42 protein-coding genes and 1 pseudogene (1 of these 43 only partly in view) are annotated in these 57,671 nt (G+C 57.4%); 10 read left to right on the plus strand and 33 right to left on the minus strand.

Annotated elements, in window-relative coordinates; genetic code table 11:
- Positions 1 to 41: 41 nt before the first annotated feature.
- The 5 genes from NN484_RS24110 to NN484_RS24130 form a co-directional block, all read right to left on the minus strand.
- Positions 42 to 572, minus strand: coding sequence for a hypothetical protein (locus NN484_RS24110; RefSeq protein ID WP_127647502.1), 531 nt, complete (start codon positions 570 to 572; stop codon positions 42 to 44).
- Positions 573 to 649: 77 nt separating this feature from the next.
- Positions 650 to 2,572 (minus strand): hybrid sensor histidine kinase/response regulator, encoded by a 1,923-nt coding sequence (locus tag NN484_RS24115; protein WP_127647504.1) that lies wholly within the window; start codon positions 2,570 to 2,572, stop codon positions 650 to 652.
- Between the two features lie 98 nt (positions 2,573 to 2,670).
- Positions 2,671 to 2,793: a hypothetical protein gene (locus NN484_RS24120; protein WP_274658092.1), complete on the minus strand. Its 123-nt coding sequence runs from the start codon at positions 2,791 to 2,793 to the stop codon at positions 2,671 to 2,673.
- Positions 2,790 to 5,075, minus strand: a complete 2,286-nt coding sequence (locus tag NN484_RS24125; RefSeq protein ID WP_274658093.1) for an ATP-dependent DNA helicase — start codon at positions 5,073 to 5,075, stop codon at positions 2,790 to 2,792. Before NN484_RS24125 ends, NN484_RS24120 begins: the two co-directional genes overlap by 4 nt.
- Positions 5,072 to 6,724, minus strand: coding sequence for a VRR-NUC domain-containing protein (locus tag NN484_RS24130; protein WP_274658094.1), 1,653 nt, complete (start codon positions 6,722 to 6,724; stop codon positions 5,072 to 5,074). The genes NN484_RS24125 and NN484_RS24130 overlap by 4 nt, the downstream gene beginning before the upstream one ends.
- Positions 6,725 to 6,929: 205 nt before the next feature.
- On the opposite strand from NN484_RS24130, the gene NN484_RS24135 reads away from it, so the two are divergent.
- Positions 6,930 to 7,154, plus strand: a complete 225-nt coding sequence (locus NN484_RS24135) for a YgdI/YgdR family lipoprotein (RefSeq protein ID WP_127647508.1) — start codon at positions 6,930 to 6,932, stop codon at positions 7,152 to 7,154.
- A 122-nt stretch (positions 7,155 to 7,276) separates the two neighbouring features.
- Here the strand turns inward: NN484_RS24135 and NN484_RS24140 are convergent, their stop codons facing one another.
- From NN484_RS24140 to NN484_RS24210, 15 genes are all read right to left on the minus strand, one after another.
- On the minus strand, positions 7,277 to 7,651 hold the full coding sequence (locus tag NN484_RS24140; RefSeq protein WP_274658095.1) for a hypothetical protein: 375 nt from the start codon (positions 7,649 to 7,651) through the stop codon (positions 7,277 to 7,279).
- 240 nt (positions 7,652 to 7,891) lie between these two features.
- The gene (locus NN484_RS24145; RefSeq protein WP_274658096.1) at positions 7,892 to 9,745 is read right to left on the minus strand and encodes a polyurethane esterase; all 1,854 of its coding nucleotides are present in this window, start codon (positions 9,743 to 9,745) and stop codon (positions 7,892 to 7,894) included.
- A gap of 206 nt (positions 9,746 to 9,951) precedes the next feature.
- On the minus strand, positions 9,952 to 11,640 hold the full coding sequence (locus NN484_RS24150) for a polyurethane esterase (RefSeq protein WP_127647514.1): 1,689 nt from the start codon (positions 11,638 to 11,640) through the stop codon (positions 9,952 to 9,954).
- Positions 11,641 to 11,696: 56 nt separating this feature from the next.
- Positions 11,697 to 14,783: an autotransporter domain-containing protein gene (locus NN484_RS24155; RefSeq protein ID WP_425518795.1), complete on the minus strand. Its 3,087-nt coding sequence runs from the start codon at positions 14,781 to 14,783 to the stop codon at positions 11,697 to 11,699.
- A gap of 298 nt (positions 14,784 to 15,081) precedes the next feature.
- Complete coding sequence (eprS, locus tag NN484_RS24160) at positions 15,082 to 18,033, minus strand: autotransporter serine peptidase EprS (protein WP_274658097.1); 2,952 nt, start codon at positions 18,031 to 18,033, stop codon at positions 15,082 to 15,084.
- A gap of 182 nt (positions 18,034 to 18,215) precedes the next feature.
- A complete protein-coding gene (locus NN484_RS24165) occupies positions 18,216 to 19,583 on the minus strand; it encodes a TolC family outer membrane protein (protein ID WP_127647521.1) in 1,368 nt (455 codons plus the stop codon).
- Between the two features lie 2 nt (positions 19,584 to 19,585).
- The gene (locus tag NN484_RS24170; protein WP_127647523.1) at positions 19,586 to 20,935 is read right to left on the minus strand and encodes an HlyD family type I secretion periplasmic adaptor subunit; all 1,350 of its coding nucleotides are present in this window, start codon (positions 20,933 to 20,935) and stop codon (positions 19,586 to 19,588) included.
- The gene (locus NN484_RS24175; protein ID WP_127647525.1) at positions 20,932 to 22,707 is read right to left on the minus strand and encodes a type I secretion system permease/ATPase; all 1,776 of its coding nucleotides are present in this window, start codon (positions 22,705 to 22,707) and stop codon (positions 20,932 to 20,934) included. The genes NN484_RS24170 and NN484_RS24175 overlap by 4 nt, the downstream gene beginning before the upstream one ends.
- 202 nt (positions 22,708 to 22,909) lie before the next feature.
- Entirely contained in the window at positions 22,910 to 23,338 is a 429-nt protein-coding gene (locus NN484_RS24180; RefSeq protein ID WP_274659336.1) for an AprI/Inh family metalloprotease inhibitor, read from the minus strand.
- 92 nt (positions 23,339 to 23,430) lie between these two features.
- The gene (locus NN484_RS24185) at positions 23,431 to 24,894 is read right to left on the minus strand and encodes a serralysin family metalloprotease (protein ID WP_127647527.1); all 1,464 of its coding nucleotides are present in this window, start codon (positions 24,892 to 24,894) and stop codon (positions 23,431 to 23,433) included.
- 413 nt (positions 24,895 to 25,307) lie between these two features.
- Complete coding sequence (locus NN484_RS24190; protein ID WP_274658098.1) at positions 25,308 to 25,766, minus strand: hypothetical protein; 459 nt, start codon at positions 25,764 to 25,766, stop codon at positions 25,308 to 25,310.
- A 181-nt stretch (positions 25,767 to 25,947) separates the two neighbouring features.
- Positions 25,948 to 27,033 (minus strand): polyamine ABC transporter substrate-binding protein, encoded by a 1,086-nt coding sequence (locus NN484_RS24195; RefSeq protein WP_274658099.1) that lies wholly within the window; start codon positions 27,031 to 27,033, stop codon positions 25,948 to 25,950.
- 55 nt (positions 27,034 to 27,088) lie between these two features.
- Positions 27,089 to 27,433, minus strand: coding sequence for a cupin domain-containing protein (locus NN484_RS24200; protein ID WP_127647533.1), 345 nt, complete (start codon positions 27,431 to 27,433; stop codon positions 27,089 to 27,091).
- Between the two features lie 31 nt (positions 27,434 to 27,464).
- Complete coding sequence (locus NN484_RS24205) at positions 27,465 to 28,871, minus strand: NAD(P)/FAD-dependent oxidoreductase (RefSeq protein WP_274658100.1); 1,407 nt, start codon at positions 28,869 to 28,871, stop codon at positions 27,465 to 27,467.
- A 52-nt stretch (positions 28,872 to 28,923) separates the two neighbouring features.
- Positions 28,924 to 29,739 (minus strand): helix-turn-helix domain-containing protein, encoded by an 816-nt coding sequence (locus tag NN484_RS24210; RefSeq protein WP_127647537.1) that lies wholly within the window; start codon positions 29,737 to 29,739, stop codon positions 28,924 to 28,926.
- A gap of 263 nt (positions 29,740 to 30,002) precedes the next feature.
- On the opposite strand from NN484_RS24210, the gene NN484_RS24215 reads away from it, so the two are divergent.
- Positions 30,003 to 30,275 carry a DUF1652 domain-containing protein gene (locus NN484_RS24215; RefSeq protein ID WP_215500058.1) on the plus strand — a complete coding sequence of 91 codons (273 nt, stop codon included), beginning with the start codon at positions 30,003 to 30,005 and terminating at the stop codon, positions 30,273 to 30,275.
- 58 nt (positions 30,276 to 30,333) lie between these two features.
- Here NN484_RS24215 and NN484_RS24220 read toward each other — a convergent pair whose 3' ends face one another.
- Positions 30,334 to 32,808, minus strand: coding sequence for a UvrD-helicase domain-containing protein (locus NN484_RS24220; RefSeq protein ID WP_274658101.1), 2,475 nt, complete (start codon positions 32,806 to 32,808; stop codon positions 30,334 to 30,336).
- Positions 32,809 to 33,086: 278 nt separating this feature from the next.
- Between NN484_RS24220 and NN484_RS24225 the strand changes: the two genes are divergently transcribed.
- On the plus strand, positions 33,087 to 33,782 hold the full coding sequence (locus tag NN484_RS24225; protein ID WP_127647543.1) for a pirin family protein: 696 nt from the start codon (positions 33,087 to 33,089) through the stop codon (positions 33,780 to 33,782).
- 72 nt (positions 33,783 to 33,854) lie between these two features.
- On the opposite strand, the gene pgm is transcribed toward NN484_RS24225, so the two are convergent.
- From pgm to NN484_RS24240, 3 genes are all read right to left on the minus strand, one after another.
- Entirely contained in the window at positions 33,855 to 35,501 is a 1,647-nt protein-coding gene (gene pgm / locus NN484_RS24230) for a phosphoglucomutase (alpha-D-glucose-1,6-bisphosphate-dependent) (RefSeq protein ID WP_127647545.1), read from the minus strand.
- Positions 35,502 to 35,597: 96 nt separating this feature from the next.
- Positions 35,598 to 37,082 carry a hypothetical protein gene (locus NN484_RS24235; RefSeq protein ID WP_274658102.1) on the minus strand — a complete coding sequence of 495 codons (1,485 nt, stop codon included), beginning with the start codon at positions 37,080 to 37,082 and terminating at the stop codon, positions 35,598 to 35,600.
- Positions 37,083 to 37,626: 544 nt separating this feature from the next.
- Positions 37,627 to 38,649 carry a zinc-dependent alcohol dehydrogenase family protein gene (locus tag NN484_RS24240; protein WP_215500056.1) on the minus strand — a complete coding sequence of 341 codons (1,023 nt, stop codon included), beginning with the start codon at positions 38,647 to 38,649 and terminating at the stop codon, positions 37,627 to 37,629.
- Positions 38,650 to 38,920: 271 nt separating this feature from the next.
- Here NN484_RS24240 and NN484_RS24245 point away from each other — a divergent pair, with 271 nt between their 5' ends.
- Complete coding sequence (locus NN484_RS24245; protein ID WP_027612769.1) at positions 38,921 to 39,835, plus strand: LysR family transcriptional regulator; 915 nt, start codon at positions 38,921 to 38,923, stop codon at positions 39,833 to 39,835.
- Positions 39,836 to 41,128: 1,293 nt separating this feature from the next.
- Here NN484_RS24245 and NN484_RS24250 read toward each other — a convergent pair.
- Positions 41,129 to 41,290, minus strand: a pseudogene (locus NN484_RS24250) (IS5/IS1182 family transposase); the annotation flags it as partial.
- A 522-nt stretch (positions 41,291 to 41,812) separates the two neighbouring features.
- Here NN484_RS24250 and NN484_RS24255 point away from each other — a divergent pair.
- Genes NN484_RS24255 through NN484_RS24270 form a run of 4 tightly spaced genes read left to right on the plus strand, consistent with a single transcriptional unit; the run spans position 41,813 to position 47,580 of the window.
- Complete coding sequence (locus tag NN484_RS24255) at positions 41,813 to 42,931, plus strand: SagB family peptide dehydrogenase (protein ID WP_215500055.1); 1,119 nt, start codon at positions 41,813 to 41,815, stop codon at positions 42,929 to 42,931.
- An 11-nt stretch (positions 42,932 to 42,942) separates the two neighbouring features.
- A complete protein-coding gene (locus NN484_RS24260; protein WP_274658103.1) occupies positions 42,943 to 44,799 on the plus strand; it encodes a class I SAM-dependent methyltransferase in 1,857 nt (618 codons plus the stop codon).
- Positions 44,799 to 46,376: a carbamoyltransferase C-terminal domain-containing protein gene (locus NN484_RS24265; protein WP_274658104.1), complete on the plus strand. Its 1,578-nt coding sequence runs from the start codon at positions 44,799 to 44,801 to the stop codon at positions 46,374 to 46,376. Before NN484_RS24260 ends, NN484_RS24265 begins: the two co-directional genes overlap by 1 nt.
- Positions 46,363 to 47,580 carry an MFS transporter gene (locus NN484_RS24270; protein ID WP_166674989.1) on the plus strand — a complete coding sequence of 406 codons (1,218 nt, stop codon included), beginning with the start codon at positions 46,363 to 46,365 and terminating at the stop codon, positions 47,578 to 47,580. Before NN484_RS24265 ends, NN484_RS24270 begins: the two co-directional genes overlap by 14 nt.
- A 685-nt stretch (positions 47,581 to 48,265) precedes the next feature.
- Here NN484_RS24270 and NN484_RS24275 read toward each other — a convergent pair.
- The 6 genes from NN484_RS24275 to NN484_RS24300 all read right to left on the minus strand — a co-directional run bounded on the left by NN484_RS24275 (position 48,266) and on the right by NN484_RS24300 (position 53,430).
- Complete coding sequence (locus NN484_RS24275; protein WP_215500052.1) at positions 48,266 to 48,991, minus strand: hypothetical protein; 726 nt, start codon at positions 48,989 to 48,991, stop codon at positions 48,266 to 48,268.
- A 99-nt stretch (positions 48,992 to 49,090) separates the two neighbouring features.
- Positions 49,091 to 50,698 carry a hypothetical protein gene (locus NN484_RS24280; protein ID WP_274658105.1) on the minus strand — a complete coding sequence of 536 codons (1,608 nt, stop codon included), beginning with the start codon at positions 50,696 to 50,698 and terminating at the stop codon, positions 49,091 to 49,093.
- The gene (locus NN484_RS24285) at positions 50,683 to 51,066 is read right to left on the minus strand and encodes a hypothetical protein (RefSeq protein WP_274658106.1); all 384 of its coding nucleotides are present in this window, start codon (positions 51,064 to 51,066) and stop codon (positions 50,683 to 50,685) included. The genes NN484_RS24280 and NN484_RS24285 overlap by 16 nt, the downstream gene beginning before the upstream one ends.
- Positions 51,063 to 51,455 (minus strand): hypothetical protein, encoded by a 393-nt coding sequence (locus NN484_RS24290; RefSeq protein WP_274658107.1) that lies wholly within the window; start codon positions 51,453 to 51,455, stop codon positions 51,063 to 51,065. Before NN484_RS24290 ends, NN484_RS24285 begins: the two co-directional genes overlap by 4 nt.
- Before the next feature lie 378 nt (positions 51,456 to 51,833).
- Positions 51,834 to 53,120: a type II toxin-antitoxin system HipA family toxin gene (locus tag NN484_RS24295; RefSeq protein WP_215500049.1), complete on the minus strand. Its 1,287-nt coding sequence runs from the start codon at positions 53,118 to 53,120 to the stop codon at positions 51,834 to 51,836.
- Positions 53,113 to 53,430 carry a helix-turn-helix domain-containing protein gene (locus tag NN484_RS24300; RefSeq protein WP_046043284.1) on the minus strand — a complete coding sequence of 106 codons (318 nt, stop codon included), beginning with the start codon at positions 53,428 to 53,430 and terminating at the stop codon, positions 53,113 to 53,115. The genes NN484_RS24295 and NN484_RS24300 overlap by 8 nt, the downstream gene beginning before the upstream one ends.
- Before the next feature lie 574 nt (positions 53,431 to 54,004).
- Here NN484_RS24300 and arcD point away from each other — a divergent pair.
- Positions 54,005 to 55,498: an arginine-ornithine antiporter gene (gene arcD, locus NN484_RS24305; protein WP_215500048.1), complete on the plus strand. Its 1,494-nt coding sequence runs from the start codon at positions 54,005 to 54,007 to the stop codon at positions 55,496 to 55,498.
- Positions 55,499 to 55,574: 76 nt separating this feature from the next.
- Entirely contained in the window at positions 55,575 to 56,123 is a 549-nt protein-coding gene (locus NN484_RS24310; protein WP_127647551.1) for an Hsp20/alpha crystallin family protein, read from the plus strand.
- A gap of 143 nt (positions 56,124 to 56,266) precedes the next feature.
- Here the strand turns inward: NN484_RS24310 and NN484_RS24315 are convergent, their stop codons facing one another.
- The gene (locus tag NN484_RS24315) at positions 56,267 to 57,154 is read right to left on the minus strand and encodes a universal stress protein (RefSeq protein WP_274658108.1); all 888 of its coding nucleotides are present in this window, start codon (positions 57,152 to 57,154) and stop codon (positions 56,267 to 56,269) included.
- Between the two features lie 102 nt (positions 57,155 to 57,256).
- Positions 57,257 to 57,671 carry the final stretch of an MBL fold metallo-hydrolase RNA specificity domain-containing protein gene (locus NN484_RS24320; RefSeq protein ID WP_274658109.1) on the minus strand. Its footprint extends 959 nt past the window's final position, so only the last 415 of its 1,374 coding nucleotides appear in the window; its start codon lies beyond the right edge, outside the window — the gene reads right to left on this strand; the stop codon is at positions 57,257 to 57,259.

Below are 57,671 nucleotides of genomic sequence, written 5' to 3' on the forward strand. Positions count from 1 at the left end.
GGCGGCGAAGTCCGGGCTTTTTCTTTGCGCGTTGATCAGTCTCAGGGGTTGGTCACTTGAATGAACACCGCATAAGCCCCCAGCAGAATCCAGAACGTGGCAAAAATCCAAGGCGTGCGCACCGAAAACAGCAACGACTTGCGGTAGCCCTTGTGGCTCGACTCCATTTCACTGAACAGCGGCGATTCGTCGTAGGCCAGGCCCATGATCGGTTCGCTGTGCAGCAACTCGCTTTGCTTGTAGTGCCAGTGATCGATGATGTCGTAGGCCGCGCGAATGCCCGGCCAGGCGTTGAGCGAGCTGAGCAGCCCGAGCAGCGCCAGAAACGGCGGCACCACCAGGGTGAACAGCTTTCCCCACTCGGGGTTGAGGTTGGCCATGCACGAGGCAAAGGCAATCACCAGAAACGACTGCGCCGCCAGATAGGCGTCGGTGCGGTTGGCGAGGATGCTGGTTTCGTACTGGATTTCCTTGCGATAGAAATCCAGCCGTTCCTTGGGCGAACCGAACATTTTCGCGTTGTGTTCGGTCAGCACTTCTTCGGCAGTAGGCTGGGTCAGTATGCGAGGCAAGGGACACACGCTCCGGGACAGGGAAAGTGTTTAGAAGCACCCCGTCGCGCACTAGTTCAGCCGGATGTATCGCCCGGTCACTTCATCGACTGAGCGATGATTTCCACCAGATTAAGCTGAGTGAACGGTTTGGGCAGGCGCGGCAACTGAGCGGCAAAGCCTTCCAGGCGTTCGGCGTACCCGGTCGCCAGAATGATCGGCAGGTCCGGTTTGAGCAGTCGCACCGCGTGGGCCAGTTGCGCGCCGCTCATCTGCGGCATGGCCATGTCGGTGATCATCAGGTCGATGACTTCGCCCTGATCGAACAGCGCCAGCGCGCTGGTACCGGAGGTGGCACTGACCACGCGATGCCCGAGGTCTTCGAGCAGCAACGTGGTGCTGGTCAATACCAGCGAATCGTCGTCCACCACCAACACGCTGAGCCGTGGCACCGTAACCGGTTCCGCGGTCGGGTACACCGATGGCGTCTTCACACCGTCCGCCGCGACCGGTAACCACAGCTCCGCCTCCGTGCCATGGCCCTTCTGGCTCTTGAGAATAAAGCGGCCCCCCAGTTGCTCGATGAATCCATGCACCATCGACAACCCCAGCCCGGTGCCCTTGCCCAGGCCCTTGGTGGTGAAAAATGGATCCCGGGCCGACGCCAGCGTGTGCTCGTCCATGCCTTCGCCGGTGTCGCGCAGACTCAGGCAGACATAACGCCCCGCCGCCAGGTTTGAATGACTTTGTTCGAGGATCACTTCCGGCCGCGCCGTGATCACCACGCTGCCGCCATCGGGCATGGCGTCCCGGGCATTGGTCGCCAGATTGAGCACCGCCAGTTCGAGCTGGTTGGTATCCGCCAGCACCCGCTCCAGCCCTTCGGGCAGGCAGGTTTCGATTCTGATCCCCGGCCCCAGTGAACTGCGCAACAGGCCGGTAATGCCTTGCACCAGTTTTGCGATATCGACCGGCTCGGTCTTGAGTTCCTGACGGCGGGCAAAGGCCAGCATGCGCTGGGTCAGTGACACGCCGCGCAACGCACCCTGGGTGGCGTTTTCCAGCAGACGGTTGATTTTCGGGTCGTCACCGACGCGCTTGCGCACGATCTCAAGGTTGCCGAGGATCACGGTCAGCAGGTTGTTGAAGTCATGGGCGATGCCGCCGCTGAGTTGGCCGATGGCCTGCATCTTCTGCGCCTGAAACAATGCTTCCCGGGTTTTTTCCAGTGCCTGCTGCGACTGATGGACCTCTGTCACATCGCGAGTAATTTTAGCGAAACCGAGCAACGTCCCGGTTTCGCCGCGAATGGCATCGACCACCACATGGGCGAAAAACCGGCTGCCATCCTTGCGCACCCGCCAGCTTTTGTTTTCGAAACGTCCTTCCCGCGCCGCGGTCTCCAGTGCCCGTTGCGGCTCGCCGCGCTCACGGTCTTCAGCGGTGTAAAAAATCGAAAAATGCTCGCCGATGATTTCTTCCGGCCGATAGCCCTTGATCCGCTGTGCACCCTGGTTCCAGTTGGACACCCGGCCATCGGGGCTAAGCATGTACAGGGCGTAGTCGGTCACCCCCTGCACCAGCAGGCGGAACTGCTGCTCGCTTTGCTTGAGGGTCTCTTCAGCCATCTTGCGGTCGGTCAGGTCGCGGGTGATCTTGGCAAAGCCCAGCAGCGTGCCGTCCGGATCGATGATCGGATCGATCACCACGTGCGACCAGAAATGCGTACCGTCCTTGCGCACCCGCCAGCCTTCGCCTTCGAACCGCCCTTCGCGGATCGCCGTGTCCAGCGCACGTTGCGGCAAACCCGCAGCGCGGTCCTGCGCGGTGTAGAAGCGCGAGAAATGCTCACCGAGAATCTCTTCTTTCTCGTAGCCCTTGAAGCGTTTGGCGCCGGAGTTCCAACTGGTGATGATGCCGTCCGGGTCGATCATGTAAATCGCATAATCGACCACCGCATCGATCAGCAGACGAAAACGCATCTCCTCGATCGCGGCGGTTTTGCTCGGGTTATCACTCATCAGGTTCACCGCTGGTTTTTGTTAGCCCAAGTATGCGGAAAACCGGCGCCTTGGGAAGATGCAAACGCGCTTCAATCGAAAGGCCACGAGTCCGGCACTCAGCGATTTAGTCCTTTGACAATGCGTGAGAGCAAGGCGTTGTAAACAAATGCAGGAATCTGCTCGGCCTGTTGAACGTTTTTCGCCTCGCGCGATGGCAGCGGCAGAAGCTGGCGCTTCATCCTGCCGGGATCGTTGGTTTTTCGCCTGCGCCGAGGGACCACCAGCGTGGCAACAGTTGCTGGACGCGCGGCTCGGCAAACCGGTCATCGATCAGCATCACCACGCCGCGATCCTGTCGCGTGCGGATCACCCGTCCGGCGGCCTGCACCACTTTCTGTACGCCCGGATACAGATAGGTGTAGTCGTAGCCGGCACCGAAAATCGCCGCCATGCGGCGTTTCAACTGTTCGTTGACCGGGTTGAGCTGGGCCAGCCCCAACGTGGCAATGAACGCTCCGATCAGACGCGCTCCCGGCAGGTCGATCCCCTCGCCGAACGCACCGCCCAGCACAGCGAAGCCGACGCCCTGGCTCTCGGCGGTGAACTGGTCGAGAAATGCCTGCCGCTGCCCTTCCGCCATGCCCCGGGACTGCTGCCACAGGTTGATGTGCGGATGCCGTTGGGCGAGCAGTGTCAGCACCTGTTGCAGGTAATCGAAGCTGCTGAAAAACGCCAGGTAATTGCCCGGGCGGTCACTGAACTGGCGGGCGATCAGCTCGACGATCGGCTCCAGCGACGCCTGACGGTGATTGAAGCGCGTGGAAATCCGGCTGACGATCTGCACCTGCAATTGCTCGGCACTGAACGGCGATTCCACGTCGATCCATACCGTGTCGGCAGGCGTGCCCAGCAAATCGGCGTAATAGTGTCGCGGGCTCAGCGTCGCCGAGAACAGCACGCTGCTGCGTGCCGCTTTCAGGCGTGGGCCGATGAACGCGGCCGGCACCACATTGCGCAGGCACAATTGCGACAGCGGCCGTTTGCGGTCGAGGTCGCGCTTGCTGATGTCGAACAGGAAATGCTCGTCGAACAGCTCCGCCACCCGGCCGAACTGCAGCATGTCGAAATAGAAGGTCTGCAGGGCGCTGTCGAGCCCCTGCGGATGATCATTGAGGTAATCGCCGATGGCCGCGCTGCACAGGGACACCGCTTGCAGCAGTTTTTCCGGCGCCTTGTCGTAGGCCTGATACGGCGCCAGTTGTGGCTGATGCAACGCGTTCCATTCACGGTTGAGCCGTTGCAGGGATTTCTTCAGCGCTTCGGGGGCCGACTTGCGCACGCCGGCCAGGGCTGCCTGATCGAGACTGGCGCTGTACATCGACCGCCCGCGTTCGACCAGGTTGTGCGCTTCATCGGCCAGGACCGCGACTTTCCACTGATTGAGCTGGGCGAGGCCGAACAGCAGCGCGCTGAAATCGAAGTAATAGTTGTAGTCCGCCACCACCACGTCAGCCCAACGGGCCATTTCCTGGCTCAGGTAGTACGGGCAAACCGTATGCTGAAGGGCGACTTCGCGCATCGCCGCCTGATCGAGCAGATTGATCCGGCTGGCCGCTTCCCGGGCGTCGGGCAGGCGATCATAGAACCCTTGGGCCAACGGGCAGGACTCGCCGTGACAGGCCTTGTCCGGGTGTTCGCAAGCCTTGTCCCGGGCGACCATCTCCAGCACCCGCAACGGCAAGCCTTCACACTGATCGAACAACACCTGACTGGCATCCAGCGCCAGTTTGCGCCCCGGGGTCTTGGCGGTCAGGAAGAACACCTTGTCCAGTTGCTGCGGCGCCAGGGCCTTGAGCATCGGGAACAGCGTGCCGAGGGTCTTGCCGATGCCGGTGGGTGCCTGGGCCATCAGGCAGCGGCCAGTGCTGACTGCCTTGAACACCGATTCAGCCAGATGCCGCTGGCCGGGGCGAAAGTCCGCGTGGGGAAAGACCAACGTCTGCGCTGCCCGATTACGCGCCTCGCGATGAGCCATTTCCTGCTCGGCCCAAGCCAGGAACAATCGGCACTGCTCCTCGAAAAAGCCCTGCAAGACTGACGCGCTGAAGGCTTCGACCAGGCAGGTTTCCTTCTCGCTGACGATGTCGAAATACACCAGCGCCAGATTGATCTGCTCAAGGGCCAGCTTGCGGCACATCAGCCAGCCGTAGATTTTCGCCTGCGCCCAGTGCAACTGGCGATGGTTGGTCGGCTGCTTGCTCAGATCGCCGCGATAGGTTTTGACTTCTTCCAGGCAGTTTTGCGCCGGGTCGTAGCCATCCGCCCTGCCCTTGACCTTCAGTTGCAGAAACTCGCCTTCCAGCGCCACTTCGCTCTGGTACTTGTCGCTGCGCCGCGAGGCCACGGTACGGTGCCCGAGCATGCCTTCGAGCGCTGTCGGCGAGGGGGTAAATCGCAGGTCGAGGTCGCCGGTCTTGGCGGTGAACTCACACAGCGCGCGCACCGCAATGCTGTAGCTCAAGCGCTCTGCTCCGCCCATTGCACGTAACACACGGCGACCGGCATCTGGTGTTCGTGGCAGAACTCCAGCCAGCGCAGTTGATTGTCCTGCAAGCGGTCACCGGGGCCTTTGACTTCGATCATCCGATAGGTCTTGTGCTGCGGCCAGAACTGGATCAGGTCCGGCATGCCGGTGCGGTTGGCCTTGATGTCGAGCAGCAAGCGATTGAACCAGTGCTTGAGGTGTTCGGCCGGCAGACAGGCCAGCGCTTGTTCAAGCAGCTCCTGATTCAACGCGCCCCAGAACACGAACGGCGACTGCACGCCCCATTTGGCCACGAACCGCTCACGAATGGTCGCGGCATAACGGCCATCGTCGAGTTGGTCGAGACACGCCCGGAACAAATCGGCGCGGCGCTGCTGGAAGTCTTCATTGAGCAGGTCCACCGGCCCGCGTTGAAACGGGTGAAAGAACGCCCCCGGCAGCGGCGCGAAAATCGCCGGCCAGCACAACAGGCCAAACAGCGAGTTGATCAGGCTGTTTTCCACGTAGTGCACCGGGCCGGCGTCTTCGTGCAGATGCGCCTGCACGTAGCACTCCACCGACAGTGCCGGGTCGGTGCGCGGCAATTGCAGATCGAGGCGCTCGACCGGTCGTGGCGCTGCACGTTTGAGCGGCGGCCCGCCGAGTTTGCGCCGCAGTCGCGGCAGCATCCTTTGCAGGCTCTGCTGTTCGGCGGCGCTTTCCGGCGCCTGTTCGGCCAGCGTGGCGAGTTCCAGCGCCAGTGCGTATTCGGCGCAGCGCTCCAGCACGCGGATCATCCGCTGTCGGGCACCGGGGTACGCGCACTCGCGGTAAATGTTCAGGGCCAGGGCAAACTCGCTGAGGCGCTCGCAATACTGGCCGATCTGGAACAGGACCTTGCCGCGCCGCCGTTGCAGCCACGGGTTGGCAAACTGCAGCGCGCTGAGCTGTTCGACGATGGTTTCCAGAGGTTCACCGGCCTCGAAGCGCAGCTGGCAGTGATGCAGGAACAGGCAGGCGTCGACGTCTTCACGGCTGCGCAGGCCACGGGAGTCGGCGCAGAGTTCGACTTTTTCGTAGATAAAGATCCCGAGGTCGGCGAGCACGAATTCCGACCAGTCCTGATACAGGTTGCCGAAGAACATCAGGCGCAGGCGGTCGCAAAGGTCCATGATGGTCAGGCTGAACAAACGGTCGGCGAGCGTGGGCGCCCACTCGGACAGGCTGCGCGATTCGCTGAACTGCTCGGCCAGCGCTGGCAGCCAGTCGTCCTTGCGGCCCTTGGGTTGCTCGATAAAGCCGCCAAACGCCTGCAACAGTTCGGCCTTGAGCAACACGTCGAACACCTCGGCCACCGTCAACCGTGCCTGATCGTCGAGCCAGCCGTGACTCAGCAACGGTTGCGCGGCGTCGCTGATGTCACCGATTTCCGCATAGTTGAGTTTGCCGAGGCGAAAATGCACGCCCTTGCGCATGACCATGCGCACCAACAACCCTTGAGAGGCGCAGGGCAAGGCCTTGAAGTCGCGGATAAACCCGTGCTCGGATTCACTCATCACATCGGCATAGCGAAGCTCAAGCCAATCAAGCACTTGCCGGAAGTTGTTGAGGTAATAGAACGGATCGTCGAGGGGGTTGGCAGTCACGGGAATTCTGGGCCATGGCGAGCGAATACTGGTTATGCGTACAGATAGCAGCTCTGCCCGGTCGCATGCAAACGGAAAAAGATCAATGGCAGCGGCAATCTAGATTTTTTCAGGGTGCCATCGAACTTTTCCCGGCTCAATGGCACCAACCGCGTTAGAGACCGAATACGGTCAATTCATATGCAATGAGGTATTTGAGGTGGGTATGAACATCAAGACTCTGGGTCTTCCCCTGGCGGTAGCGGCCCTGCTGGCATTGGGCGGTTGTTCGACGCCGACCGTGGTGACCTTGCAGAACGGCACCCAGTATTTGACCAAGGACATGCCGAAAACCAAGACCAAGGACGGTTTCTATGAGTTCGAGGATATTTCCGGAGCCAAGGTGAAAGTCCGCGCCGATGAGGTCGCGACTGTACGCAAAGAAGACTGACACTCCGCTGTACTTGTAGGAGCTGCCGCAGGCTGCGATCTTTTGACTTTGATTTTATAAAACAAGATCAAAAGATCGCAGCCTGCGGCAGCTCCTACAGAGGTCAGTCAACGTGCTGGGTGTTACTCGAAAGCAGGCATGCCCGGCATGCTGTTATCGCATCTGAAGTACTGGCCCCCCCGGTGCGCCAGTTCTGCTTGCAGACGTCGGCAGCGCTCCAGATCCTGTTGGGCCATGCGGTCGATGCTCAGGTTGCCGGTGGTTTGCGGCTGTTTGCCGTCACCCAGGCGCAGGGTCACGAACGGCTGTTCGGGCTGGATCTGAAACAGGCTTTTCTCTTCGACCGGCTCGGCCACTTCGGTCTTCGCCGGTTTCGGCAGTTGATCGGTGCTGACTCCGTAACGGCTCAGAATCGAGGTTGGCGGCAGATCGGCCCAGGCATTGGCCGATAACAGCGCCAGTCCGACAATCCCGATATACCCCTTGACCCTTCTCACGTGTGCATCTCCTGTACTCAATGGCGGCTAGCTATAGAACGTGTGTGCACGTACTGGCTTTAGGCCGCTTTTGCTGTTTGCAGAGCTTTTGAGTCAGGGTGTGGCTGTCGAGTCACTTTTGATACCGAGTTGTGGCGAGGGAGCTTGCTCCCGCTGGGGCGCGGAGCGGCCCTGAAAAACTTTAATGAGCGCTACGCACTCAATCGGGAGCAAGCTCCCTCGCCACAGGTTATTGATGCATCAGGCGATCACAACGCCATCGGCACTCAGGTTATTGAGCGCCACCCCCACCAGCGTCACCGAGTCATTGCCAAACGTCAGCACCGTGTCCTGTCCCACCGTCGCGGCATGCGCGCGGAAGTCGTCGGTGGGCAACACGCCCTGCACACCGAGGAACACCAGTTTGTCGTTGGCGGTGTAACCCACCACCCGGTCCTGACCGAACGCGCCGTTGAACAGGAACGTATCCGCCCCGCCCCCCGACTCCATCAGGTCATTGCCGGCGCCACCGACAAACACGTCGTTGCCAATGCCGCCGATCAAGTGGTCGCTGCCGTCCAGCCCGAACAGCCAGTCGCCGCCGGCATGCGCCTTGAGCGTGTCGGCGCCGCTGGTGCCTTTGACGCTGGACTCGTACTGAGTGACGTTATTACCGACCTTCAGGCCGCTGGCCGTCACGCTGTGGGTCACGTCGTCCTTGAACAGGCCCCAGAGGAAGCCCGGCTCCTTGGTGACGATGCTGCCGATGTCGCGGGTGATGCTGATCCCGCCATTGGCGTCGCGGATGTACAGGTTGCCGGCGCCGTCGTTGGCGAAGTCGAACTTGTTCACCGATTGCTGCAAGTCGAGGGTGTTGCTGCCGGCGCCACCGAGGACGACGTTGTAGCCGCCAGCGTCGCGGAAGGTGTCGTTGCCGGCGCGCCCTTCGAGGTAGTCGTTGCCGCTGCCGCCCTGGATCAGGTCATTGCTGTCGCTACCGATGATGAAAGTGCTGCCCTTGTGGGTTTCGGCGTTGCGGTTGAGGTCCTGCACCCAGGTGTTGGCCCGCGCCGGGTCCGACAGGTTGGCGACGATGATCGTCGAGTCCTTGCTGGTCAGGTCGTAGAACTTCGACTCGATGATGCGGTTCATGCCGTCGCCGTATGCGGTCGGCAGGTGCGAGATCCAGGTCGGAATGTTGAGGATGGAGAATGGCAGCAGATTCCACGCGGTCGAGGCGTAGTGATCGTTGAAGCTGACGATGTTGTCGGTGGCCGACTCCTTGGGCGCGTCATGCACGCCGACCGAGGCGCCGGTGAAGGCCGAGCCGTCGAGGGCGCGGAACACCGGATCGTTTTCGTAACCGACATTGAGCACCTTGTCGGTGCTGCTCTGGGTGGGCGAGGCGTAGGCGATGTAGTTGGAGTCAGCGAAGAACCCGCCCCATTTGCCGCCACTCAGGTCAGCCATGCTGTTGACCGCCAGGCCGCCGAGGCTGTGGCCGCTGACGAGAACGTCCTTGCCGGTGAGGCCGTTGGCCTGGGCGAACGCCACCACATCATTGAGCAGATTGCCGAACGCTTCGCCGGCGTAGTTCTTGGCGTAATCCTTGGGGCCGAAGGCCGCCAGCAAGTCGTTGATCACGTCGCCGATGGAGTCGAGGATCAGGTTTTCCCGCGGGCCGCTGGTGCCGCGAAAGGCGATGCCGATTTCCGTGAGATGGCCCTGAGCGTCGTACTTGCCGAGGATTTCGACCTGAGCGGTGGTGTAACCGGCCTTCTCGCCGAAGAAGGTGCCGCGGGCATCGGTCTTGCCGTCGTAACCCAGTTGCGAGGCGGTGATCGGTGTCCAGCCGGCGTTTTTCACGGCTTCCAGGGCGAGTTTTTCCGAATCGGGGTTCCACGGGATGCCGGGAATCACCCCTTGGGAATCGGTGCCGCCAAGCAACGCCGTGACCAGCGTGGCGGGCAGGCCGAGGCCGAAGCCGTTGTGCTGATAACCGGCCGCAAAGCCGTTATCGAGGTTGTGGTAGGAATACAGCGTGATCGCCATGGCATCGCTGAACAACGCCTTGGAATCGGCTGTGCCGAAGTTCTTGTAGTCATACACACCCATTGCTATTGCCTCTCTTTTGTTGGAATTGTCAGAGATAGCTCACAGCCAGGGCGCCCCTCGCGGGCACGCCCCGGAGCATTTCAGTACTACTTGCACACAGCCCCTGTAGGAGCTGCCGAAGGCTGCGATCTTTTGACTTTGCTCTTCAAAGCAAGATCAAAAGATCGCAGCCTCGTGTCACTCGACAGCTCCTACAGGACGAGTGCTTACGCGAACACGAAAGACGAGTCCGACAGGTTAGCCACTCCCACCCCCACCAGGGTCACGGCATATTCGCCAATCTTCAGCACGGTATCGGCCCCTGACTGCGCCGCATGCTGTTTGTAGTCGTAGCCCTGCCCCGCGCCTTCGACGCCCATGAACACCAGTTTGTCGCTGCCCTGATAGCCATTGATCGCGTCGAATCCGAACGCGCCACTGAACAGGAAGGTGTTGTTGCCACCCACTGCCGTCATCATGTCGTTGCCGGCGCCACCGACGAAGGTCACGTGGCCCTTGTCGCTGAGCAGCTTGTCATCGCCGCCCAGGCCGAACAGCCAGTCACCGTCGGCGCTGGCGTGCAGCGCATTGCCGTACGCATCGCCGTTGAGCGAATGGGTGTACTGGGTCAGTTCGCTGCCATTGCTCAGCCCCTTGGCGGTGACGCCCCAGGTGATCTCCTTGCTGCCCCACCACGAACCCGACTCCTTGCTCACCAGCGCGCCGATGTCGCGGGTCATGCTGATGCCGCCGTAGGCGTCGCGCACGTACAGCGTGCCGTCACCGTCGTTGGCGAAGCTGAAGTTCTGCAGCGGCTTCTGCAGCTCGAAGGTGTTGTGGCCCTGACCGCCGAGGAGGATGTTGAAGCCACCGTCATCGCGGAAACGATCATCGCCGCCCAGCCCTTCGAGGAAGTCGTTGCCCGCCCCGCCCTTGAGCCAGTCGCTGCTCTGGGTGCCAATGATGAAGGTGCTGCCGGTGTGCGGCTCGCCGCTGCGCCCCAGATCCTCGACCCAGGTCTTGCCCCGGGACGCCTCTTCCAGGTTGGAGACGATGATCGTCGAGTCCTTGTGCGTCAGAGGGTAGAACGTTGAGTCGATCACCCGGTTCAAGCCATCGGCATACCCCAGCGAGCCATGGGCCGACCAGTTCAGTGGATTGGCGATGCTGAACGGCACCAGGTTTTGCGCCGTGGATGCGTAGTTGTCGTTGAAGTTGACGATGTTGTCGGTGGTCGACTCATGCGGCCCGTCGTGTTTGCCCAGCGACCCACTGCTGAACGTGGTGCCGTCCAGGGCGCGGAACACCGGATCGTTTTCGTAACCGATGTTCAGCACGTTGTTGCCGGTGCTGCTCTGGGTCGGCGAAGCGAACGCAATGTAGTTGGCGTCCTTGAAGAACCCGCCCCAGTTGCTGCCACTCAACTCGGCCACGCTGTTGACCCCGAGACCGCCCAGGCTGTGGCCGCTGAACAACACGTCCTTGGCCGCGATGCCGTTGGCAATGGCGAACGCGGCGACGGCCTTGAGCAGGTTGTCGAAGGCGTTCTTCGCGTAGTTGCTGGCGTAATCCGACGGCCCGACGGCGGCCAGCAGATTGTTCTTCATGTCGCCGAAGGTGTCGCTGTAACCCAGCCCGCCGGTGCCCCGAAAGGCCACGCCGATACCGATCAACTTGCCGGCCGCGTCGTATCTGCCGAGCACTTCGGCTTCGGCGCTGGTAAAACCGTCCTTCTCACCGAAGAACGTGCCTTGCGCCCCGACCTTGCCCTGATAACCCAGCGCCGTCGCGGTGACCGGCTTCCAGGCAGTGGCCGGCAAAGGCAGGCCTGTCGGGGTGTAGGCATACAGCGTCAGCGCGATGGCGTCGCTGTACAACGCTTTGCCATCGGCATTTTTATAATCGAACAATCCCATGTTGTGCCCTCTCTTCCTTCAAACCGGCAGCCCCACGAGGGGCTGCCGGTACGCTTTTAGAACTGCCAGTCGAGGGTCAGACCCACGCCGTGGTCCTTCTCGTTGTTACCGATCAGTCCGTTGTAATCCAGGTTGACCCGGACATCGCGATTGAGCGCCAGCCCGGCACGCACACCGACCACTGCCGCATCACGATCCATTGACACACTCTGCACGGTGAAGGCGCTGTTGCCATTGGCGAACGCCAGGTGGCTGTCAGCATCGACGCTGCTCAGGTTGTGCTGCCAGCCGAGGGTTGCCCCCAGTTCCAGCTGATGTTTGTCCGACAGCGCGAAGGTGCGCTTGGCGCGGACGCCAAGGGTCGACAGCACCACATCGCGGTTATCTTCACCGCCCTTGAGCGCCGCTGCATCACCCTTCTCGGTGAAACTTTCGGTGTTCAGGTGCACGTACGACAGATTGGCGAACGGCTCCAGATTCATCGGATGCAGGCGCAGATCGTAAGCCGCTTCGGTGAACACTTGAGTCGTCGCCGCATCGTGCTTGGTTTTCTCCTTGGCACTGACGCCGCCGAACTGCAGATCCCGTTTCACGTCCACGCGATGCCAGCTATAAGCCGCGCCTGCGGTCAGGCGCAGTGCATCGATCTGATGCCCCAGGTACGCACCCAGGTGGTAGCTGTCGACCGAGGCCGACGAATGCGTGCCGCCGCCCATGTTCAACGAACTGTCGCTATAACCGGTAACGAAACCCAGACGGGTATCTTCAGCAATCAAGCCGTCGACCCCGGCCAGCAGACCGCCGATGGAGCTGTTGGCGTCGGCGTTCTCATGCCCGCCATCGCTCTTGCCCCACGAACCCAACACCTTGACCCAGGCGTTGCTGCGATCGTCGGTCGGTGCGTCGGCATTGAACAGATCGCGCTCGCGCAGACGCTCGCCCACCGCTTCTCGCAGATAACGGCTGTCGTTGATCAGCAGCGTGCCAATCGCCGGGTGAATTTCCCCGGACAGTTGCTGGAACGCCTGTTGCGCCGAGGCTGTATTCGGCGACAGCAGCAGGGTTTCGAACAGCGCGTTGCCCGCGCCCAGACGCTCGGCAGCCGCACCGACCGCACGCTGGTTCGGCGTCAGGCCGACACTGGCGAACGACGCGCCATTGCGCCCCACGTCCAGTTGCACACCGTTGGCCGAGTACGCCAGGGTGCCGCCAAGGAACGCGTAGTTCGGCAGCACCTGGCCGAACTGGCCTTGAATGCCACCGGCCGCTTGCAGGATGTTGAACTGAGTGCCGAGCAGGCTTTTCACTTGCGTGGTGCTGAGCAAGGTCGGGCTGTTTTCCAGTGAGAGGCTGACGGTGGCGCCATCAATCAGCGCTGTGCCACCGGCCACGATCTTGTCGCTGCTGGTTGGCGACACTTCCACCGCGTAGGTCGAACCGCGCTCGAAGGTCACGTCACCGGCCACGTTCAGCGTGCCAATGGAGTTGCCCGGCGCGACGGTACCGCCGCTTTTCGCGGTCAGTGCGCCGATGCGGCCGTTACCGCCGAGGATGCCGCTGTCGTTGACCGTGACTGCCGATGCCAACGAACCGTTGATTGCCAGACGTCCCTGATTGACCAGGGTCGGGCCGCTGTAGGTGTTGTTGCCGGTCATCACCAGCGTGCCGATGCCCTGTTTGGTCAGGCCGCCGTGACCGGAAATGTCGTTGCGCCAGGTGTCGAGGCCGCAAGTGATGTCGTTGCACACGCGCTCGGTCGGTTTGCCCTTGTCGATGATCGCGCCGATGCCCGGCAAATCTGCGACAAACTGGCCCGAACCGTAGGCACCCTGAATGCGGAACTCTTCGGGAATGTCCTGCTCGGTGACGAACATCGCCGGGCCATCAATGCCCTTGCGCAGGTTGATCATGCCCCAGCCGTACAAGGCGTCGATGCCCGGTGCGCCGAGGTCGGTGGCGGTGGTGCGCAACACCGTGGCGACCTGATCGCCAGTCATGTACGGGAAGCGCTCCATCAACACCGCCATCGAGCCGGCCACGTGCGGCGCGGCCATCGAGGTGCCGTTGTAATTTTTGTAGCCGGTGGTCAGGTTGTCGGCGTTGGTGCCGCTGATGATCGAGCTATAGATCTGCGTGCCCGGTGCCGCGACGCAGAAGCTCGCGGTGTAGCCGCAGCGCGAGGAGAACGTACTCATGATGTACGGGTTGGCGCTGGCCTGGTCCGGGTTCCTCTGCAACGCGGCGACGGTGATCCAGTTCGGCGCGATGTCCGGCACGAAGTAACCGAGGCCGGCGATGGCGTCCGGGTTGTTCAGGTTGTAATCGTTACCGGCGGCGAAAATCGTCACGATGCCGCTGCGGGCGGCGGCAATGGCGCCGTCGTAGGCACCGCCGGGTTTGGTGCCGAGCAACGTGCGAATTTCGTTGAACTGCAATTGCGCGTCATTGACCGTGAAGTGCGGATACGCCGGGTCGCGGCCACCGAGGTCGAAACGGTCAGTGATGCCGATGCCCCAACTGTTGTTGATGATCCGCGCGCCACTGGCGATCAGCGCATCCCAACCGGCCTTGTACACCGCGCCGTCGTTGCCACGGACGATGCCGTCTTCCGGGCCCGGGTCGCCGTTGTCGGCGCTGATGATCTGCGCACCGAACGCCACACCGTGCATCGGCCCGCCGTCACGGCTGCCGGCAGCGATACCACCGACATGGGTGCCGTGGGCACCGAGCTTGCCGTCGGAACCGACCGAGGGCGAACCGTCATAGCGGAACGCATCGCCGGCTTTGACCGGGATGTACGGGTCGGTGTATTCGCGGATCCCGCTGGTGACCAGGGTCACGACTTTATTGCTGCCGGAGAACTCCGGGTGCGCGGCGTACACCGGCTGGTCAAAGATGCCCAGTTTCACGCCTTTACCGGTGTAACCGGCAGCGTAAGCGTGATCGGCGCCAATGGCGCCCAGGCCCCACTCGGCCTGGAACTCGGCACTGCGCCAACTGGCGGGATCGCCGGTGCGGCCGTTTTCCACGTAAGGCGCCGCGTGCGCGGTGCCCCAGGTGGTCAACGCGCAGAGTACGGCGCAATTGAGGGTTTTCATGGCGAAGCGACCACCCGTTTGCGCGGGGGTATTGTTGTTATTCATCCAGCGACCTTCCTTAGTGTTGTTGAGAAAAATCCGTTTACTTCAATCTCATGAATGCTGCTTTTTGTGGCCAGGGAGCTTGCTCCCGCTGGGGCGCGAAGCGGCCCCTGCATTTTCCCAGTCGAACCCGGTTTGTCGGATTTGCGACTGCTACGCAGCCGAGCGGGAGCAAGCTCCCTCGCCACTGGTATGTGCCCACGGAACCTGTAGGAGCTGCCGCAGGCTGCGATCTTTTGATCTGGCTTTTAAAAGATCGCAGCCTGCGGCAGCTCCTACAGGGGGGCGCGTACCCCCTCCGTCAGAACTGCCAGTTCAGGCTCAGCCCCACGCCATGGCTCTTCTCGCGGTTGGCGAGTTGCCCGTTGTAATCAAGGTTGACCCGCACGTCCTTGCTCAACGCCAGGCTGGCTTGTACGCCCACCAGCGCGGCATCGCGCACCAGCGCCGAACTCTCTACCGAGTACGGTGTGCTGCCGCTGGCAAAACGCAGATGCTGTTCGGCGTCGATGTCGCTGAGGCTGTGCTGCCAGCCGAGGTGGCCGCTGACGTCCAGCGCCTGCCCGGCCGACAAATTGAACCGCTTGACCGCCCGTACACCAAGGGTGCTGAGCACCACATCACGCTGGTCGCCGGTGCTTTTCAGCGCCGCCGCGTCGCCCTTTTCGGTGAAGCCGTCAGTGTCCAGATGCACGTAAGCGAGGTTGGCGAACGGCTCCAGCGCGACCGGTTGCAGGTTCAGGCGATAAGCCGCTTCACCGAAGACCTGAGTGGTGGCCGCGTCGACCTTGGTTTTCTGTTTGGCGCTGACATCACCGTACTGCAGATCGCGTTTGACGTCGGCGCGATGCCAGCTGTAGGCCGCACCGGTGCTCAGGCGCCAGGCGCCGATGTCGTGACCGGCGTAGGCGCCGAGGTGATAGCTGTCGACCTTGGCCGACGAATGCGTGTCCGAGCCCATGTTCAGCGAACTGTCGCTGTACCCGGTGACCAGACCGATGCGGGTCTGCTCGTCCAGCGCGCCATCGACGCCGGCCAGCAAACCTCCGATCGAGGTGCTGTAGCGCGACGTGTCCTGACCGGAGTCGGTCGAACCCCAGGCGCCGAGGGCCTTGATCCAGCCGTTGCTGTGCGTGGCGTTTGCATCGTGCAGGCGTTCGCCGACCGCGTCGCGCAACTGGCGGCTGTCATTGATCAGCATTGAGCCGAGCGCCGGGTAGATTTCGCCGCTCAGTTGCTGGAACGCCTGTTGCGCCGAGGCCGCCGAGGGCGACAGCAGCAGGCTTTCGTACACCGAATGACCGGCGCCCAGGCCTTCGACAGCCGCCGCCACCGCGCGCTGATTCGGGGTTTGCCCGACGCTGGCGAACGAGGTTGCGTTGCGCTGGATGTCGAGCTGAATCGCGTTGGCCGCGTAGTCGAGGTTGCCACCGATGAACAGGTAGTCCGGCAACACCGCACCGAACTGGCCTTGAATGCCACCGGCTGCTTGCAGAATGTCGTATGAGTGGCCGAGCAGGCTGCGGGCTTCAGTAGTGCTGAGCAAGGTCGGGCTGTTTTCCAGCGACAGGCTGACGGTGGCGCCGCTGATGCTTGCGGTGCCGCCGGCGACGATACGGTCGCTATTGGTCGGCGACAGCTCGACCGCGTAGGTCGAACCCTGCGCAAAGGTCACGTCACCGGCAACATTCAAGGTGCCTATGGAATTGCCCGGCGCCACGCGGCCGCCGCTGTTGGCTGTCAGCGCAGCGATCCGCCCGGAGCCGCCCAGGGTGCCGCTGTCATTGACGGTCACCGCCGAGGCCAGCGAACCGTTGACGCTGAGCAAGCCGCCGTTGACCGTGGTCGGGCCGCGAAAGGTGTTGTCGCCGGTCAGCAGCAAGCGCCCTGCTCCGGATTTGATCAGGCTGCCCTGATAGACCCGGGTCGCCGCTGCGGCATCACGGGCCATGCCCACTGCGTAATCGGTCTGATCCTGCTGACTGGCGCCGGCCGGTACGCCGTTCTGCCAACCTTTGTCCTGCAAGGTCTGCTGCCAGGCGCTGTGTTCGGCGAGGTCTTCGCCCTGACGCTGGAGCAAGGCCTTGTCGGAGATGTCATTGCTCCAGACGTCGCTTTGCCCGGCAGCCAGGTTGGCATTGAACGCCCCCAGCAATTGCCCCGGCCCGCGCATCGCCCGGTTCAGGTTGGCGACGCCCCAGCCAACCCGCTCGGTCGGTGCATCGGTGACCGAGCCGTCGAGTTGCGTGGCGGTGGTCAGCAGCACTTCGAGCGCCTGCTGATTGTTCATGTACGGATAGCGTTCCATCACCAGCGCCAGTGCCCCGGTGGCGTGCGGTGCGGCCATCGAGGTGCCGGACTTGATCGCGTACCCGCCGCCCGGGATAGTGCTGTCGATCTTCGCCCCCGGCGTGGTGATGCACCAGTATTTGGCGATGCCGCACTGGTTGTACTTCTGCTGATTGCTTTGATCCAGCCCCGACACTGCCAGCCAGTGGCCTTCGAGATCCGGCTGAAAATACGGCAGCGCCGAACGCACGCTGGCGTTCGGGTAGCCGCTGTTGCCAGCACTGAACACGTTGATCACGCCGCGGCGCGAGACGTCCGCCGCGGCGTCGAGCCAGGTGCCCTGATTCCAGTGCTGAGCATAGGCCGCGTGCAGATCGGCCAGGGTGCGATAGCTGACATCCGGCGGCTGGCTGCCCCAACTGTTGTTGATGGCGCGCACGCCAGCGTCAGCCAGAGCGTCATACACCGCTTTGAAGTAACGCGGATCGGGTTTGGGGCCAAACAGGAAGCTGTCGTTCTTGTTGGTATTGCCGACGTAGATTTGCGCGTTGTATGCCACGCCGTGCATGCCATTGCCGTCACGGCTCGCGCCCATGGTGCCGACCACGTGGGTGCCGTGGGAGTCGTTGTTGGGGTTGAGGGTGCCGTTGACGCTGAACAGCGAACCGTCGACATAGCTGCCGGACGCCAGTACCGGGTGATAACGCTCGGTGGCGAACTCGGGGTGGGTGGCATCGAAGCCGGAATCGAGAGCGCCGATCTTCACGCCCTTGCCGGTGATCCCGGCGGCGTAGGCCTGATCGGCCTGCATCCGCGCCAGACCCCAGTCGCGCTGGAACTCGGCGCTGCGCCAACTGGCCGGATCGCCGGGTTGGCCGGATTCGACGTATTGCGCATTGGCTTGCGCGATGGAAACTGCGAGCAACAGGGTGCCGACCGCCGCCGGCTTGATGCGTACTTCCATGTTCACCACTCACTTTTCTTATTGTTTTGCAGGCGCTAAAAGCCGGATCAAAAGATCGCAGCCTTCGGCAGCGCCTACAGGGATTGCTGTGTCAGCTATGTCGCCATGTTCTTGCTCTTGGTAGGAGCTGCCGCAGGCTGCGATCTTTTGATCTGCTTTAAGCGCCTACAGGAATTTTGGTGTTACCGGGGTTTCGGGCCTTGTCCAAAGGCCTCATCCACCCGGGCCAGATCCTGTTCGTTCAGGGTTCCCGCGTAGTAATGCAGCTTGGTCCAGGCCATCAAGTAGTCGTAGCGTGCCTGAGCCAGATCGCGGCGGGTGGTAAATAGTTGTTGTTCGGCGTTCAACGCATCCAGATTGGTTCGTTCACCGCCAAGAATGCTTTGCTTGGTCGACACCACCAGCGCTTCAGCCGAGGTCAGTGCCTTCTGATAAGCGCGCAGTTTGTTGACACCCGACAGGCAGGCACTGAACTGCCGGCGCAGTTCGATCAGCGTTTCTCGGGTCTTGCCGTCGAGTTCGTATTCCGCCTGTTCCATGGTGCGGCTGGCCTGACGGGTCGAGGCCGACACCCCGCCCCCGGCATACAGCGGCACGCTGACTTCGAAACCGATGGTGTTGGTTTCATAGCGCTGGTTATAGGTGTTGCCGCTCTCGGATTCGTTCTGACGCATCGAGGCGTAGGCGTTGACCTTCGGCAGATGCCCGGCGCGGTTGCGCTCGACTTCGTACCGCGCCACTTCCACGGCCTGACGTTGCGACGCGAGGTTGGGGTTGTTGCTGATCGCCAGTTCATGCCAGGTGTCGTAGTTGGCCGGCATCAAGGCGAAGGTCTGGAAGTTCTGATCCAGCGGCGCCAGATCGCCGATGTCCACCGCCGGCACGCCCACCAACGCCCCGAGTTCGCGCAGTGCGGCGTCTTGCTCGTTGCGCGCCTCGATTTCCTCGGCGGTCGCCAGCTCATAGCGCGACTCGGCTTCAAGGATGTCGGTGCGCGTGCCCTCGCCTTGCTTGAACATGTGCTCGTTCTGCTGGAACTGCTGCTCGTAGGCCTTCTTCTTGGCCTGAGCGATGTCGATCTGATCCTGGGCGAACAAGGCTTTGGTGTAGTTGTCCAGCACCCGGACCAGCAGTTCCTGGCTCTTGCCGCGAAACGCCTCGTCGGCGAACAGCGACTGTGCCACGCCTTTGCGATACGCCGCGTAGGCTTCGTAGTCGAGCAGCGGCTGCTGCACCGTCAGGGTCGAACCGTAACTGTTGTAGTTGCGGTCCTCGGTGCGGTTACGCGCACGCTCGTCCAGCGAGGTGGCTTTCGACGAGTTGCGGCCCTTGTTGTAGTTGTAGCCAACCCTGGGCAACAGCCCGGCGCGGCCGATGATGCGGTTTTCCAGGCCCGCGTCGCGTTCCTTGATCGCGCCGAGGAACACCGGGTCGTTGCGCAATGCCTGCTCGTAGATCTCGAATGGCCCCATGGCCGCCAGCGCGCTGTTTCCTGCGAGCAGCGCGAGCGCTGCTCCCAACATCGAAAGCTTATTCATACAGCCGAACATCCTTATTCTTCGGTCAACGCAGAGCCGGCCCGATCGAGCAGCGGTTTGAACAGGTAGTTGAGCAGTGAACGTTCGCCCGTGCGCACGAACATCTCCGCCGGCATACCGGGCTTGATCACCAGGCCGTGGAGTTTTTCCATCGCCTGATCACTGACGCTGCTGCGCAACACGTAGTACGGCACGCCGGTTTTTTCGTCGACCATCTGGTCGGCGGAAATCAGGCTGACCTCACCCGGCACGCGCGGGGTCTTGCTCTGGTTGAACGCGGTAAAAAGGATGTCCACCGGCAAATGCGTACCGACCTTGTCGATCAGGTTGATCGGCAGGTGCCCTTCCACTTCCAGGGTGGTGCCTTGCGGAACGATCTCCAGCAGGGTTTCGCCCTGACGCACCACGGCGCCTTCGGTGTGCACGCCAAGGTTGACCGCCACACCGTCGGCGGTGGCGAGGATTTCGCTGTGCTGCAGGTCGAACCCGGCCGAAGTCAGTTGCTCGGACAGCGTCACGCTTTTGAGCTGTGCGTCGGCCAGTTGCGTGCGCACTTCTTTCTGATACTCCTCGCCATGCTGTTGCAGCTTCAGACGCGATTCGAGGATGCCCTGCTCCACGCGGCCGCTTTCACCGGTGTTCTCGGCCAGTTGCTGCTGCACTTGCGACAGCTGACGCTGGTATTCCATCAAGCGGTTGCGCGGGATGTAGCCGTTGTCCGCCAGCGGCTGCAGATTGCTCAGTTGCTGTTGCAGAGAGTCGGCCTGGGCATTGAGGTCGGTGCGCGCGCGACGCATGCCGGCCAATTGAGAAGTGGCACCTTCGATGCTCGCACGCAACCCGGCCTGCTCGCGGTAGAACGCTTCGCGGCGGCTGCTGAACAGTTGGCGCTGACCTTCAAGCACCAGCGCCAGGCGCGGATCCGGGTCGTTGCTCAGCTCGGCGGGAAAGGTGATCGCTTTGAGGTTGTCGCGCTCGGCCTGCCAGCGCGCGAGGCTGGCCCAGGCCATGCGGTACTGGGCTTGCAGCGATTGCACATCGGCGGCAACTTGCGTCTGGTCGAGGCGGAACAGCGGTTGGCCCTGTTTGACGATCTCGCCTTCGCGCACCAGGATCCGGCTGACCACGCCGCTGCTCATCGATTGCACGGCCTTGCGTTTGCCCGACACCACCACGGTGCCCTGCACCGGAATGCCCTGATCCAGTGGCGCCAGTGCGGCCCAGGTGAAGAAACTGCCGGCACCGACGAGGGCGAGAATCCAGCCCATGCGCGCGAAGAATTTCGCATCGCGCTCCGGGCGCTCGGTGATGTAGGCGTGTTCCATGTTCGCTTCGTTTTCAGTGTTCATGCTGGCGCTGCTCATACACCCGAATTCCTTGTCGTGGGCTGGTACTGCCGGCTCATGCTGAGCCCGCCCGGTGCCTGCGCAGATTTTTCCCGTTGTTGTTCCTGGGCGCCGGACAGCGCCTTGAGTACATCCTGACTGGCGCCAAACGCCTGCAAGCGGCCGTCATTGAGCACCAGCAACTTGTCAGCCTGAGCCAATACCGAAGAACGATGCGTCACCAGCACCACCGTGGTGCCTTTGGCCTTGAGCTGGGCGATGGCACTGGCCAGCGCCGCTTCACCGACGGTGTCGAGGTTGGAGTTCGGCTCATCAAGCACTACCAGGCTCGGGTCGCCATACATCGCGCGGGCCAGTGCCACGCGCTGCTTCTGACCGCCGGACAGGCCACTGCCGTCCTCGCCCAATTGCGTGTCGTAGCCTTGCGGCAAGCGCAAGATCATCTCGTGCACGCCGGCCTGCTGCGCAGCGGCCACGACTTTTTCCGGGCTGGCCTCGCTGAAACGGGCGATGTTCTCGGCAATGCTGCCGCTGAACAGTTCGATGTCCTGCGGCAAATAACCAACGTACGGGCCGAGTTCGTCGCGGTTCCAGCGATGGATGTCGGCACCGTCCAGGCGCACCGTGCCACCGAGGGTCGGCCACACGCCGACCAGCACTCGGGCCAGGGTCGACTTGCCGGAACCGGAGGCGCCAAGCACGCCCAGCACTTCGCCAGCGCCCAGATTGAAATTGATCATGTGCAAGGTCGCCGCGCGCTGACCAGGAGGGCCGGCACTGACTTGCTCGAAGGTGATCTGGCCTTTCGGCGCCGGCAGCGCCATGGCGTCGTCACTCGGCGGGAACGCCTGCAGCAGCGAGTCCAGACGACGGTAAGCAAGCTTCGCCCCGCTCCACTGTTTCCACACCGCGATCAACTGGTCGATCGGGCTCAGCACGCGGCCCATCAGGATCGAACCGGCGATCATCATGCCGGCAGTCATGTCGCCCTTGATCACCAGCAAGGCACCGAGGCCCAGCACCAGCGATTGCAGGCACAGGCGCAGGGTTTTACTGATCGAGCTGATCACTGCGCCCGTGTCGCTGGCCTGGTTCTGCAGGCCGAGGAAACGCGAGTGCACGCCAAACCAGCGCTTGCGCAGCGCCCCGAGCATGCCCATGGCTTGAATGGTTTCGGCGTTTTGCAGGTGGCTGGTCGCCAGTTGGCTGGATTTCTGCGAGAAACCGGCGGCTTCGCCCAGCGGCGTCTTGGTCATGTATTCGTTGAGGCACGCCAGCGCAATCAGCAGCAGCGCGCCGGCGGTGGCCAGCACACCGAGCCAGACATTGAACAGGTAGATAACGAACAGGTACACCGGGAACCACGGCGCATCGAAAAACGCGAACAGGGCCGGCCCGGTGACAAATTGACGAATGTGGGTCAGGTCGCCCAGCGATTGCCCGGCGTTGCCCTCGCCCTTGAACAGGTTGCGCTCGAACGCCGCCTGATACACCCGCAGGTTGAAGCGGCGCTCCAGTTGGCTGCCGATGCGGATCACGATGAAGCTGCGGATCACTTCCAGCATGCCGATGAACGCAAAGAACCCGACGACCATCAACGACAGCATCGCCAACGTGGTTTCGTTCTGCGAAGACAGCACGCGGTCGTAGACCTGCAGCATATAAATGGAGGGCACCAGCATCAGCACGTTAATCAGTGCGGTGAAGCACCCGACGCTGATCAGAATGCTTTTATAGTCACCCAAAGCCTTGAATAAGGGAGCGGTGGCTGGGGCCTTCGCCATCTTCATTGATTATTCCTGAAATGTTTCCCCGCCACTGTTCGGCGAGACGCTTCTATTAATTATCCGTGCACTGGCCGGCGTATCTCTTGCAACTATTCACTGACACTTCAACAACAACTTCGGTTATTCAACCGGCTATTCGCTGTATTGCCGTGACGCTTATAACTGCAACGTCGAGCCTTATATTCAATGCCAGTCGTTGTGATCTTCACGGCTGTGGCGCATTGCGCTTGAGCGTAATCACCAGACCCGACTTCAAAGTACTCAGATAAAGCCCATCACGTTGTCGGCTGAAAAACTGGATTCTTGAACCTTCCTTGCCGGTAATCGACAGGCCGTCCGGGTCGGGAAACCAGCCGATCGGCATTTGCTCAAGCCATGCCCCCAGGCAATCGGCGCCCTTGCCCAGTGTCTGGTTGGGTTCCAGATCGATCAGGCAGGTGTTCGAGGGTTTGTCCTGCAATGCCTGCGCCTCTGAGGCGTCATCGGGCGCCGTCAGAATGGCTTGCCACTGCCCGGCGAAAACCGATGGATCTTCAAGTCTGAGGCTGCTTGCCATGGTTGTTTCTCCAGAAATCATGATGAACGCCGCTGAAAGCCACGCCATTGCCTTGTAGGTAAAAGCTTTACAGATCATGAGAAAACTCGCTCCGGCCCGTAGCCTTGCCCAGTGCTCAAATGGATGCAAGCAAAGAAAGCGGCGCATCACGCGCCGCTTCCCGTTTCACATCACGCCACGATGTCGCTGGTCGCTGCCTGGCCAACGGTGCTGACCTGGAAGTCCGCCACACCGTGTCCGGAGAAGTCCACCGACAACAGACTGTTGCCGCCCGACGAAGTCAGGATCGCGTCGCCGGCTGCACCGGTGAAGTTGCTGACGAAGTGCAGGCCTGCACCGTTGGTGATGGCGCTCAGGTCGATTTTGTCCAGACCGCTGACGAAATCGAGGATCTGATCGATCGCACCCGGCTTGGAGTCGGAACTGGCCGCGAACACAAACGTGTCCGAACCTGAGCCGCCCCACAGTTTGTCCCCGCCACCGGCGCCGTAGATGATGTCGTTGCCAGCACCGCCCTTCAGCTCGTTGGACACACTGTTGCCGATCAGCAGGTCGTTGCCCGAACCGCCGATGGCGTTCTCGATGGTGACGCCCTTGGCAATGGATACGTTGCCGATCATGCCGCCAACATCGGAGAACGAAGCTTCATTGAGGTTGATCTTCTGGTTCTGAGTGAAACCCGAGAAATCCAGAGTATCCTTGCCGCCCGCATCCCACACCGAGAACACCAGCTTGTCGCTCGACGACGAGGCGCTGAGGAAATCGCGACCGGCGTTGGAGTTGAAGCCGTAGGTGGTGTCACCGGTACGAGTGTTCAGGTTGGCACCGTAAAGCTTCTGGATCGCCGCGATGTCGTCCATCAGCGGGCCGGAGGCATAGGCTTCCACACCGCCCTTGCTGAAGTTCTGGGCGGTGTTGCTTTCACTCCAGTAACTCATGAGGCTGTAACCACGGGTGTCTTGCCCGTAGGAAGCATCGTTATAGGTCGGGTTGCCTTCGCCGGCGTTGTAGTCGCCAGGGTGAGACAGGCCCAGGGTGTGACCGATTTCGTGCGTCAGGGTTTGACGCCCGTAATTGTTCAGCCCCGGGGTTTTGTTGACGTCATAGCCACTGCCGGTCAGGTACCAGGACTGACCGTCATAGCCTGGCTCGGTGCCTGGCAGGAAGGCAAACGCCGCCGCGCCTTCCTGACCGCCGCTGTAGTTACCGAAGGTCATGTGACCATCGCCACCACGGGCAGCTTCGGTGAACGTCACGTTGGCGACATCAGCCCAGGATTGCATGGCGAGCACCGCCTGGGTTTTCTGCAGGGCGCTGAACTGACTGAAACCGGTGACACCCAGGCCGCTGAAGTTGGCGGTTTTGGCGGTCAGAAAGGTATAGGTCAGTTCGATCTTGCCGCTGTTGTCCAGATCGTGCCAGGAAGCACCATCCCGCAGCAGTTGAGTGGCGGCTTGATCCACCGAGAAGGAGGGTTTGCCATTGACCGTGAGGTTGCCACCACGGTCGTACTGGTGGCTGAAGCTATTGATCTGGTTCCAGGCGGAGCTGGTTGCCGCCAAGGGTTGCACTGCGCCTACCGGCACGAATGCCTGTTCGGCGGTATCAATAGCGTTAGCTTTTACTTTCGACATAAACACACTTCCTTGTTTAGCAATGGAACAGTTTTTGTCAGATAGCGACAATCCCTGGCGAGATCGTCCTATCACTCGCCCAATGAAGGCATCAGAAACCTGACACAATTTGAAATCTGTCGTCTAGCGTTTTTTTGAGATCAAATTGAACTGTTCCGGCAAGTGCCCGTAAACAATGACTGCGCGCTGGAGAGAATGTTTTGAAGTGGTTGTTTCTGCCGATTTGCCTGAGGATTTTCTATTTAATTATTAAATATCGGTAAGTTGTTTTTTGTTACGTATGTCTCACTTTGGTGCATACCCGGCATGAGGGTTTTAACATTGATATCAGATACCGTCCCCATGATATTCTTTGAATGCAAGACCCTCGTTTTTTGCCGGGTATGGATTGAAACGCTTTTGGATGGGACAGATCAGAACTTGCGAACGTCAAAGACAACGTTAACGCTAAAGCTGTCAACGCCGACTGTCTTCGTTGTGAAAACCAGCTTGCCGTTAATGTCATTGTTGGGATGATGCTCCAGTATGACGTGCCCCGAGCTGGCCTCGAACTCGCAATCTGGTTCACCAGCACCGAAAGTTTTCAGAGTGAGGTAGACGATCTGCGGGTCTTTAACATCGTACGTTCCAGAGGGCTGTGATTTGTCCTTGAAACTGAGCCCTATCAATAAACTCCTGCCAGATCCCCCCGGCTCAGGCATGGTGCCGTGAAACCGCAGCGCTCCGTTCAGTTCATCACGCCAGATCCAGTCGGATTTAAAATTGATCTCATGCTGGTTGGAGAGATTGATCACCTTCCCTTTGATTTCACCTTCTGCTACAGCTTTTTCACCAATGTGATGCTTTTCACGAAATTGCTCGGAACTGGACATGACTGTCTCCTGGGTGCGCGAAGGATCGACGACCCTTCTGCCCGCCATTGAACAGCAAAAGCATGGAGTTGAAACCTGTCAGATATGACAGGTATAAGCCACAAGCACTTATCGCTTTTTTTTATAAACCTTGCCTTGAGGAGCATCGTGAATATTGACGATGCCCCACCCGAGGAACGCCTCAGCTACCGGTCCGGATCTTGTTCCACACCCGCGTGCGGATCCGGTCGATATTCAGCGGCATCGCCTCCAGCGCAAACAGCTTGCCCATCATCTCCGGGCTCGGATAGACCTTGGTGTCGCTCTTGATCGCCGGGTCGATCAGGCCGTCAGCCTGTTCGTTGCCATTGGCGTAGTGCACGTAATTGCTGATGCCGGCCATTACGTCCGGGCGCAACAGGTAGTTCATGAAGGCATAACCGGCCTTCTCGTCCGGCGCATCGGCGGGCATGGCGACCATGTCGAACCAGATCGCTGCACCTTCCTTGGGAATCGCGTAACCGATGTCGATGCCGTTCTTGGCTTCCCTGGCGCGGTTTTCCGCTTGCAGAATGTCGCCGGAGAAACCGACCGCGACGCAGATATCACCATTGGCCAGGTCGCTGGTGTACTTCGAGGAATGGAAGTAACTGACATACGGCCGCACTTTCATCAGCAGCGCTTCCGCCTTCTTGTAGTCTTCGGGGTTCTTGCTGTGTGGCGGCAACCCGAGGTAATTGAGCGCCGCCGGCAGTAATTCCGGGCCGTTGTCGAGGATGGCGACCCCGCATTTCTGCAGTTTTTCCATGTACTCGGGCTTGAAAATCAGGTCCCAGGAATCCACCGGCGCGTTGTCGCCCAATACCGCTTTGACCTTGGCGATGTTGTAGCCGATGCCGGTGCTGCCCCACAGGTACGGGAAGCCATGCTCGTTATTCGGGTCATTGACCTGCAGGGCCTTGAGCAACACCGGGTTGAGGTTCTTCCAGTTCGGCAACAGGCTCTTGTCGAGCTTCTTCAGCGCCCCGCCCTGGATCTGCCGAGCCATGAAGTGGTTGGACGGGAACACCACGTCGTAACCGGATTTGCCAGTCATCAACTTGCCGTCGAGGGTTTCGTTGCTGTCATAGACGTCATAGGTGACGCCGATGCCGGTGTCTTTCTGGAAGTTTTTCGTGGTGTCCGGCGCGATGTAGTCGGACCAGTTATAAACCTTGACCGTTTCGGCGGCATGGCTGATCGAGGCGGCCAGCAGCAGCGGCGCCAGGGTGAGTGTTTTCTGGAGCATGGGTCGATTCCTGTAGAGACTATTGTTGTTGGCAGGCAATCAAAGGATCAAAGCGTCAGAAAATCAGGACGTAGGTCTTGCGCACGGTCTCCTGGATATCCCAAATACCGAGCGTGTTGGCCGGCAACATCAGTGCGTCGCCACCTTGTATGTGCAGGGTTGCGCCGCCGTCGTCCGGGGTGAACGTGCAACGACCGGAGATGAAGTGGCAGAACTCCTGAGCGGTGATCTGCCGGCGCCAGCGCCCCGGGGTGCATTCCCAGACGCCGGTTTCGACGCCGTCGTCGCGCTCGACACTGGTGATCGAGGCAATGGCGACCGGCTCACCGAGTGGCACGGCGACCGGACTGGACTCGTCGAGTTGCAGGGTGGCGGTGTTTTTGAACTGCGTAATGCTCATGGCGGGACCTGTCTTTTGAAGAAAACGGCGGTTAGTGCATGAAACCTTCCATGAAGCCCGCCACCTGACTGGCGAGCTTGCGCCGCCACGGTGCGGTAGCAGGGTTGGCGAGGGTCTGGTCTTCGTGGACGAAGCTTTTGATGATCGCGTTGTAGCCAAGCCAACGGCACGGCTCCGGCTCCCAGGCGCGCAAGGCATGAATCCCGCCATCCGGCAGCACCCACGGCTGGTGTACCAGTTCGGTATCGCGCTCCAGAATCAGATCGGCCAGAGTGCGACCGCCGAGGTTGCTGGCACCGACGCCCTCCCCGCCGTAACCACCGGACAGCGCAATGCCATTGGCGCGATCGCAGAGCATGTGTGGCTTGAAATGCCGGGACATGCCGAGGTTGCCACCCCAGGCGTGGGTGATCTGCACGTTTTTCAACGGCGGGAACAGTTCGCCAAACAGATAGCGGCGCAGTTCGACTTCATCGCGGGTCAGATCGAAGTTGTGGCGCAGCTTGCCGGCGAACTGATAACCGCCGCGAGCACCGAAAATCAGACGGTTGTCAGCACTGCGCTGGCCATAGGTGACCTGACGGCTGAACTCGCTGAACGCCTGGCCACGGTTGAGGCCGATTTCATTCCAGGTCGCTGCAGATAACGGCTCGGTGGCGACAATCAGGCTTTGCACCGGCAACTGATAGCGGCCCAGCGGTGGCAATGTGACCGAATAGCCTTCGACGGCCGGCACGATCCAGCGACTGCGCACGCTGGCCTTGGCGGTGCGCAAGCTGCCGGACTGCCAGTGGGTGACCGGGCTGTTCTCATAAATCTTCACGCCCATGTTCTGCACGGTGCGCGCCAGGCCACGCACCAGCTTCGCCGGGTGAATGGTCGCGACGTGCGGCGCATAGATACCGCCATAGGGCTTGGCGACGCGAATCTGTTGCGCCAGCTGCTCCGGGCTCAACCAGCGGTAATCGTTGTCGGTCAGGCCTTGGGCATGCAGTTTGGCGAGGTATTCGCGCAGGCTGGCTTCCTGCTCCGGGTAGCGGGCGGCGCAATACAGCACTCCGCCTTTGCGGTAATCGCAGTCGATACCCTCACGTTCGAGGACAATTTCCACTTCATCCGGGATGCTGTGCAGCAGATCAAACGAAGCGCGGCGCTGTTGCGGCGACAGGCCGGCAAGCAGTCGATCCTCGCCCAGCAGGTTGCCCATCAGCCAGCCGCCATTGCGTCCGGACGCACCGAAACCGGCGGTTTGCGCCTCGACAATGGCAATGTCGAGGCCCGGCGCGAGTTTTTTCAGATAGTACGCGGTCCACAGCCCGGTATAACCGGCACCGATGATCGCTACGTCGACATCCAGATCCCGTTCAAGCGCCGGCCGCGCGATCAGCGGCTCATCGAGTTGATCCATCCACAAACTGATAGTGCGCCACGCCGGCATGCAAGACTCCGCCACTGAAAACCTTCGATGGCGTCGATCCTAGTGCGTGACTTCAATCACTGTCTTGCGCGCGTGCCCGCAAAGAAATTTGTTTGGCGTAGGCCTTCGGCGACTGGCCGGTATGCTGGCGGAAACAGCTGTAGAACGCCGACAGCGAGTTGAAGCCGGCGGCAAATGCCAGTTCGTCGATGCGCAGCGGTGGCGTGGCGTGGTCCAGCGACTTGAGCAAATGTTGCAGGCGCGCCTGGTTGACGTAGCGGTAGAAGCTCTGCCCCAGCACCTGGTTGAGCAGATAGGAAATCTGATTGCGGCTGTAGCCACACTCCTTCGCCACCCGTTGCAGGTCCAGCTCCGGGTCGAGGTACGGCTGCTGCCGTTCGAAGTATTGCTGCAGGTCTTCGGCCATGAAACTCAACTGGCGCGGCGACAAGCCCAGGCGACTGGCCGCCGGACGCTGACTGGGCGCAGCGGCGCCTTGAGTCTGTGCGCGAACCAGCGAGGCGTATTCATTGACTCGCCAGATCAAGCCGTCCTTGACCGTGATCGCTTCGCTGGAATGGAACGACACCAGCCCGTCACCACCGCGCAGAGTCACTTCGTACTGAATGAACGCCGTGCTGCCATCCACGCGGATCCGGTCGCAATGCTCGAGCGCTTCGTCGGATTCTCGCGGCATGCTGACACGCACGTACTCGCGCAACTCGTCGAGGCCGAGCACCCGGTTCTGGAAGAAATCGTTGTACTGGACGTCCGGGTGATACAACGCCATGACGCTGTCCAGATCGCGGTGTTTCCAGCTCAGGTGATAGCGCAAGACCGTGGCGGCCGTGGCCGGGGTCTGTTCTGGGCCGTCATCGTCGGCGTGCATAAAGGGCTCGGTACAAAAGAATCGAGCTTGCCCAAGTTCGGCACAGCGATCAACGGCTAAACCGTGCTGGCCTTTTGGCGATGACTGATCCGGGCGTGACTTACATCAAAAAATGCGCAGCAATCGCAAAATGAACTGAAAAATCTCACGGAAAATTCACATCCGAGTGCTACTTTTAATGTCACTGACCGGTTGAGCCATTGAAGGCTCTTCCCACCTAACATGAGCAAACGGAAGCGCTCGATGAAGAAGGCGGGCAACACATGAATAGAGGTTCCAGTAAAGTCACCTTTCCCAACGCGTGCCAGCTGATGCGCTGGCACTTTCATCCCATGGGTTTTGAAGCAACGATGGACGCACCGGGCAGCATGATTGCCCGCCTGTTTGATCGTGCCAGCGGTGAAACCATGATCGCCATTGCCGGCATTCCTTGTGCGACGGTGATGAACGCGGCCGATGTCGAGCGCATCATCGAGGCCGTGGAAGACGAACTGGAGGCTTTCACTCCTCCGGAGTCCTTCAAGAATTACGCATAACCTTTTGTTTTACATAAAAAAGCCCGCCAGTGATGACGGGCTTTTTTGTGCCTGACGATTACGCAGTTGTCACTTTGGCTCGGTGATCAGCAAAGAACGCCTTGCCTTGGGCAACCCGGTCGGACGCCCTTGGCATGTTCACGGCCTGAGTGTCCTGTGGCTCAACGTACCAGTAACAATGGCTGACCGCCCGGGTGATGCCGACGTAGGCCAGACGCAGAATCTCGTCCTTTTGCGCCGTGTCATAGGGCTCGCTGTCCCCAGCCTTGCCCAGACCGGCCATGCGGTACACCTGATTCTTGTACGGCGAACTGGTCAGGTGCTGGCAATCACCGAGCAGAAAAACCGCATCCGCCTGCAGGCCCTTGGCACTGTGGTAAGTGAGCTGTTTGAGGCGTCGCGCTTCATACGGCAAGCTAGAATCAACATTAACTACAGACTGAATATGTTGCTCTATCAATGACTTATCGCTGCTTTTTCGATAAAGCATCAAGATCGAATCACCGCGATTGTAATGCTCGACCAAGCGTTGCCCCATGGCCTGGTCATCGCGCTCCAGCACATTGACCGGCCGCAGCGGCTTGGGTGCGCCGCTGGCCTTGGCCTTTTTGCCCGGGATCGCTGGCGCGGCCCGGACGATGTGTTCGGCGGCATCGATGATGTGCTGATGGCTGCGGTAATTGTCGCTGAGCATCACCCGTGTGGTACTTGGCGACGGAAATTCCTTGTTGAACTCCATGAAGTAACTCGGCGAACTGCCGCGCCAGCCGTAGATCGACTGCCAGTCGTCACCCACACACAGCAGCGATGAGCGCTGGGCACCCCGCCCGACATGCATGGCCGGGCCACGACTGCGGATTTCCACGAGGCTGGCACGGATCCACGAGACGATCTGCGGCGACACGTCTTGAAACTCGTCGATCATCAAGTGCGACATGGGCCGCAGCAACTCATCGCTGAGCAACTTGAGGTTCTCCGGCGAATGCTCGCTGAACAGCGCGAACATTCGGTTGTAGGTCATCACCGGCGGTTTCTGATCGAGCAGATGATCTTCCAGGGCGCGCCAGAACAGGCTCAGCGCCTCAAAGAAGAACCGGTCCGGATCATCCTTGGCAAAACTCATGCGCCCGACCGCATCCGGCACATCCAGCCCGAGGTTTTCGATGAAGCCGGCCGCCGCGACAAAACAGTCCAGCAGCGGCGCCGATACCAGCTCGCCTTTGACCTTGTAATCGAACCCGGGACCGGCGCTGGCATCAGCGGCCAGGGTCGCCAGCACTCGCTTGGATGACTCGTAACTATCAATCCAAATCAATGGCTTACGACAGAAAGCTTGAAACAGGGTGCGCTTTACAGCCCACTCAGCGCGCACGCTGAGCTTGGCATTGGGTCGGCAGATCTGCGGATTTTCCCGAGGATCAAAACCAAGCACCACCCAGGCATCCAGGCTGGGAATGTAGCCATGGCAATGAAAGGTCGAACCGTTGATCTCGAAGGTCTGCCGGTTCGGCTCAATGCCTTTGATCGGCCAGGCGCCCGCGCGAAACCACAAGTCTTCGATGGCATCGCACAGTTCTTCATCGCGTTTGGCCGCCAACTCGGTCACCGCCATGCGCTTTTGCACATCCGGGTGATCGCGTTCCAGCTCCTTGAGCTGCAAACCGGCCTTGGCCAACGGTTGAATCAACTGGCGGAAACGTTCGTCTTCGGTAAACAGGCGGTGATAACAGGCGTTGAGTTGTCGGCGCTGGGCGTCATTGATCCGCAGATCGAACGGACTGCTGTCGACTTCTTCTTCGGCGCCCTGAACCCGGTCGCTGAGGTTCTCGAACGCCTGCAAGCGCTCGAACCCCGGCAGACTGCGGACCATGGGCAGAATGCGCGAGTGAAAAGTGCGCACCAATTCCCGCGCCTGTTTCAGGTTCAATGCCTGGCCCCAGAGCGCGAACAACTCGATCAGTTTGTTGATGAAATCCTTGCGCGACTCGCGAGTGAAGGTCACCACAGTCATCGAATCCAGCTCAAACCCCAGGTAGTGCGTGAGCAACAGAATACGCAGCACCAGTGTCGTCGACTTGCCGGCCCCGGCCCCGGCGATCACCGAGGTCGAAGGCGTATCACTGAAGATCATCTTCCACTGGGCGGTACTCGGCTGGGCGTGCTCGGGCAGCAGGCGTGCAACATCAGCCTTCATGCGCTTCTTCAACTCGGCGCTGAGCGGCAGGCGCCAATCGTCGAACAGATGATTGTCGACGCTCGGCGGACGATGCTCGGTGCTGCGGCTGTCTCGAATCAGCAAGACCTGTCGGCCTTCTTCCAGCCCTTCAAGCTTCCCCTCGTTGAAGCCGTACTCCACGCCGGCCGTGTGGCCGCTGCGAAAACCATCGGCCTGGCCATGTAGCCATGAAGCGCGGTGCTGAGCGCGCAAGCGTGTCAGGCCATGGCCGAAGAAACGCGCAGCCAGACGCTTGAACCAGGGCATCTCGGCCAGTGGACGGAGTTCGGGAGGAAGATCGGGAGTGTGTTGCGCCACGCTGAGGGGCTCCAGTGTGTGAGGCTGTTGCGGCTATGGTGGCCGTATTTGCCAATGAGTTCTAGCGAAATGCTTACAGGTCATTGGTTTAGGCGATGAACTGAAAGTCGGGTGAGATCGTTTCAAGCCAGCTTTCCATCGACAGTTTCGATGAGAATGCCGCACTTTTTACGCTTTTTCTCGATTGTTGACTGATGGATGATGGCCGTCATTAACCGACGGTCTCGCTTCGTGGCTCAGGCGTTGCGCCCCATGACGAACCTTTTGAGGAGACGATCATGCTTGAACTCAGACCTTTCAACACGCTGGGCGGCGCTCATCACGGCTGGCTGGATGCCCATCACCACTTTTCGTTCGCCGAGTACTACGACCCGCAACGGATGAACTGGGGCAACCTGCGTGTGTGGAACGATGACGTGATTGCTGCCGGCACCGGTTTCCCGCAGCACCCGCACCGTGACATGGAAATCATCACTTACGTGCGTGAAGGTGCGATTACCCACCAGGACAATCTTGGCAACAAGGGCCGCACTGAAGCAGGCGACGTACAGGTCATGAGTGCCGGTACCGGCATTGCGCACAGCGAATACAACCTGGAAGACAAAGAAACGCGGATTTTCCAGATCTGGATTCTGCCGACCGAAACCGGCGCACCGCCTTCTTGGGGCGCCAAACCGTTCCCCAAAGGTCAGCGCGAAGGTTTCGTGACGCTGGCCAGCGGCAAGGATGGCGATGACCAGAGCCTGCGCATTCGCGCCAATGCACGGTTGGTGGCGGCGAACCTCAAGGCGGGTGAAACCGCAGAATATCGTCTGGATGCTGGGCGCCGGGCCTATCTGGTGCCTGCCACCGGGGTGATTGAAGTCAATGGCTTGCGTGCACAAGCTCGAGACGGGGTTGCCGTCGAACAAGAGTCAGTGCTGAGCGTGACTGCACTCGAAGACAGCGAAATCGTGCTGGTGGATCTGGCTTGATTGCTTGAATCGCACCCAAAAAAAGGGGCGACCGTCATGGTCGCCCCTTTTTCATTCAGCGTCAGCCTGCAATCACTTGGTGGAAATAGCGCCATCCACCAGGGTTTGCGCTTCGGCCACCAGTTGTTTGAGGTGGTCGTCGCCGATAAAGCTTTCGGCGTAGATCTTGTAGATGTCTTCGGTGCCCGAAGGACGGGCGGCGAACCAGCCGTTTTCGGTCATCACTTTCAAGCCACCAATGGCCTGATCGTTGCCCGGCGCATGGCTGAGAATGCTCTGAATCTTCTCGCCTGCCAGCTCGGTGGACGTTACCTGTGCCGGCGACAGCTTGCTCAGCAGGGCTTTCTGCTCAGGGTTGGCCTTGGCATCCACACGCACCGAGAACGGCTCGCCCAGTTCATCGGTCAATCCGCGATAGATCTGGCTTGGATCGCGACCGGTACGCGCGGTCATTTCAGCCGCCAGCAAGGCCGGGATCAGACCATCCTTGTCGGTGCTCCACACGCCGCCGTCCTTGCGCAGGAACGACGCGCCGGCACTTTCCTCGCCACCAAAACCCAGCGAGCCGTCGAACAGGCCATCGGCGAACCATTTGAAGCCCACCGGCACTTCGTACAGGCGCCGACCCAGGCGCTTGGCCACGCGATCGATCAGACCGCTGCTGACCACGGTTTTACCCACGGCAGCATCGGCGCGCCATTGCGGACGGTTCTGGAACAGGTAGTCGATGGCCACCGCCAGATAGTTGTTCGGGGCCAGCAGACCGCCCGAAGGCGTGACGATGCCGTGACGGTCGTGGTCCGGGTCGCAGGCGAAAGCCACGTCAAAGCGCTCCTTGAGACCGATCAAGCCCTGCATGGCGTGGCTGGACGATGGGTCCATGCGAATCTGACCGTCCCAATCGACTGTCATGAAGCGGAAAGTCGAATCGACCTGCTTATTCACGACGTCCAGGTCAAGACGATAATGCTCGGCAATGGCCGACCAGTAACGCACCCCTGCTCCGCCCAGCGGATCGACACCCAGACGCAGTTTGGCGTCACGAATGGCATCGAAGTCGATCACGTTGATCAGGTCAGCGACGTAGGTGTTGAGGTAGTCGTGACGGTGCGTGGTGCTGGCCTTGAGCGCCTGCTCGTAGCTGATGCGTTTGACGCCCGCCAGTTTGTTGGCGAGCAGCTCGTTGGCCTTGGCTTCGATCCACTTGGTGATGTGGGTGTCGGCCGGGCCGCCGTTGGTAGGGTTGTATTTGTAGCCACCGCTCTGTGGCGGGTTGTGCGACGGCGTGATGACGATGCCATCGGCCAGCCCTGACGTGCGACCACGGTTGTAGCAGAGGATCGCGTGCGAGACCGCCGGCGTCGGCGTGTACTCGTCACCTTCGGCGATCATCACGGTCACGCCGTTGGCGGCCAGCACTTCCAGCGCACTCGCGCCGGCCGGGGTCGACAGCGCATGAGTGTCGATGCCGACGAACAGCGGGCCAGTGATGCCCTGCGCCTCACGGTACAGGCAGATCGCCTGGCTGATCGCCAGAACGTGCCATTCATTGAAACTCAGGTCAAAGGAGCTGCCGCGGTGCCCGGACGTGCCAAACGCCACACGCTGGGTGGAAATCGAAGCATCCGGTTGGCCAGTGTAATAAGCCGTTACCAGTCGCGGGATGTCGACCAACAATTCTGCCGGTGCCGGTTTGCCCGCAAAAGGACTGATAGTCATGCAAAACCTCTGAAATAGAGTGGTTCAGGAAATACAGCGCAGTTTACTGGCAGTTTGACCACAGCGCGACGGGATCTATCCGACAGTTTTCAACGTTCATTCCTGAGGCGCCAACCACAATGCGTCACCCACACCTGAACCGGTCTCTGCCAACGCTACCGCGTCGAGTGTGGCGTCTATCGCTTGCACGGCACCCCCACGCTTTGGCAATGGCTCCATGGCGTAAAGACGAGCGATCAACCGGACGGGCAAACCACTGACATCGGTCATCCATTGCAGCACCTGCTCCGGTCCGTGCAACCCCTGCATGGCCCGGTGCAAATCGGGCATCGCCACCAACATGCCGGGATGACAGCTGCGCAGAAACCGTTCTAGCCCTGCGCCGTGTTCAATAAACGGCGTGAACAACAGGCAGACCCACTGCGCTTCATTCAAGCCGTAAGCCTTTTGCAGACAGTTCGCGGCCGTCTCGCGCAGCTCATCAAGCGTCTGCTGTTGCCCCGGTTTCAGGACCATTTGCTCGCAGACGGACTCAGGCACTCCCTTGCGCCGCATGTTCGCCAGTGTGCGCCGGACATGCTCCGAGAACCCGGCTTCATAACTGCGGCCGCCAACGAATTCTGCTTCCAGGCCACTTAAATGGGCGTCGATCAAGGGGTCTGCGTATTCACCCTCGCCCAGAGGAAGTAACCACTCCTCCCCCTGAAATCCCAGGAATTCGCTGAGCAGTGCCCAGCGCTCTTCCAGATTGCCCACCACCATGTCATGGATATCTACAAACGTTGTGCGCCGGCAGGCTTCGAATTCGTCCTCGGGGCGCCAGCACAGCCGTTCGGATTCGCTGTAGAAGCCGCGATACAAGTCTCCTCCGAGCCCATCGAGCAAGGCGAACAACTCATCGAATGTTCCGCCGTTGGACGGCATCGCACCTAGACCGGCTTTCTGCACGGCACAATCGAGTTCGTCCATGAATGCCTTCTGGCGCCGCGGCGACTCGCTGGCGACCCATGCATCGACACCATTGCCCCAGCGAGCAATCTGACCGTAAAACTCGGCCCATGCCAGACTGGCGTCGTCCCACAACTCCAGCGTCTCTTCCCTGGCTCGTCGATGCCCCATCATCAGCAGGTTGGTGCGATTGGCGTCGGCGCTTTCCATGTCGAGTGGCGCCAGATGATTGAACGGCAGTACCTGACGATGATCCACCATCAGCAACTCGACCCTGGGATCATCGTAAAGAAACAGCGCGCCGAAGCTGCGGTGCAGGTTGTCCAGTGTCGCCGCCCCCGTCCCGCCCCAGCGCAACGTGGCGACACGCAGCTGGAAAGTGCCCGGTGCGCGTCCGGCGATGCTCAGTTGCGCAGCGCGCAGCAACGCCAGGGTGTAGCAACTGTCACGGGTACCGGATGGCGTCACCAGGACCTTGTAGTCACCTATGCGTTCCATTCCGCCGGCGGCGACCACCAGACGCTGGATCAGCAACTGCAGCGCTGTGCGTTCGGCCCTGGAAAAGAAACTCAGCAGTCGTTGCAATACTTGCTGGTACACATAGTTCATTGCCTGATCATGGATCGTGCTCATCAGTACTTTACCCGGCGTAAAAAATTCATATCGCGCATCAGCAGTGACAGAGGCGCAATAAATTCATCAATAAGTAATAGACGATCAAATACTAACACTTATGTTTTGGAAGTTATTTGAAACACTTGACGCAAAGAAGACCGCCGCACGGACAGGCAACACATCGCAAGACATTGTTTTTATTGATCTTTATTCGAACGAAAAACATCTGAGGAAACTTCTTACAACGTCCCACGAACATTGAGTACAAGAAAAGCAGAACGGTTATAGGAAACCCCCTACACCTGTTAAACAGAAATTGGCGCATCCATGGCAGAAAGCTTTAAACATCCTCAAAGAAATGAAATGCACAGACACGGCTCATTCCTTGAGATGAAAGTGATCATTCAATTATCGGGGCTTATTTGCTGGTCAGAACATACAGGCAGAGAGCAAAAACCGGTTCAGATGCACAACCGGTCATGCACTGAAGCCGGTATATCTGGTCATTCGCGGGAAGTACAACGCAAGAGTCCGTGGGGCCACGGACTCTGATCGGAGGGAGTTACGCAGGTTCGACCTGAAGGGCGACCCGTTCGCGGCATGGGCATTCGTCCATGTAGCGGTGTGCTTCAACGAACTCATTGAACGGGAACACCCGCGTCTTGAGCGGCAGCAGCACGCGATCGGCGGTCAACTGGTTGATGTCACGCAGGGCACGCTGCAAGGCGACGTGGTCCTGGGTAATGCCCAGCTCGGGTTTACCGGTGAAATTGCCGATGCAGTGTACGAAGAACTGGATGTTCTTCTGGAATGCCGCACAGGCGGGGAATGGTGTCTGGTTGCCGCCCTGCAAGCCGTACAGGACCAGGCTGCCACGCGGTGCAAGCACATCGCCGAGCAACGACATCTGCGGGCCGCCAAGACCGTCGAACACCACATCAACGCCACGGTTGTCAGTGATCTTGTTGATTCGCATCAACAGGTCTTCTTCCTCGGTGACAATGACTTTCTCGGCGCCCAGGGACAGCAGGTACTCACGCTCATCGGCAGTTTTCGTCGCCGCAATCACCCGCACACCCAGCGCCTTGCCCAATTGGACAAAGGACGGACCGGCGCAATGGCTGGCGTCAGTGACCAAAGCAAACTGCCCCGGTTTGACCCGTGCCAGATCGACGTAGGCAAAATAGGCGATCAACAGCGGCGTGTAATGCACGCTGGCTTCGATCGGGCTGAGCACGTCCGGATAACGGGTCAGCGCAGTGCGTGGCAATACGATCTGTTCGCCATACACCGGATAGTCGTTCGGGCTTTCGGCCGGGAAACTGGCAACCTTGTCGCCAATCGACAGATCATCGACACCCTCACCGACGGCGGTCACCACGCCGGCCATTTCATGGCCAAGCCCGGAAGGCAGCCGAGCCTGGGACGAGGCCAGGTTCTGACGCCAGAGAATGTCGTACCAGCTGATGCCGATCGCTTCGACACGCACCTGCACTTCGCCAGGACCTGGCTGAGCGGCCGCATGCTCTTCGCATTTGAGCACCTCGGCCGGACCAAACTTGTGAAAACGGATCGTGCGGGACATCGCAAACCTCGTCAAAGTAACCTCTAATGCCATGAACTCTATCTGGGCTTTTGACCCAAGACTATCAGCGGCTATTAATAGTCGACATGCCTGTCATTGATTCCGCAGTATGGACGGCATTGGCAAAATCGATGAAAAAAACGCCGCAACCGGCACGCTAAAGCTGAATTTACCGGTGCAGAGTACCAGCCTTTCCCCGTAATATTCATGCCGGCCATTGTTCTCATATGGTCGCTCTCGTCAAGCTTGATGACTCTGCCAGGGACTCCAGATGAATCGTAATGACCTGCGTCGTGTCGACCTGAACCTGCTGATCGTGTTCGAAACACTGATGCACGAACGCAGCGTGACCCGCGCCGCCGAGAAACTTTTTCTCGGCCAGCCGGCGATCAGTGCGGCGCTCTCGCGCCTGCGCAGCCTGTTCGATGACCCCCTGTTCGTGCGCACCGGCCGCAGCATGGAGCCGTCCGCCCGCGCGGTGGAAATCTTCGCCCTGCTCTCGCCTGCCCTCGACTCCATCTCCACGGCGGTCAGCCGTGCGGCGGAATTCGATCCGGCCACCAGCACCTCGGTGTTCCGCATCGGCCTGTCCGACGACGTCGAATTCGCCCTGCTGCCGATGCTGCTCAAACGCCTGCGCGCCGAAGCACCGGGGATCGTGCTGGTGGTGCGCCGCGTCAACTACATATTGATGCCGGGCCTGCTCGCTTCCGGCGAAATCTCCATCGGCGTCAGCTACACCACCGACCTGCCGGCCAACGCCAAACGCAAAGTCTTGCGTCGCAGCCAGCCAAAACTGCTGCGCGCCGACACCGTGCCCGGCCCGTTGAGCCTCGACGACTATTGCGCGCGTCCGCATGCATTGGTGTCGTTCGCGGGCGACCTCAGTGGGTTTATTGATGAAGAGCTGGAGAAACTCGGCCGCAAGCGACACGTAGTGCTGGCCGTGCCGCAGTTCAATGGCCTGAGTACGTTGCTGGCCGGGACTGACATTGTCGCGACTGTTCCGGATTACACAGCGGATGCGCTGACGGCTGCGGGCGGCGTTCGGGCGGAAGATCCACCGTTGCCGACGCGCACCTTCGAGCTGCACATGGCCTGGCGTGGGTCGCAGGATAATGACCCGGGGGAACGCTGGTTGCGGTCGCGGATTCAGATGTTTTTTGGGGACCCTGAGAGTCTTTAGGCGTTGTCGGGCAGGCTGTTCATCTGATCATTTCTGCCTTTTCATAGACTTTGGAGATCCATTCCCTTCCAGTGGATTGCTACATTGGGGGCACATCTGAGGGCATGCATTGGATCGCTTGAAAAAGGATGCCCCCAGCCTAAGGTCCGGCAGCCCCTTCTCGGAAAAGTCATACGCTACTGGTCGCAAACCGCCGTCGAGCGCTATCCGATTACATCAGCGTGTCGATTACTATCTTCTGGCCCCTATGAAATACTGCCGGCCCGGTGCAGAGACACGATACGATCCTCCCCCCGAACATAGCGGCATGACCAAACGTGACGAAGACCAACACGATGAGGAACCGGTGTAAGCGTATGGTGAATTACCCTCTCGCTCTTATGGCCGGGGTCGGGTAGGTGAATTGCCGGACGGCTTAGACGTTGATCACCTCCCCCCCCCGCCACGAATACCCAATCTCGCGTTTCTTCAATGGGCCACCGATCCGCGGCAGCGCCTTCAAATTTCACGGCCATGATCGAGAAAGTTCGAAGCGCGAGGATCAATCACAATCTTCCCGCGAGATATCCGAAAAGTCTGTGAGCACATCGCAATTGATGCAGTGGTACATGCCGGAAGCGTCTTGGTAATGCATACCGCAAAAGCATCCACAAAACGGGCAGCACTCTTGAATCTCCAAATCACCCCACGCCCAGACGCCCACGTATTCCGGTAACGCGTCTCGCCCATACCCCGTGATTTCGAATGCATTAGCATTTTTCGCTATGAATCCATCTTCACCTTCATCCATCAGGATGGGCAACACAACCTCTTCATGCTGCGCTTTCGTGAGATTTAGAAGCGCAGCTGCTTCCTTGTAGAGCTAGTTCAGGTCGGGAGTCGCCTCATGGTCGTTTGTCCCAGCTTCGTCAAGTATGTGTTTACATACTGACTCCAGGGGGGTTCGAGCCATTGTGATGGCGCAATGCTTTGCAAGCGGAGTACTGAGCCAGCAGGGGCATGTGTTAGCTCATCAAAAGTCCGGTGTTTGGAGATCGCTTGGCCTGCTGGTGTTTTTAGCTGGGATGCAATCTGTGAAATGTCATTCTGCGTGAGATTTCCATGCTTCAGTAGCCTGTCAGCAGCCTCCTGAAGCCAGTCCGATTGCTCTAGCAGCCACGTACGAACCTGTCCCTGCGCGTCCATAAGATACTCCCTGCCGACGATGAGTCATTTGACGCTAGCAGATCCCTTCATATGCTCAATTTCGTAGCCTGTCTTTGAATTCTCAGGGTCCAACGGCTCGTGCTTCCATACCCTCGGCAGGGTTTTGGTCTGAAAGTGGGTACTTCCCATCCAGAATTTGAGCGTGCCAAAGGGATGCTCCACCGTCTGCCGGCGCCCCTTCATCTTCCCCGGAACATCCTCAAGTCGGATCTGCACTCCTTCGACTACTGTCCCATGCTCTGAACGCTTCCTATCGCCGAGCCAAGCGGAGCTATAGGGCATCGGCGGTATGTCATCATTCGAACCCGCGTTTCTGGCTTGTATTGAAAATTTCTTAAAATTTCATGCTCGAAAATGAATCATGCAAGACCTCGTAACTACTTGATTATACGAAAATTGAATCACAAGCCCCAGTTTGGCGCTATGTAATAAACAGTTTTAAGCACCACATGAGAGCGCAACTGACAAAAAACGGTATTGACCTGTTACAAAAAAAAATTAAACATTATCTTCGAAGTCAGCAGGCTTCGAATTAATCACGCTAAGAGGGACGATTTTATGCGTAAAGCAAATCTGCAAACTCGGCTAACTGCGCTTTCCAACGATGCATACCAACATCTCCTTGCTCCAAAAAAACAGTTGACCCAACTCCTGGATTAACCCTGAAATATTGATAGATTTGTCATCTAAAGTTGGCAGGCGGGATCTTTCCCGCCTGCTATTTAATTACACTTATTACCAATACCTAAATTATTTCTGAAGGGAATCGAAATGATAGAAGCAGTCGTCAATCAAGATATTATTATCACGGTTTCATCAGAAAAAATTGGACTTTGGAATTTAATCTCTGGAGAACAATACGAAATTTATGAGAGATCTTACTGGGCAAGGATTTTCGAACTGGTGAGTAGGCCGGACTTGTTGGATTTTTCAAAAAGTGAGGACGTTGGATTATACGAAGCTGGATTAATTCTAATTAATGAAGATGCCCGCAACTACGAGCGCAATTTACAAAGCAATGGAAATTGGGGGTGGGATCAGATCTCAAGGATTTTTCATTTGGGCAGTAAACATATAACGATGGATGACGGTGTAATAAATGATACGACCAAGCGGGAAATAGGGTATTTGGATTATTGCGAAAGCATATTTCCAAATATTCCTGAAATCGAGATTGAGCGAGAAGGTGAACTAATAGAGTTGCCGCCCTACGATGGTCAGGCATTTCGCTCAGAAACCCTAGAGAAAACGTTGCGGGCTCGTTCTACGAGTCGAAAGTTCGTCAAAGATCCAATCTCCCTACAAGCCGTCGCAAATATTTTGTATATGACGTTTGGAAAGATACATGGAGACTTAAGGAAAGACGAAATGGAGCAAAGGGGATTAGTTACAGTTGGCTACCGGAGGTCTTCGCCAAGCGCCGGTAGCCTTCAGGCCACAGAGGCTTATATCATTGTGCAAAACGTCGAGGGGTTGGCAGCCGGAGTTTACCACTATAGATCGCACCAGCATAAGCTTACTTTACTCAGTACCGACCTGACGATACCACTCGACAAAGCGCTGTGCTACCAAGACTTCGCTCTAGATGCTGGTTTACTTGTAATTTTGACATCTCGCTTCGACAAGCTGTGGTGGAAATACCCACATTCGAGAGCTTATCGTTCAGCACTTATGGATGTAGGGCATCTATCCCAGACTTTTAATCTCGTTACGACAGCGCATGGTTTAAACACTTGGCTCACAGGTTTTTTTATTGATGATCTTTTGAACCAGCAACTGAGAATAGATTCTCATAAGGAACATACCATTTTCGTCCTGGCTGCTGGGCATGGAGCACCAGATCCGGTTAATCCGGGAATCGAACTAGCACTTGCAAGTTTGCGTGCCTGATGGGGGCATAGATGGGTATGGCATATTCTTCTAGTGAAAGCTCTGAGGCATTAAGAAAAAAAGCAGATACATTTTTGCAGGATGCAAACTTCGATGAGGCGCTCTCATGTTACAAAGCTTCCTTAGCCCATGACCCACAAAATATAAAAGCCTTACATAATTTTGCGAAGCTGCATGAAAAAAATGGGAGTATAACAAAGGCAATCTCATTATACCGCGCAGCAATTGACGAGCACTGTTTCGACGATGAAACGGCAATGTTTCTTTACAAGAGTCTTGCAGATTGTGCAGAAGCCTCAGGAAAATCCAACCTGGCGATCTGGGCCTATAGTAAAGCGTCTAAATCAGAAAAATTTCCATTCCACGAAATTGCTTTCGCCTGTTTAGAAAGCTTAAGAAAGGTCAAACTAAATGATTACGACGAAGAAATTACTGACCTTTTAGGTCCCCTTTTGTTGGTAGATAATCTGGACAGGCAAATTATTGCCGACATTTATTTTGATAACCTAGGCCGAAAAATAAAAAAAATTTTCAATATTGCAAACCCATTTAAAACTTCAAACATATCAAACCAATTGGTAGAGGAGAAAAGTATAGATTTTTTCCTTTCTGGGTTTGCTGTAAGAAATATCCAGGTAGAGATGGCTCTGCGGAAAATGCGCAAAGCGTATCTAACAGCTTTTTCGGAACAAATATTTTCGGCTGCCGATAACCGACTGATCAACTTAATAGCCCAGCAACAAAGTCGTAGTGGTGCAATATGGGGGGTCGAAGAGATAGAGGAAAGTTTATTGAGCGAATTGAGAAGCGCTCTAGAAACAAAAGTAATCGACGACAGCTTTGTGAAAATAACTTGTTCGATACTTGCAATGTATGAAGCGCCTATATCTAAAATCCAAAATCGCAAATGGGGCAAGACATGTCCCTGGCCGAGCTATTGGGATAACTCTGGTATTATTTTTAAATTGGAATCAGCAAACCCTGATCATGTGTGTGCAAGCTTTTATACCGAAAATCCATATCCCCAGTGGTCTGAAAAGCCAACATACTCTGTCGCCGATCTCGATGACGACCTTAAATCACTTGTGATCAATAATCAGGGGGAAATAGCCGGAGAAACCACTGATTATATATTGATCGCTGGGTGTGGTACAGGTCAGCAGGCAATTAGAGCTGCGCTAACATATCCCAAATGTAGGGTTGTTGGGTTAGACATAAGCCTTGCAAGTATCGAATTTGCAAATATCAAGAAAGTGGAGTTTCGGATCACAAATCTTAGCTTTATTTTGGGTGATCTTTCAAAAATTCAAAACATAGGCTTGAGTTTTCGACTAATTGAGTGTGTCGGTGTTCTCCATCATATGAAAGATGAGTTTTTAGCATTACGCTCGCTCCTAAGTCATCTCACCCCCCAAGGGGTCCTTAAGGTCGGCCTTTATAGCTCGCTCGCCAGAAGACCAATTCGACGACTAGCCCAGATATGCATGGAGAAACAGATAAAATTTAATAGCGAAAGCATTGAGTCTGTTCGTACTGTAGCCATCGACAACTCCGAAATTTTTGGCTTGGAAAGTATTACGAGTTCACATGATTTTTTTGATAGGTACTCATGTAACGACCTGTTATTTCACCCCAGAGAGCGCGGATACTGCATATCTGAAATTAAAGAGATTTGTGCAGAACTTGATTGCGAATTTGCCGGTTTTCAAACCAGCACATTCGCGGGGGATGAGCACTTTATAAAGTTTGATTCCACGGCCGAGAATCTAGAAATAAATTTTGATTGGTGGTCCAAAACAGAAGAGGAAATCCCTTCAATGTTTGGGAATATGTATATATTTTGGCTGAGACCAAAGAGGAGTAGTTAGTGGAAATATTAGGATTCAATATTGGTCATGATGGGCATATATGCTCAATAAAAGATGGCAAGCTCATTTATAGTTATGAGAACGAAAAAGATAATGGCGCAAGATATTCTTCGACTTCACTAACTGCCGCTGTGACACATTCACTGCAAGGATTTATGAATTCAGACTGCATTGCAGTCAGCGGCTGGGCAGAAGGCCTACATCCAACAGGCTATCCAATAGATGGTGGCTATCTAGGGTTAAATGTAGCAGAGAAAACACTCAGCACTCCAGGAAAAAACTTTACATGGGTAGAGTGCTCTCATGAGGTGTCACACATTGTGTCCTCATACGCAATGTCAAAGTGGGCAGATACGGATAGTTGTTACGTGTTGCTGTGGGAAGGGTACATAGGGAATTTTTATTTCATCGATTCTAATCTAAACATAACATTGCTGGAAAAAATACTAGAAAGCCCGGGCTTGAGATATGCTTTTGCATACGGGCTTGCCGATCCGTCTTTCAATTTACGACCGGGGTATGCGCGCCTAGGTGACGCCGGAAAAATGATGGCGCTCACTGGCTATGGGCGCAAAAAAAAACCTACAACTGCACAACAGTACGCTCTAGATTATATTCTAAGTTGTGAGTCTGCTATCACGACACTTGATAAAAAAGATCTATTGTCCAGCCCTTTGTACAATATAGGCGTAGAGTCTACAGAGTTTTGTGACTTTGCGAAAATGCTCAGCGACCGCTTATTTGAAATTTTCTTGGATAAAGTTACGCATCATGTAACAACGATGCACCCTTTGGTTATATCCGGCGGATGTGGGTTGAATTGCGAGTGGAACACTAATTGGCGAAACTCTGGATTGTTTAGTGATGTCTTTATACCACCGTGCACTAATGATACAGGTGTCGGTATAGGTGCCAGCGCGATAGCCCAAAAAAAAATTACAGGAAAGGTAGCAGTTGATTGGTCAGTTTATTCAGGGCAGAACTTTGTCTTTGACACTGAAATCACAAAATTCAGCATGTCAAAGTTAGACTTTAGAGAAATATGTCGTCTGCTTTTAAACGGTGAGGTTATTTGCTGGGTGCAAGGACGATGTGAGATAGGCCCTCGTGCTTTGGGAAATCGCTCAATGCTCGCTGCACCTTTCGATAAGGAAACAGCAGAAAAAATCAATAGAATTAAACAGCGGGAAAAATTTCGTCCAGTTGCACCGGTTTGCCTCCAAGAAGATGCCTCTCTGCACTTTGAAGGATGTATTGAAAGTAAATTCATGCTGGAGTTTTTTCGCGTAATCAATCCCGACCTGCAAGCGGTGACTCACATTGATGGCACCGCGCGGGTTCAAACTGTATCACATCAGGATAATGTAACTCTCTATCAACTATTGTGCGAGTTCAAAAAGCAAACGGGGGTTGGGGTGCTCTGCAACACATCCCTTAATGAGAAGGGTAAAGGTTTTATCAACAGACTCTCTGATCTTGAAGAGTTCTGCGCGAATAAATCAATCAACCGCTTTGTCGTAAACGATGTAATGTATACAGCGAGATCTGAGGAGTTCCAAGACTGTGAATCTACCTAAAGTCAAAGGCTACTGGTGCCTATGCGGCGTGCGGTTTAGCACTTCAATCGCGCTATGGATCGATTTCATTCTTATTTTTTCAGTGCTTACCTTTGGTTTTCACTCTAGCACCGAGAAAATTGGGTTAGCAGCCGCCATGTACGGAATACCACCTTTAATATTGGGGCCAGTATTCGGCAGAATGATAGATAAGGTAAATTTGTTTCAATTTATACCTATAAGCTTTACATTAAGGTGTGCAGCGTCCTGCCTGTTATTTGTAGCCTCAACAGAAGATATTTTTCTGTTGTTAGTGTTCTTTAAAGGGTTGTCTAATTTAGGCTCCGCAGCTTCAGAAATTGTTCTCACTCGTAAATTACTTGACGATAGCGACATTCCAAAAAACACTGCATTCATTACTGTGGTTGATCAATTTATTAAAGTTTGCTCTCCCTTGGTGGCGGGCGTCGTCGCATCGCTATCGGACAAGTCTAGTGGTTTCTTATTTTCTGCTTTATTTTCGCTGGCAGGACTAATCTTCAGCATTGCTCTCTGGCGCCTACATGGTAAAACGCTTAAAACTCATACAGCCACAGAAAGAACTCTTGGCAGTCTAGCTGCTATACGGAAGCTTTATGCATCGGGGCCTTCGACCCAACTTTTTTTATTGTGCTCACTAGCCCAGTCTGGGGTGCTTGGTTTTTACGACTCAATGTTAGGAACACTGCTTAAGACATTATCGCTAGGTCCATCTGCATTTGGTATAGTGGTTAGTGCCACTGCACTTGGCGGGGTCAGTGCCGGCTTCGCTTTCAAATATCTTTACCCTTCAAAGGCTTTACTATGTTCTACTATTTCATTGATGATTTATGGCGTTTGCATCATGTTTTCAGGTGTGGTCGCGATCTTGCAGTTACCTTTCGCACTTGTATTATTTATAGCGGTATTCTTTTTGTCAGGCATCGCCTACAGCCTCACATCCATGGCGTTCGCGGTTACCTTGCAAAAAAGTTGCTCCCCGTCTCATCTCGGGTTTATCTCATCTAGCGCACGGAGCCTGACGCTGACTCTGTTAATTGGTGGGCCTGTCATCGGAGGTTTTGTTGGACGTATAACTTCGATTGAAACGGTTTTTATGATCGCGGGTTTATCTGCAATTGTAATTGGGCTTGCTCTCCATCTCAAGTATGCACAGGCTGTAATCGATAGGACCTTAGAGGCTTGATGTTTATATTTTAAAAATTTGAGGTGTCAGAGGAACAGGTATTAGGTCTAGCGGCAAATTGACAACCGCAAAGTTCAGATTAGCGTGTTCAATGACAAGGCCTCAACCGGCTACCGCTAAGGACACGATTCAGAGCGATGTAGTTGCGCCGCAGCTCCCGTGAGAAAATGACTCGGCCATGACAACTCCCCCCGCTTTCAAAAGCGCAACATATGCTGCTGTGCCGCCGCGTCTGCAAGCTCGGCGTCGGCAACCCAAGATTGGGCAATACGCTGAAGCATTGCGCTGGTGCGTACAAACTCCGAGGACGCATCTGCCCACTCACGAGGTTGACGGGCCAGGGCACGCTCTTTGTTCACCGCCCTCCCCGATCTGCTTACTGAATACACCCCGCATATTATCCTTTCGATGCTGACGCCACGCTCAATCTTCGCGGATGCCAATGACTCAATGACACTACGCACGACCTCATCAGGTCATGCCTCTTCTTTTGAGCTCAACGGAGCATGGGCCAATACCTGGCCGATCAGTTGATCAGCAATGGCCTGACGATTTTGCTTTTTTAGCCAATCTTCGAACGCCTAAGCACCATTCCAGCAGCGTAGGCTCGTCTAGGCTTTATACCCAACGGGCCGAAGGCCGTTACACCAATTGCAGCAAGCGCATCCTAAATTGGAAGGGCTTGCTATACATAGGCTTCCCAATAAGCCTGCTTACGTAGTGGTTGCATAGAAGAATGAGTAATGTTGTAGAAGGCCTGAGATAGTGGAGTGCCATTCACAAGCTGTGTTTTGGATTTACGTTCTGCCTCCACGACAAGGGCTTCGTAAATCCGTATAAATTTGTAAGCAAGTGGCTGCCCCGTTGAGTCTCCAAGCAAAGTGAAGAAATCCAGCTTGACTTGATGAGGAAGTGGCCCGACCACAATCGTATCCACGTATTGAAAGACCGCTTGTTCGTCACCGTATCTAACCTGAGTGCCTATAGGCGCCAGTACCGGATCGGCCACGTGAATGCCGAAATGTTTGTCTATCAGTCGACGAAGAATACTTAAAGCACTTTTTTCAGCCTCAGCCCGGAAGCGAAAGAATGCGTCGTCGCTATGATTTCTCTGAACCTCTTCGCTTAGCGGATTGCTGCTGACCTTAAGCGTCTCAAGATTGTGGATATGCCGCATATTGATCAGCGTCAGGATCACAGCCAAGGCAATTAATCCCAAACCTATCGACGTAGATGGATCGGAGATTTTGACATTGAAGTACTTGGCAACAACAGGGGTGAGCAGGTTATTCCACCAGGGGGCCGCGCCGATCACTGCAGCGCCCGAGGCCAATAGCGCCATGGCTATTTTATACACGGGATTACCCCGAATAATGCGAATCACCTCCAGCACAAACTCTTTGTTTGTCATTTACAACGACTCCATTCCAATACTAAGTAGGCCATCACTCTATGCTGGCAAACGCTGACTCTATAGAAAACAAGCCCCCAATGCGCCGGCCCTCCACCTTCAATCGAGATACCAAGTGCTGCATGTCGGCTGTCCGCCTTTTTTGTACCCAAAGATACCTTCGAAACGCCGCTTCGCCGTGCAATGCTCTTCACCCTCTGGCCATACGGACCTCTCACCGCTGAAAATCCACAGACACTGAAGTTCATTGCGGGCCAGGTACTCCTGGAAAAATGCCTTATCGCACAGTGCGTAATTGTCGCCCCCGTAGCGGTGGCCATTTAAAAACCGCGCTTCGCCCGAAGGATCGACATACCGACGGTGATCATTAAGCAGTGGTACAAGCGCCAGTTCCCGGGTCAGCCACGCCGCGGGCAGCTGTGCATTGACGCCATGTGCAATGGAAAGGTCGAGTTCATATTCCCAATGGAAGCCGTAGGTTGGCAATGCGTACTCAACCGGTTTGCCGGTAGGAAACTTGTGAATCAACCAATGCTGTTGAGGACAGGGCGCCTCTCGAAAATACGTCGTGCTGGTATAGGTGGGCGCCCGCCAGTTTGAGATATTCAATGCACCTTGAAGGCACAAAAGCTTGATGAAGCGAGCACTGTCTTTCTGTTTAACAATAACCGGCAAAATTCGACGAAACTCCTGCTGGCGCAAACCCTGTTGGAACACATCGTAGTTGTTGTCAAGGTTGGAGAGTGCTCGCCACTCATGCATTACCCACCACTCCTTGCCATCCGGATCGGTGCGGCTCACCAGTTGCGGGAGCAGGTCGGCAGGATTGTCCCGCACAGGCCACTCCATCAGGTCCTGTTCTTCGTCGTGTTCAAAGACCAGGGGGGGAATGAACACCCAGTCATCATTATGGCTGTCGTCAGCATCGGTACTGAGCAAAGTCGGATCGATATCGCGCTGGAAGCCAATGTCCGATGGTGTGAAGTACGCCCTAGGCTTCGGATAGACATTCAGCTCATGGTTATCCGCCAACCGGCAAAGTAACTCGTTTAGGGCCATCCATTGATATTTTTCTGCGATCCGCTCAACAACAGGCCTGCCCCCTGGATAATCCAAATCCTGGGATTCCTCCGGCGGGAATTTCTCTACGGACCAACCCAGGTCGTACGCCCGCTTTGCAATCCAGCGCTGTGCCTCCTCATGGTTTATCACAGACGATAGAGAATGATCCGTAGCCGAACAGCCTGATTTAATGCGTGTATTCAAGAAATTCTCGACCGCGGGCTTTATTTCGTGGCTGGCGAAAGTGCCCATGCAAGCAGCCTCTATTTCATTGTGACCTGCATGTGCGACGGATTGGTCAAGCATCGCCTGCGTCACGTTCAGCTGTGGTGGTGCAGATTGATAAGGGGGTTGGCATTTTCCTGGATCGACGGCCGTGTCCAAGCAGGAAGCCGTCACTGCCAATTCAACCATTCGCCGTGCGTAATCGCGCAGAAGCAGGGACAAGGGAACGTCGTCTGTATCGAATACATGTAGGTAGGCGGTGGTGGCAAAGCCTCGCAAGCGGGCAGGATTCGGATCATTGCAGCAGGCGCCATAGGCCGCTGCATGCAGGCGTTCCCACACATACATATCGTCTAACCCCGAAAAAGCCTCGCACAAGGTTTTGTACAAATCCTGCCGGGCAATCAGCAGTGAAACCAAGGCCTTGGTGGCAAATCCCGGACCAGGCGGTTGCTAGAGGTAAACATCCAGGTCAACACGATACTGCACAGGTACTGGACTTCACGGTCGGTATGGTCGCCTTGTTCCAGAAGACACCACTTGTAGAGTTTGTCCAGTGCACTCCCCGCCTGAGTGGAGCACCTGTTGATGTGAACCGACCAACTCGTATCCCTATCGACAAGGCTTTGGCACATCAGCATCGTGTGCAGTGCTCGCGCATTCCATGGGTGATCAGAAACCACGGCCAGCTCGATCACGACATCGAAGGCCTCTTCATCACGTAACAGCACGCTGTCGAACAACGCATGCGTGCGCTCGCTGAAAGCCTCACTGCTGCGCCACCTCAAGCTCTCCACAAACAGGCGCTCAAGTTTCCCGATGGGCCGCCACTTTTCGGCTGGGCGGGCAAGGCGTCCAGAAACTCCCTATTGAAACGCTCTGGAACCTGGATGCAAAGTGCTTCAACCAGTCCCATCCACATCGAGTCCACTTTGCCACTCTGGTGTATAAATGCCAGCACACCGGTTGCCAACGCATCGCGAATGTCATCGACCTCTTTCAGCAAGACTTCTGCCATAAGATGGTCTTGGAAACGCTGAAAACTGAACCTGACAATTTCGGTCACAGGCGCATCAGTATCGCCATCCTCGGTATGAGGCAGAGGATCGACGCGCAACAACCCGTTGCGGCGTAACAACTCAAACCAAGTCGCGTCCTCAGGCGGCGAAAAATCCATAAATGCTTCTTTTGCGATTTGGAAAGCTCGCACTCGTGGGAGATGATCACGCCGCTCAACCACCATATGATGAGCAATCAACTGCAGTGTGCGCCGTGTCGGTAATCAGGCCCTGGGCCTAGCTTCTACTCGGGGCCGCGCAAGCCTTCCATTTCATTGGGGGCAAAAATGGGGGCATCACCAGTTTTTTTTCAGCCTGAAACCACCGCCCGAGAACCCAGTCAGAATGTTTTTGGGGACCCTGAGAGTCTTTAGGCGTTGTCGGGCAGGCTGTTCATCTGATCATTTCTGGCTTTTCATAGGCCATGGAGATCCATTCACTTCCAGTGGATTGCTACATTGGGGGCACACATGAGAATCGCCCACTCCTTCCCATCTTCAACGGCGACCGCTGCTCGCGTGACCGTGGTGTAACCGAGCTACGTTCTGATCGATGCGGCCTTGGATCGTGCGCAAGGTGTCTCGAGTAATAACCTGTGGGTATAGGCTCTCGGCGATGGTTGCAAACCGGCCCGCCACATCACAAATGCCGTCAATCATTCTGCCTGCAACGTCCGGGGGCACCTCGGCTTCGTCGGCAAGCCGAAGCATTTGCGAGCGGGAAATCGCCAGGGCTTCCCCCATCACATCCAACTGGTGATATCCACCTGGCCCCTCGCAGAAGGTCACGTCGTAAGCCGGCGACAGTCTCCACTGACCGTCTTGCGACATGATGTAGGCAAAGTTTTTGGGATGATCGTCTCTGTTGTTGAACGCAACATTGAAGACAGCACGTTCGAAGGCCACCGCCATCTCTCGCACGTCGTTGGTACACATCTGTGTTGCCCGCAAGAAGTTGACGTAGTCCAACACCCCCGGAGACCGGTAATTTGCCCCCGTAAAGGCAGCGAGGCTTTGCATGGGTACGCGCAGACCATCCCGGCGGTCAAATCGCTTACTGGCAAACGCTGCCAACCCATCAGGCAGACTGAAGTACTGCGTGTCAGGGGTCTCGATACCGCACATGCGCAGGCACTCGGCGTAGACCATTTCGATAGCGCACACCTCGGCATGTTCTTCTTTGGCCGGGAATTTAATCAACCATGCTTCAAAGCCCGGTGTGACGGCCGTGGTAAATCCGCCAGTTTCGGGATCGCGATAGACGAGGGCCTTAGGCCTCGCACCTTGAGGCGATCCGCCCACCAGCAGCAACGCCTGCAGGAACTCGCCACCGTCTCCACGTAGTACTTCCTGCACTTCGGCGGCAAGCTGTTCCAGCGGGATGTGGACTTCAGACTCCTGCCCTTCGGGTGCCACGGGCTCAAACGTCATGGCCCCCATCGCATTGCTACCGACGTAGGCCAGCCGTTCCAGTGAACCGATGCGCGCCGTGGTGAGCCCGCGGCGCCTGAACATACGGTCCATCAGCAACATCCCCCACCCATCCGGCAGCGAGTCGTAAACAGGCCCTGGCAAGTGCAGTTGGTGGTCTGGAAAATCTCGGCGCAACTGAGCCCCCTCCAGCGGCAGCGTGTAGGAGGACAGTTCCAAGCCCCTTTGCCTGGCTTCATTGCTGTACTCGAACACGATCAGTGGGCGACCGGTCAGGGCGGTCGTGGAGACTAGCGTGCCCCATTGCCATCGCTCACCCCAGCCCTCGTAGAAGACGTTCACCTGCTCAAGCATTGCCGGACTTCCTCTTTGTACGGAGACGATTGGCGCTGTTTTCGTAGCGCCGAATATCCTCGATGCTTTCCAGCTTTGGCAGGAACAGGCCTTCGAGTTCCTTGGTTCGGCCAAGGGCCATCGCCACCCGGACCACGTTCTCGAACCCGACATTGCGCCCGGCTTCAAGGTTGGACACGGTGTTGGTGCCGATGCCGGCACGTCCGGCCAAGTCGGCTTGTGTCATGTCCAGCGCCAAGCGCTCTGTGCGCAAACGATCGCAGAGGCGCTTGACGACCTCGCTCGGCTTGCTGAAGCTTAAATCCAACATAGTGTGTATCAAGCCCATTCTGCGCCAGTTAGTTCCCAAAATTATAGAATTAACGCCCAGCCCTATCAAGCTGCTTAATTCCCTAATCCTGCGTCTTATCGCTTAGTTTCTAGCCATAGCCACAATTTACTGGATTTATCTACCATAACGCCAAAGGACAGGGAGAACTATTAGGGGCCATTCAGAACCGTATTCTGGGTGAAGGCTTGCCTTCCGCCCAAGCCCAGTGAGCGTTGGGGGACAAAACTGGGGGCAAGCTAAAAATTTCTCGACCTGAAACCACCGCCAGAGCCTAGTCAAAATGTTCTTCGGCGACCCCGATAGCCTTTAATGCGAGATCGGGCACTTCGAAAAAACTCGCAGCAGGTTCCTGAAGTGCCCCCGAGTCCATGTCGGATACAACCTCCTCGCCTGCAATGGATGCCAGAGAGCTTCATTTCCCAAATAGCTGTTCTTCTCTAATTTGACATTTATCAACCACAGACACGCCCTTCTCACTGAGATTGTTCCTTGACGTCTGCAAGAACCGCGTCCGCGGCCGATGCAGACGACCCAGTCTTCGTGGAGGCCTGTCATGACTACTCAACTGCAAGACATTCAACCCAGCATTCCCCCCGCCAGGCCGCAACCTCTGACTGTCAGTCTGCGCAAGGCTGAACCCAAACGCTTGTCACTGAGCCTGCTGATCGCGCTGGTGGTTGGGTCGATGATCGGCAGCGGTATTTTCAGCCTGCCGCAGAACATGGCGGCCAGCGCGGGCGCAGGAGCGATTCTGATTGGTTGGGTGATCACCGGCGTCGGCATGCTGTCGCTGGCGTTGGTCTATCAGACCCTGTCCAATCGCCAGCCCGCACTGGACAACGGTGTGTTCGCCTATGCCCGGACACTGGGCGGTGAGTTTCTCGGTTTCAACTCTGCCTGGGGTTACTGGATCAGTGCCTGGATCGGCAACGTCAGCTATCTGGTGATTTTGTTCGCCGCGCTGAGTTACTTTTTCCCGCTGTTTGGCGAAGGCAACAACAAAGCGGCGATCGCCGGAGCATCCGTAGTGTTGTGGTCGTTGCACTGGATGATCCTGCGAGGCATGCGCACGGCGGCGCGGGCCAATGCCCTGACAACCGTGGCCAAGGTGGTGCCGTTGCTGCTATTCATCGGCTTGGTGATTGCCGCCTTCCAGCGTGAAACCTTCATGGTGGATTTCTGGGGGACACCCGCGTTGGGCAGCACGTTTGATCAAGTCAAAAGCACAATGCTGGTGACTGTCTGGGTGTTCATCGGCATCGAGGGCGCCAACGTGTTCTCTGCCCGCGCTGCCGAACGCGCCAACGTCGGTAGAGCCACGGTCATCGGTTTCGTCATCACACTGTTGCTGCTGATTGCCGTGTCCTTGCTGTCGCTGGGCATTCTCAGACAACCGGAGCTGGCGGCCCTGAAAAACCCTTCGATGGCCGGTGTTCTGCAAGCCGCCGCCGGGCCGTGGGGCGCGGTATTGATCAGTATTGGCTTGATCATTTCAGTCGGCGGTGCCCTGCTCGCCTGGACGCTGCTGGCAGCCGAATCGGTGTTTACCCCGGCCAGAGAAAAGGTCATGCCGGTGTCGCTTGGAGAGGAAAACACCCGTGGCGCGCCCGCTAATGCACTGTGGCTCACGAACGGATGCATTCAGTTGTTTCTGCTGCTGACGCTGTACTCAAGTGCCAGTTACCTGGCCCTGATTTCCCTCGCCACCTCGATGATTCTGCTGCCGTATCTGTTCAGCGGCCTCTATGCACTGAAAATGACGTGGCAGGGCGAAACCTACGCCGGCCATCGCGCAATGCAAATACGCGACATGGCAATCGCCTTGGTCGCCACGCTGTATTGCGTCTGGCTGCTGTATGCCGCCGGGCCTAAATACCTCTTGCTCAGTGCTTTGCTCTACGCCCCCGGCTCATTGATTTATCTGGGCACGCTGAGAGCCCGTCAGGGCCAGCCGCTCAGCGGTCCCGAGACGGGCCTGCTGATCATTATCTGGGCAGCAGCGGCTTACGCCGGCTGGATGCTGTGGTCCGGGACGCTAACGCTTTAAGGAAGCTTGTTCTGTCCTGGCGGTTTGCAGACAGGATGATTGTCGGCCGCCTTCCATTCGCAATGGAGTACCGAAAATGAGCAATTCCGTGAAGAAGATGCCAGTCACTACCGAAGTAAAAAACAAATCCGGCCAGCAGCCGATGACAACGGACCTATGGCGACCTCTGGAAAAGCTCCGCCAGCAAGTCGATCACCTGTTCGAAGACTTCAACCGTGGCTCAGGACTTTCACCCTTTGGTCGCGGGCTGTTCGATACCGAACCGCTCTGGCGTCGCGAACTGCACGGTTTCAACATGCCGGCGGTCGACATCAGCGAGAAGGATAAAAGCTACGAAATTACGGCTGAGCTACCCGGCATGGATCAGAAGAACATCGAGATCAAACTGTCGAACGGCAGCCTGATCATCAAAGGTGAAAAGAAAGAGGACAAGGAAGAAAAAAGGAAAGGCTATCACCTCAGCGAGCGTCACTACGGCTCCTTTGAACGAGTATTTACGCTGCCCAAAGGCGTCGACGCTGAAAAAATCGACGCGAGTTTCTCCAAAGGCGTGTTGAGTATCTCGTTGCCGAAAAAGCCTGAAGCGCTAAAAGCGGACAAAGTCGTGCCCATCAAAGGCGCGTAAGTCCCAGGCTACTCTGCCCCTTATCGGTGAATCGGCAAGGGGCTTTTTGCGCCTCTCATCGTTGCGGGGCTACCTGCATGAACAGAACGCCCGAGACAGGCTGCCCGGCTCTGCCATTCAGCGGGCCGGCGTGATCGATCACGCTAGACCGCCAGTACGCTACAGGGCACCTGATACAGAATATGTTCGGTGGTACTGCCCAGCAGTTTGTCGACCCCGTGATTTTGCACTCTGCCCATGACGATCACATCCACATGTTGCTCGTCGGCGAATTCGCTGAGCGCCGCAACTGGATGCCCCACTACGAAATGCCGGCGCTCGGCAGGCACACCGTACCGATTGGCCCATGTGATGTAAGACGCTTCCAGTTCCTTGCGCAGGGCTTTGCTCAGCTCCGAGCCCCTCAAGCCATCACCCAGCCCCTCCAGAAATTCCTGGGAAACGTCATAGGCGTACACCAGGTGCAACTCGGCATCGCACTGGATGGCGAAGGCCGTGGCCTGCTGAATGATGCGGTCATTTAGCGCATCACCGCCTTCGTCGCTCATTGCGACATCTACTGCCGCTACAACCTTGCGCGGCAAGGCATGTCCAGTGCCGCCCAACATATAAACCGGTACCGGACAATGGCGCAGCAACTGCCAGTCCAGCGGCGTGAAGAACGCCCGCTTGAGTGTCGACTCGTGTTGCACTTCCTTGATCAGCAGTTCGGGCTTCATTTCATTTACGTAATCGAGGATCTCTTGCTTCATGTCATCGGTCCAGCCGACCTCGGCTGTCACCTCAAGGCCTCTGCCCCGCAGATTGATCGCTTGATACTTGAGCCAGTCACGATGATCCTGCAAATAGTTCGCGCGGGCCTCCTCACGATCGCCCTCTTCCAGCATCGAGAGGATATCCAGCGACTTTACGAACGCCCTGATATGGAGCGTCGCACCACTTGCCTTTGCCAGTGCGGCAGCATGGTTGATCGCCGGCGAGCGGCGCAGAGACGGGTTGATGACCAGCAACAAATGTTGATATTGGCTCATGATTGTCTCCACAGAAAACAGGTTCGCCGAAGCCAGGAACCGCGCCGACAAGAAGCACCGTCAAGCCTGGCAGGAACAGCCGTACTCACACGGCGAGCTCAGTCACTGAGCCGTTTCGCCGCCAAGTTCGACTTGATCGCGATATTCCGGCACCGACACCGACCATCCCAGTTCCAGACTGATGCGCCGGCGCAGGACGTCCGAGGCATTGGGCTCGCCGTGCACCACGTAGGTGTGTTTCGGGGCGCGCTTGAAGCCACGCAGCCACTGGATGATTTCATCGGCATCGGCGTGTGCGGACAGGGTCTGCATCGGCACCACTTCGGCGCGAATCGGTACGTCTTGCCCGTGAATCCGTACCGACGGGACACCCGCGACAATTTGTGCCCCGCGCGTGCCGCCGGCCTGAAAGCCCGGCATCAGAAGTGCATTCAGCGGGTTGGGCGCCAGTGCCTTGAGGTGATGCAGCACTCGTCCACCGGTGGCCATGCCGCTGGCAGCGATGATCACTGCGGGG

Origin of the sequence: Pseudomonas serboccidentalis, from assembly GCF_028830055.1 — a bacterium.
Lineage (GTDB): Bacteria > Pseudomonadota > Gammaproteobacteria > Pseudomonadales > Pseudomonadaceae > Aquipseudomonas > Aquipseudomonas serboccidentalis.

What these genes read in the sequence shown, in the direction of transcription:
- NN484_RS24115 (WP_127647504.1), bottom strand. Translation starts at nt 2,572, where the DNA reads ATGAGTGATAACCCGAGCAAAACCGCCGCGATCGAGGAGATGCGTTTT.
- NN484_RS24120 (WP_274658092.1), bottom strand. Translation starts at nt 2,793, where the DNA reads ATGAAGCGCCAGCTTCTGCCGCTGCCATCGCGCGAGGCGAAAAACGTT.
- NN484_RS24135 (WP_127647508.1), top strand. Translation starts at nt 6,930, where the DNA reads ATGAACATCAAGACTCTGGGTCTTCCCCTGGCGGTAGCGGCCCTGCTG.
- NN484_RS24145 (WP_274658096.1), bottom strand. Translation starts at nt 9,745, where the DNA reads ATGGGTGTGTATGACTACAAGAACTTCGGCACAGCCGATTCCAAGGCG.
- NN484_RS24150 (WP_127647514.1), bottom strand. Translation starts at nt 11,640, where the DNA reads ATGGGATTGTTCGATTATAAAAATGCCGATGGCAAAGCGTTGTACAGC.
- NN484_RS24155 (WP_425518795.1), bottom strand. Translation starts at nt 14,783, where the DNA reads ATGAATAACAACAATACCCCCGCGCAAACGGGTGGTCGCTTCGCCATG.
- eprS (WP_274658097.1), bottom strand. Translation starts at nt 18,033, where the DNA reads ATGGAAGTACGCATCAAGCCGGCGGCGGTCGGCACCCTGTTGCTCGCA.
- NN484_RS24165 (WP_127647521.1), bottom strand. Translation starts at nt 19,583, where the DNA reads ATGTTCGGCTGTATGAATAAGCTTTCGATGTTGGGAGCAGCGCTCGCG.
- NN484_RS24170 (WP_127647523.1), bottom strand. Translation starts at nt 20,935, where the DNA reads ATGAGCAGCGCCAGCATGAACACTGAAAACGAAGCGAACATGGAACAC.
- NN484_RS24175 (WP_127647525.1), bottom strand. Translation starts at nt 22,707, where the DNA reads ATGAAGATGGCGAAGGCCCCAGCCACCGCTCCCTTATTCAAGGCTTTG.
- NN484_RS24180 (WP_274659336.1), bottom strand. Translation starts at nt 23,338, where the DNA reads ATGATCTGTAAAGCTTTTACCTACAAGGCAATGGCGTGGCTTTCAGCG.
- NN484_RS24185 (WP_127647527.1), bottom strand. Translation starts at nt 24,894, where the DNA reads ATGTCGAAAGTAAAAGCTAACGCTATTGATACCGCCGAACAGGCATTC.
- NN484_RS24190 (WP_274658098.1), bottom strand. Translation starts at nt 25,766, where the DNA reads ATGTCCAGTTCCGAGCAATTTCGTGAAAAGCATCACATTGGTGAAAAA.
- NN484_RS24195 (WP_274658099.1), bottom strand. Translation starts at nt 27,033, where the DNA reads ATGCTCCAGAAAACACTCACCCTGGCGCCGCTGCTGCTGGCCGCCTCG.
- NN484_RS24200 (WP_127647533.1), bottom strand. Translation starts at nt 27,433, where the DNA reads ATGAGCATTACGCAGTTCAAAAACACCGCCACCCTGCAACTCGACGAG.
- NN484_RS24205 (WP_274658100.1), bottom strand. Translation starts at nt 28,871, where the DNA reads ATGCCGGCGTGGCGCACTATCAGTTTGTGGATGGATCAACTCGATGAG.
- NN484_RS24210 (WP_127647537.1), bottom strand. Translation starts at nt 29,739, where the DNA reads ATGCACGCCGACGATGACGGCCCAGAACAGACCCCGGCCACGGCCGCC.
- NN484_RS24215 (WP_215500058.1), top strand. Translation starts at nt 30,003, where the DNA reads ATGAATAGAGGTTCCAGTAAAGTCACCTTTCCCAACGCGTGCCAGCTG.
- NN484_RS24225 (WP_127647543.1), top strand. Translation starts at nt 33,087, where the DNA reads ATGCTTGAACTCAGACCTTTCAACACGCTGGGCGGCGCTCATCACGGC.
- pgm (WP_127647545.1), bottom strand. Translation starts at nt 35,501, where the DNA reads ATGACTATCAGTCCTTTTGCGGGCAAACCGGCACCGGCAGAATTGTTG.
- NN484_RS24235 (WP_274658102.1), bottom strand. Translation starts at nt 37,082, where the DNA reads ATGAGCACGATCCATGATCAGGCAATGAACTATGTGTACCAGCAAGTA.
- NN484_RS24240 (WP_215500056.1), bottom strand. Translation starts at nt 38,649, where the DNA reads ATGTCCCGCACGATCCGTTTTCACAAGTTTGGTCCGGCCGAGGTGCTC.
- NN484_RS24245 (WP_027612769.1), top strand. Translation starts at nt 38,921, where the DNA reads ATGAATCGTAATGACCTGCGTCGTGTCGACCTGAACCTGCTGATCGTG.
- NN484_RS24255 (WP_215500055.1), top strand. Translation starts at nt 41,813, where the DNA reads ATGATAGAAGCAGTCGTCAATCAAGATATTATTATCACGGTTTCATCA.
- NN484_RS24260 (WP_274658103.1), top strand. Translation starts at nt 42,943, where the DNA reads ATGGGTATGGCATATTCTTCTAGTGAAAGCTCTGAGGCATTAAGAAAA.
- NN484_RS24275 (WP_215500052.1), bottom strand. Translation starts at nt 48,991, where the DNA reads ATGACAAACAAAGAGTTTGTGCTGGAGGTGATTCGCATTATTCGGGGT.
- NN484_RS24290 (WP_274658107.1), bottom strand. Translation starts at nt 51,455, where the DNA reads ATGGATTTTTCGCCGCCTGAGGACGCGACTTGGTTTGAGTTGTTACGC.
- NN484_RS24295 (WP_215500049.1), bottom strand. Translation starts at nt 53,120, where the DNA reads ATGCTTGAGCAGGTGAACGTCTTCTACGAGGGCTGGGGTGAGCGATGG.
- NN484_RS24300 (WP_046043284.1), bottom strand. Translation starts at nt 53,430, where the DNA reads ATGTTGGATTTAAGCTTCAGCAAGCCGAGCGAGGTCGTCAAGCGCCTC.
- arcD (WP_215500048.1), top strand. Translation starts at nt 54,005, where the DNA reads ATGACTACTCAACTGCAAGACATTCAACCCAGCATTCCCCCCGCCAGG.
- NN484_RS24310 (WP_127647551.1), top strand. Translation starts at nt 55,575, where the DNA reads ATGAGCAATTCCGTGAAGAAGATGCCAGTCACTACCGAAGTAAAAAAC.
- NN484_RS24315 (WP_274658108.1), bottom strand. Translation starts at nt 57,154, where the DNA reads ATGAGCCAATATCAACATTTGTTGCTGGTCATCAACCCGTCTCTGCGC.